The organism is Serratia sp. PF-27 (assembly GCF_030053255.1).
GTDB lineage: Bacteria > Pseudomonadota > Gammaproteobacteria > Enterobacterales > Enterobacteriaceae > Serratia > Serratia bockelmannii.
Map to the genome: position 1 here is coordinate 1 of NZ_JASGBT010000015.1, position 53,794 is coordinate 53,794.

The 53,794-nt window shown below is 59.6% G+C and carries 59 protein-coding genes and 1 pseudogene (1 of these 60 cut by a window edge); 29 read left to right on the plus strand and 31 right to left on the minus strand.

Features of this window, described 5'->3' with window-relative positions; genetic code table 11:
* Window positions 1–115: 115 nt before the first annotated feature.
* On the minus strand, window positions 116–1,486 hold the full coding sequence (gene purB / locus QMZ29_RS04905; RefSeq protein WP_033652066.1) for an adenylosuccinate lyase: 1,371 nt from the start codon (window positions 1,484–1,486) through the stop codon (window positions 116–118).
* A 22-nt stretch (window positions 1,487–1,508) separates the two neighbouring features.
* On the minus strand, window positions 1,509–2,135 hold the full coding sequence (gene hflD / locus QMZ29_RS04910; protein WP_025302523.1) for a high frequency lysogenization protein HflD: 627 nt from the start codon (window positions 2,133–2,135) through the stop codon (window positions 1,509–1,511).
* Between the two features lie 331 nt (window positions 2,136–2,466).
* On the opposite strand from hflD, the gene kup reads away from it, so the two are divergent.
* Window positions 2,467–4,335, plus strand: a complete 1,869-nt coding sequence (gene kup / locus QMZ29_RS04915) for a low affinity potassium transporter Kup (protein WP_261425640.1) — start codon at window positions 2,467–2,469, stop codon at window positions 4,333–4,335.
* A 51-nt stretch (window positions 4,336–4,386) separates the two neighbouring features.
* Here the strand turns inward: kup and mnmA are convergent, their stop codons facing one another.
* The 4 genes from mnmA to rluE form a co-directional block, all read right to left on the minus strand.
* The gene (gene mnmA / locus QMZ29_RS04920) at window positions 4,387–5,487 is read right to left on the minus strand and encodes a tRNA 2-thiouridine(34) synthase MnmA (protein WP_060440158.1); all 1,101 of its coding nucleotides are present in this window, start codon (window positions 5,485–5,487) and stop codon (window positions 4,387–4,389) included.
* 106 nt (window positions 5,488–5,593) lie between these two features.
* Entirely contained in the window at window positions 5,594–6,040 is a 447-nt protein-coding gene (locus tag QMZ29_RS04925; RefSeq protein WP_049208756.1) for an NUDIX hydrolase, read from the minus strand.
* A 9-nt stretch (window positions 6,041–6,049) separates the two neighbouring features.
* On the minus strand, window positions 6,050–6,388 hold the full coding sequence (locus tag QMZ29_RS04930; protein WP_141969304.1) for a lysozyme inhibitor LprI family protein: 339 nt from the start codon (window positions 6,386–6,388) through the stop codon (window positions 6,050–6,052).
* Window positions 6,389–6,410: 22 nt separating this feature from the next.
* Window positions 6,411–7,037, minus strand: a complete 627-nt coding sequence (gene rluE / locus QMZ29_RS04935; RefSeq protein ID WP_197815616.1) for a 23S rRNA pseudouridine(2457) synthase RluE — start codon at window positions 7,035–7,037, stop codon at window positions 6,411–6,413.
* A gap of 131 nt (window positions 7,038–7,168) precedes the next feature.
* Between rluE and icd the strand changes: the two genes are divergently transcribed.
* Window positions 7,169–8,422: an NADP-dependent isocitrate dehydrogenase gene (gene icd, locus QMZ29_RS04940; RefSeq protein ID WP_015377612.1), complete on the plus strand. Its 1,254-nt coding sequence runs from the start codon at window positions 7,169–7,171 to the stop codon at window positions 8,420–8,422.
* Between the two features lie 210 nt (window positions 8,423–8,632).
* A complete protein-coding gene (locus QMZ29_RS04945) occupies window positions 8,633–9,532 on the plus strand; it encodes an HNH endonuclease (RefSeq protein ID WP_025302529.1) in 900 nt (299 codons plus the stop codon).
* Window positions 9,533–9,877: 345 nt separating this feature from the next.
* Here QMZ29_RS04945 and uspF read toward each other — a convergent pair whose 3' ends face one another.
* The 3 genes from uspF to QMZ29_RS04960 form a co-directional block, all read right to left on the minus strand.
* Window positions 9,878–10,327, minus strand: a complete 450-nt coding sequence (gene uspF / locus QMZ29_RS04950) for a universal stress protein UspF (RefSeq protein ID WP_049204198.1) — start codon at window positions 10,325–10,327, stop codon at window positions 9,878–9,880.
* Window positions 10,328–10,545: 218 nt separating this feature from the next.
* Entirely contained in the window at window positions 10,546–10,773 is a 228-nt protein-coding gene (locus tag QMZ29_RS04955) for a YgdI/YgdR family lipoprotein (protein WP_025302531.1), read from the minus strand.
* Between the two features lie 12 nt (window positions 10,774–10,785).
* Window positions 10,786–11,019, minus strand: a complete 234-nt coding sequence (locus QMZ29_RS04960; RefSeq protein ID WP_019454814.1) for a YgdI/YgdR family lipoprotein — start codon at window positions 11,017–11,019, stop codon at window positions 10,786–10,788.
* 352 nt (window positions 11,020–11,371) lie between these two features.
* On the opposite strand from QMZ29_RS04960, the gene tolA reads away from it, so the two are divergent.
* Window positions 11,372–11,812: a cell envelope integrity protein TolA gene (gene tolA / locus QMZ29_RS04965; RefSeq protein ID WP_261425650.1), complete on the plus strand. Its 441-nt coding sequence runs from the start codon at window positions 11,372–11,374 to the stop codon at window positions 11,810–11,812.
* 116 nt (window positions 11,813–11,928) lie between these two features.
* Here the strand turns inward: tolA and QMZ29_RS04970 are convergent, their stop codons facing one another.
* On the minus strand, window positions 11,929–12,465 hold the full coding sequence (locus QMZ29_RS04970; protein ID WP_043141464.1) for a GNAT family N-acetyltransferase: 537 nt from the start codon (window positions 12,463–12,465) through the stop codon (window positions 11,929–11,931).
* Between the two features lie 168 nt (window positions 12,466–12,633).
* Window positions 12,634–12,924, minus strand: a complete 291-nt coding sequence (locus QMZ29_RS04975; protein WP_025302534.1) for a hypothetical protein — start codon at window positions 12,922–12,924, stop codon at window positions 12,634–12,636.
* 145 nt (window positions 12,925–13,069) lie between these two features.
* Between QMZ29_RS04975 and QMZ29_RS04980 the strand changes: the two genes are divergently transcribed.
* The gene (locus QMZ29_RS04980; RefSeq protein WP_060447272.1) at window positions 13,070–13,489 is read left to right on the plus strand and encodes a GNAT family N-acetyltransferase; all 420 of its coding nucleotides are present in this window, start codon (window positions 13,070–13,072) and stop codon (window positions 13,487–13,489) included.
* Here QMZ29_RS04980 and QMZ29_RS04985 read toward each other — a convergent pair.
* Window positions 13,486–13,698 carry a hypothetical protein gene (locus tag QMZ29_RS04985; RefSeq protein ID WP_089195803.1) on the minus strand — a complete coding sequence of 71 codons (213 nt, stop codon included), beginning with the start codon at window positions 13,696–13,698 and terminating at the stop codon, window positions 13,486–13,488. The two genes, QMZ29_RS04980 and QMZ29_RS04985, sit on opposite strands and share 4 nt — an antisense overlap.
* Window positions 13,699–13,791: 93 nt before the next feature.
* Entirely contained in the window at window positions 13,792–14,910 is a 1,119-nt protein-coding gene (locus tag QMZ29_RS04990; RefSeq protein ID WP_025302537.1) for an AI-2E family transporter, read from the minus strand.
* Between the two features lie 294 nt (window positions 14,911–15,204).
* On the opposite strand from QMZ29_RS04990, the gene QMZ29_RS04995 reads away from it, so the two are divergent.
* Window positions 15,205–15,342 (plus strand): hypothetical protein, encoded by a 138-nt coding sequence (locus tag QMZ29_RS04995; protein ID WP_162837928.1) that lies wholly within the window; start codon window positions 15,205–15,207, stop codon window positions 15,340–15,342.
* 64 nt (window positions 15,343–15,406) lie between these two features.
* Here the strand turns inward: QMZ29_RS04995 and QMZ29_RS05000 are convergent, their stop codons facing one another.
* Window positions 15,407–16,618 carry an MFS transporter gene (locus QMZ29_RS05000; RefSeq protein ID WP_049208769.1) on the minus strand — a complete coding sequence of 404 codons (1,212 nt, stop codon included), beginning with the start codon at window positions 16,616–16,618 and terminating at the stop codon, window positions 15,407–15,409.
* 233 nt (window positions 16,619–16,851) lie between these two features.
* Here QMZ29_RS05000 and QMZ29_RS05005 point away from each other — a divergent pair, with 233 nt between their 5' ends.
* The 5 genes from QMZ29_RS05005 (at window position 16,852) to QMZ29_RS05025 (ending at window position 21,172) form a co-directional block, all read left to right on the plus strand.
* A complete protein-coding gene (locus QMZ29_RS05005) occupies window positions 16,852–17,310 on the plus strand; it encodes a hypothetical protein (protein WP_060432914.1) in 459 nt (152 codons plus the stop codon).
* A gap of 98 nt (window positions 17,311–17,408) precedes the next feature.
* Window positions 17,409–17,825 (plus strand): DUF2000 domain-containing protein, encoded by a 417-nt coding sequence (locus QMZ29_RS05010; RefSeq protein WP_004941246.1) that lies wholly within the window; start codon window positions 17,409–17,411, stop codon window positions 17,823–17,825.
* Between the two features lie 72 nt (window positions 17,826–17,897).
* Window positions 17,898–18,929 carry a LacI family DNA-binding transcriptional regulator gene (locus tag QMZ29_RS05015; RefSeq protein WP_197835540.1) on the plus strand — a complete coding sequence of 344 codons (1,032 nt, stop codon included), beginning with the start codon at window positions 17,898–17,900 and terminating at the stop codon, window positions 18,927–18,929.
* A gap of 186 nt (window positions 18,930–19,115) precedes the next feature.
* A complete protein-coding gene (locus QMZ29_RS05020) occupies window positions 19,116–20,039 on the plus strand; it encodes a TIM barrel protein (protein ID WP_060432915.1) in 924 nt (307 codons plus the stop codon).
* 14 nt (window positions 20,040–20,053) lie between these two features.
* Window positions 20,054–21,172: a Gfo/Idh/MocA family protein gene (locus tag QMZ29_RS05025; RefSeq protein ID WP_261425659.1), complete on the plus strand. Its 1,119-nt coding sequence runs from the start codon at window positions 20,054–20,056 to the stop codon at window positions 21,170–21,172.
* A gap of 13 nt (window positions 21,173–21,185) precedes the next feature.
* Here the strand turns inward: QMZ29_RS05025 and QMZ29_RS05030 are convergent, their stop codons facing one another.
* Window positions 21,186–21,536 carry a GFA family protein gene (locus tag QMZ29_RS05030; protein ID WP_043141436.1) on the minus strand — a complete coding sequence of 117 codons (351 nt, stop codon included), beginning with the start codon at window positions 21,534–21,536 and terminating at the stop codon, window positions 21,186–21,188.
* 141 nt (window positions 21,537–21,677) lie between these two features.
* Here QMZ29_RS05030 and QMZ29_RS05035 point away from each other — a divergent pair, with 141 nt between their 5' ends.
* The 3 genes from QMZ29_RS05035 (at window position 21,678) to QMZ29_RS05045 (ending at window position 23,833) form a co-directional block, all read left to right on the plus strand.
* On the plus strand, window positions 21,678–21,887 hold the full coding sequence (locus QMZ29_RS05035) for a hypothetical protein (protein WP_004941260.1): 210 nt from the start codon (window positions 21,678–21,680) through the stop codon (window positions 21,885–21,887).
* Between the two features lie 152 nt (window positions 21,888–22,039).
* Entirely contained in the window at window positions 22,040–23,113 is a 1,074-nt protein-coding gene (locus QMZ29_RS05040; protein WP_261425661.1) for an SMP-30/gluconolactonase/LRE family protein, read from the plus strand.
* Between the two features lie 75 nt (window positions 23,114–23,188).
* Window positions 23,189–23,833 carry a Qnr family pentapeptide repeat protein gene (locus QMZ29_RS05045; protein WP_025302545.1) on the plus strand — a complete coding sequence of 215 codons (645 nt, stop codon included), beginning with the start codon at window positions 23,189–23,191 and terminating at the stop codon, window positions 23,831–23,833.
* On the opposite strand, the gene QMZ29_RS05050 is transcribed toward QMZ29_RS05045, so the two are convergent.
* Window positions 23,823–24,446: a LysE family translocator gene (locus tag QMZ29_RS05050; protein ID WP_043141429.1), complete on the minus strand. Its 624-nt coding sequence runs from the start codon at window positions 24,444–24,446 to the stop codon at window positions 23,823–23,825. The genes QMZ29_RS05045 and QMZ29_RS05050 overlap by 11 nt on opposite strands.
* A 376-nt stretch (window positions 24,447–24,822) precedes the next feature.
* Here QMZ29_RS05050 and cspE point away from each other — a divergent pair, with 376 nt between their 5' ends.
* A complete protein-coding gene (cspE, locus tag QMZ29_RS05055; RefSeq protein WP_025302547.1) occupies window positions 24,823–25,035 on the plus strand; it encodes a transcription antiterminator/RNA stability regulator CspE in 213 nt (70 codons plus the stop codon).
* 114 nt (window positions 25,036–25,149) lie between these two features.
* A pseudogene (locus QMZ29_RS05060) lies at window positions 25,150–25,227 on the plus strand.
* Window positions 25,228–25,440: 213 nt separating this feature from the next.
* On the opposite strand, the gene QMZ29_RS05065 reads toward QMZ29_RS05060, so the two are convergent.
* The gene (locus tag QMZ29_RS05065) at window positions 25,441–26,118 is read right to left on the minus strand and encodes an isochorismatase family protein (protein WP_261425663.1); all 678 of its coding nucleotides are present in this window, start codon (window positions 26,116–26,118) and stop codon (window positions 25,441–25,443) included.
* A gap of 253 nt (window positions 26,119–26,371) precedes the next feature.
* Here QMZ29_RS05065 and QMZ29_RS05070 point away from each other — a divergent pair, with 253 nt between their 5' ends.
* Both QMZ29_RS05070 and budC read left to right on the plus strand, forming a co-directional pair.
* Window positions 26,372–26,800: a universal stress protein gene (locus tag QMZ29_RS05070; RefSeq protein WP_025302548.1), complete on the plus strand. Its 429-nt coding sequence runs from the start codon at window positions 26,372–26,374 to the stop codon at window positions 26,798–26,800.
* A gap of 315 nt (window positions 26,801–27,115) precedes the next feature.
* The gene (budC, locus tag QMZ29_RS05075; RefSeq protein WP_025302549.1) at window positions 27,116–27,871 is read left to right on the plus strand and encodes a meso-2,3-butanediol dehydrogenase; all 756 of its coding nucleotides are present in this window, start codon (window positions 27,116–27,118) and stop codon (window positions 27,869–27,871) included.
* Window positions 27,872–27,914: 43 nt separating this feature from the next.
* Here budC and QMZ29_RS05080 read toward each other — a convergent pair whose 3' ends face one another.
* From QMZ29_RS05080 to puuD, 4 genes are read right to left on the minus strand one after another with little or no spacing between them, the layout of a single operon-like run.
* The gene (locus tag QMZ29_RS05080; RefSeq protein WP_025302550.1) at window positions 27,915–29,195 is read right to left on the minus strand and encodes an NAD(P)/FAD-dependent oxidoreductase; all 1,281 of its coding nucleotides are present in this window, start codon (window positions 29,193–29,195) and stop codon (window positions 27,915–27,917) included.
* Between the two features lie 11 nt (window positions 29,196–29,206).
* Entirely contained in the window at window positions 29,207–30,703 is a 1,497-nt protein-coding gene (puuC, locus tag QMZ29_RS05085) for an aldehyde dehydrogenase PuuC (protein ID WP_197815025.1), read from the minus strand.
* A 15-nt stretch (window positions 30,704–30,718) separates the two neighbouring features.
* Complete coding sequence (puuR, locus tag QMZ29_RS05090) at window positions 30,719–31,276, minus strand: HTH-type transcriptional regulator PuuR (protein ID WP_016928041.1); 558 nt, start codon at window positions 31,274–31,276, stop codon at window positions 30,719–30,721.
* A complete protein-coding gene (gene puuD / locus QMZ29_RS05095; protein WP_025302552.1) occupies window positions 31,273–32,034 on the minus strand; it encodes a gamma-glutamyl-gamma-aminobutyrate hydrolase in 762 nt (253 codons plus the stop codon). The genes puuR and puuD overlap by 4 nt, the downstream gene beginning before the upstream one ends.
* Window positions 32,035–32,253: 219 nt before the next feature.
* Here puuD and QMZ29_RS05100 point away from each other — a divergent pair, with 219 nt between their 5' ends.
* From QMZ29_RS05100 to QMZ29_RS05115, 4 genes are all read left to right on the plus strand, one after another.
* Window positions 32,254–33,672: a glutamine synthetase family protein gene (locus QMZ29_RS05100; protein ID WP_025302553.1), complete on the plus strand. Its 1,419-nt coding sequence runs from the start codon at window positions 32,254–32,256 to the stop codon at window positions 33,670–33,672.
* 308 nt (window positions 33,673–33,980) lie between these two features.
* Window positions 33,981–35,351: an APC family permease gene (locus QMZ29_RS05105; RefSeq protein WP_025302554.1), complete on the plus strand. Its 1,371-nt coding sequence runs from the start codon at window positions 33,981–33,983 to the stop codon at window positions 35,349–35,351.
* A 91-nt stretch (window positions 35,352–35,442) separates the two neighbouring features.
* Window positions 35,443–36,336 (plus strand): aromatic amino acid DMT transporter YddG, encoded by an 894-nt coding sequence (gene yddG / locus QMZ29_RS05110; RefSeq protein ID WP_060432919.1) that lies wholly within the window; start codon window positions 35,443–35,445, stop codon window positions 36,334–36,336.
* Between the two features lie 73 nt (window positions 36,337–36,409).
* Window positions 36,410–36,682, plus strand: a complete 273-nt coding sequence (locus QMZ29_RS05115; protein ID WP_025302556.1) for a hypothetical protein — start codon at window positions 36,410–36,412, stop codon at window positions 36,680–36,682.
* Window positions 36,683–36,684: 2 nt separating this feature from the next.
* Here QMZ29_RS05115 and QMZ29_RS05120 read toward each other — a convergent pair whose 3' ends face one another.
* Complete coding sequence (locus tag QMZ29_RS05120) at window positions 36,685–37,665, minus strand: GlxA family transcriptional regulator (protein WP_025302557.1); 981 nt, start codon at window positions 37,663–37,665, stop codon at window positions 36,685–36,687.
* A 115-nt stretch (window positions 37,666–37,780) separates the two neighbouring features.
* Between QMZ29_RS05120 and QMZ29_RS05125 the strand changes: the two genes are divergently transcribed.
* Both QMZ29_RS05125 and QMZ29_RS05130 read left to right on the plus strand, forming a co-directional pair.
* Window positions 37,781–38,422, plus strand: coding sequence for an HD domain-containing protein (locus QMZ29_RS05125; RefSeq protein WP_261425670.1), 642 nt, complete (start codon window positions 37,781–37,783; stop codon window positions 38,420–38,422).
* A gap of 356 nt (window positions 38,423–38,778) precedes the next feature.
* Complete coding sequence (locus QMZ29_RS05130) at window positions 38,779–39,657, plus strand: nucleoside-specific channel-forming protein Tsx (protein WP_261425672.1); 879 nt, start codon at window positions 38,779–38,781, stop codon at window positions 39,655–39,657.
* A gap of 54 nt (window positions 39,658–39,711) precedes the next feature.
* Here the strand turns inward: QMZ29_RS05130 and QMZ29_RS05135 are convergent, their stop codons facing one another.
* On the minus strand, window positions 39,712–39,891 hold the full coding sequence (locus QMZ29_RS05135) for a hypothetical protein (RefSeq protein WP_025160261.1): 180 nt from the start codon (window positions 39,889–39,891) through the stop codon (window positions 39,712–39,714).
* Between the two features lie 441 nt (window positions 39,892–40,332).
* Here QMZ29_RS05135 and QMZ29_RS05140 point away from each other — a divergent pair, with 441 nt between their 5' ends.
* On the plus strand, window positions 40,333–40,806 hold the full coding sequence (locus tag QMZ29_RS05140) for an anti-virulence regulator CigR family protein (protein ID WP_173888681.1): 474 nt from the start codon (window positions 40,333–40,335) through the stop codon (window positions 40,804–40,806).
* A gap of 115 nt (window positions 40,807–40,921) precedes the next feature.
* The gene (locus QMZ29_RS05145; protein WP_043141419.1) at window positions 40,922–41,452 is read left to right on the plus strand and encodes a chorismate mutase; all 531 of its coding nucleotides are present in this window, start codon (window positions 40,922–40,924) and stop codon (window positions 41,450–41,452) included.
* A gap of 3 nt (window positions 41,453–41,455) precedes the next feature.
* Here the strand turns inward: QMZ29_RS05145 and QMZ29_RS05150 are convergent, their stop codons facing one another.
* The 4 genes from QMZ29_RS05150 to hutC all read right to left on the minus strand — a co-directional run bounded on the left by QMZ29_RS05150 (window position 41,456) and on the right by hutC (window position 46,173).
* Window positions 41,456–42,991 carry a serine hydrolase domain-containing protein gene (locus QMZ29_RS05150; RefSeq protein ID WP_197811050.1) on the minus strand — a complete coding sequence of 512 codons (1,536 nt, stop codon included), beginning with the start codon at window positions 42,989–42,991 and terminating at the stop codon, window positions 41,456–41,458.
* Between the two features lie 245 nt (window positions 42,992–43,236).
* Window positions 43,237–44,040 (minus strand): N-formylglutamate deformylase, encoded by an 804-nt coding sequence (gene hutG, locus QMZ29_RS05155; RefSeq protein ID WP_261425673.1) that lies wholly within the window; start codon window positions 44,038–44,040, stop codon window positions 43,237–43,239.
* The gene (gene hutI, locus QMZ29_RS05160) at window positions 44,037–45,260 is read right to left on the minus strand and encodes an imidazolonepropionase (RefSeq protein ID WP_261425675.1); all 1,224 of its coding nucleotides are present in this window, start codon (window positions 45,258–45,260) and stop codon (window positions 44,037–44,039) included. Before hutI ends, hutG begins: the two co-directional genes overlap by 4 nt.
* Before the next feature lie 157 nt (window positions 45,261–45,417).
* Window positions 45,418–46,173 (minus strand): histidine utilization transcriptional repressor HutC, encoded by a 756-nt coding sequence (gene hutC / locus QMZ29_RS05165; protein WP_025302564.1) that lies wholly within the window; start codon window positions 46,171–46,173, stop codon window positions 45,418–45,420.
* A 180-nt stretch (window positions 46,174–46,353) separates the two neighbouring features.
* On the opposite strand from hutC, the gene QMZ29_RS05170 reads away from it, so the two are divergent.
* The 3 genes from QMZ29_RS05170 (at window position 46,354) to QMZ29_RS05180 (ending at window position 49,352) form a co-directional block, all read left to right on the plus strand.
* Window positions 46,354–47,724 carry a formimidoylglutamate deiminase gene (locus QMZ29_RS05170; protein ID WP_261425678.1) on the plus strand — a complete coding sequence of 457 codons (1,371 nt, stop codon included), beginning with the start codon at window positions 46,354–46,356 and terminating at the stop codon, window positions 47,722–47,724.
* Window positions 47,724–48,281: a HutD/Ves family protein gene (locus QMZ29_RS05175; protein ID WP_261425679.1), complete on the plus strand. Its 558-nt coding sequence runs from the start codon at window positions 47,724–47,726 to the stop codon at window positions 48,279–48,281. Before QMZ29_RS05170 ends, QMZ29_RS05175 begins: the two co-directional genes overlap by 1 nt.
* Window positions 48,282–48,350: 69 nt before the next feature.
* Window positions 48,351–49,352, plus strand: a complete 1,002-nt coding sequence (locus QMZ29_RS05180) for a LacI family DNA-binding transcriptional regulator (RefSeq protein ID WP_261425680.1) — start codon at window positions 48,351–48,353, stop codon at window positions 49,350–49,352.
* 41 nt (window positions 49,353–49,393) lie between these two features.
* Here the strand turns inward: QMZ29_RS05180 and QMZ29_RS05185 are convergent, their stop codons facing one another.
* The 4 genes from QMZ29_RS05185 to QMZ29_RS05200 form a co-directional block, all read right to left on the minus strand.
* Window positions 49,394–50,836, minus strand: coding sequence for a glycoside hydrolase family 32 protein (locus QMZ29_RS05185; protein ID WP_261425682.1), 1,443 nt, complete (start codon window positions 50,834–50,836; stop codon window positions 49,394–49,396).
* Window positions 50,833–52,092 (minus strand): MFS transporter, encoded by a 1,260-nt coding sequence (locus tag QMZ29_RS05190; protein ID WP_025302569.1) that lies wholly within the window; start codon window positions 52,090–52,092, stop codon window positions 50,833–50,835. Before QMZ29_RS05190 ends, QMZ29_RS05185 begins: the two co-directional genes overlap by 4 nt.
* A gap of 168 nt (window positions 52,093–52,260) precedes the next feature.
* Complete coding sequence (locus QMZ29_RS05195; RefSeq protein WP_261425689.1) at window positions 52,261–53,565, minus strand: MFS transporter; 1,305 nt, start codon at window positions 53,563–53,565, stop codon at window positions 52,261–52,263.
* A 90-nt stretch (window positions 53,566–53,655) separates the two neighbouring features.
* Window positions 53,656–53,794 carry the end of a GFA family protein gene (locus tag QMZ29_RS05200; protein WP_025302571.1) on the minus strand. It continues 248 nt past the right edge of the window, so the window shows 139 of its 387 coding nt (coding positions 249–387); the start codon falls outside the window, past its right edge; it ends in the stop codon at window positions 53,656–53,658.

A 53,794-nucleotide genomic window follows, 5' to 3' on the forward strand; every position in this document is an offset into this window, starting at 1 on the left:
ACTGGTTCATCACATTTTCCTCTGTGCGTGAGTAAAATGTGTCAACGCTATTCAGGACGGGTCATAATAAGCAAAAAGGCGGCCCGCGGGCCGCCTTTTTATCGGGCTAAAGCGCTTACTTCAGCTCGTCGACCAGGGTGGTGGCGCGGCCGATGTAGTTGGCAGGGGTCATCGCCTTCAGACGGGTTTTCTCTTCTTCCGGCAGCGCCAGGCCATCGATGAACGCCTGCATGCCGGCAGCGTCCACGCGCTTGCCGCGGGTCAGCTCTTTCAACTTCTCGTAAGGCTTCTCGATGCCGTAGCGGCGCATCACGGTCTGGATCGGCTCGGCCAGCACTTCCCAGTTGTGATCCAGTTCGTCCAGCAGGTGTGCCTGATTCACTTCCAGCTTGCTGATGCCTTTCAGGGTGGCCTGGTAGGCGATCAGCGCATAGCCCAGGCCCACGCCCAGGTTACGCAGCACGGTGGAATCGGTCAGGTCGCGCTGCCAACGGGAGACCGGCAGTTTGCCCGCCAGGTGGCCCAGCACGGCGTTGGCCAGGCCCAGGTTGCCTTCGGAGTTTTCGAAGTCGATCGGGTTGACCTTGTGCGGCATGGTGGAAGAACCGATTTCGCCGGCGATGGTCTTCTGCTTGAAGTGGTTCAGGGCGATGTAGCCCCAGATGTCGCGGTCGAAGTCGATCAGAATGGTGTTGAAACGCGCTACGCAGTCGAACAGCTCGGCGATGTAGTCATGCGGCTCGATCTGGGTGGTGTACGGGTTCCAGGTGATGCCGAGCGAGGTCACGAACGCTTCGCTGAACTGATGCCAGTCCACTTCCGGGTAAGCGACGATGTGGGCGTTGTAGTTGCCGACCGCGCCGTTGATTTTACCCATGATCTCCACGCGCTCCAGCTGGCGGTATTGGCGCTCCATGCGGTAAGCCACGTTGGCGAACTCTTTGCCGACGGTCGACGGGGTCGCCGGCTGGCCATGGGTGCGCGACAGCAGCGGGATATCGCGGTATTCCAGCGCCAGCCCTTTCAGCGCATCGATGATTTTACGCCAGTAAGGCAGCACCACGTCCTGACGGGCGCTTTGCAGCATCAGCGCGTGCGACAGGTTGTTGATGTCTTCGGAGGTGCAGGCGAAGTGGATGAACTCGGACACCGCGTGCAGCGCAGGCACCGCCGCCACTTTTTCCTTCAGGAAATACTCGACCGCTTTCACGTCGTGGTTGGTGGTGCGCTCGATGGTTTTGATACGCTGAGCGTCTTCTTCGTTGAATTCAGCGACGATTTTGTCGAGGAAAGCGTTTGCGTCGGCGTCAAAAGCGGGAACTTCCTTGATTTCTGCGCAGGCGGCCAGTTTTTGCAGCCAACGTACTTCAACCTGTACGCGGAATTTCAGCAGACCGTATTCGCTGAAAATGGGGCGCAGTGCGCTGACTTTATCACCGTAGCGTCCATCAACGGGGGAAACGGCGGTCAGTGAGGATAATTCCATCGGTAGCAACTCCTGGGATCGATTAACAATGAGCAACGATATTTTGCGCCTGCTTGAACAGACGATTACGGGAAAACATTAACTGCAGGCGGCTGCCGCCAACCTGTTGCCACAGCACGGCGGCGCGAATGCCGGCCAGCAGCGTGGCGCGAACCTTGGCCTGCACCTGCGGGTTCTGCAAGATAGCCGGCGAGCCGGTTACCTGGATACGCGGCCCGAGCGGGCTGACCACGTCGACGTAAATGCCGGCCAGCGCGCTGATGATGGTGTCTGACTCAAGATCGAAGTGCGCCAGCTGGCGTTCGAGTTGGCCGAGGCGTTCACCGAGCGTGTTCATCGCCTGTTTGTTGGCGTTGAGCTTGCGCTCCAGCACCATCAGGCTGATGGTGTAGCGGGTCAGTTCCGCGCCCGGCCCTTTGTTGTTGGCGTTAAGCACGCCCATCAGGGTTTCGAGGCCGACCATCAAATTGCGCTCCTCGCCGCCGAACACCGCCAGCGTGGAGGGCGGGTCCATCTGCAGCAGGCTTTTCAGCGAGGTCTGAAAGGCTTCGCGATTGCATTGCCCTTCGTGGGCCAGCTGCTGAACCAAACGCGCCGCCTGGCTGATGCCCGCCATGGCCAGCGTGATGTCATAATAATTCTTCGCCACGAATACTCCTGTAAACGCTGTGAACGGTACATGGCTTACTGCATAAGGTTGTGTGTATCGCCAGGGTAACGGCGGCGGCCGCGAACGGGAACGATCGGGCGTGGCTGTAACAACGATGACAACGAATGCCGCGGATCATGCCACAAAATCGAGGGTAAACCCAGCGTCTAATACGCCTGCGGCAAGGCGGATGCGCCGTGCGGCGCAGAACTGCGCAAATAGGCGGCGAAAATCGCCGGCGCGGCGGTGCGAACTTATTGTTGCGGCGACAAATAAAGTGCGGTGGCTGCATCTATACTGCCAACGTGACCCCTTAAATAAAGACCTCTATATGCACGTAAAAAACAAGCAGCCACTGCCGGCGGTAACGCTGGCGGCCATCGGCGTGGTGTACGGCGATATCGGTACCAGCCCGCTGTATACCTTGCGCGAATGCCTGACGGCGGAGGAGGGCATCACCCTGACGCCGGCCTCGATTTACGGCTTTTTGTCGCTGATTTTCTGGCTGCTGACGCTGGTGGTGTCAATTAAGTACATTTGTTTTGTGATGCGTGCCGACAACGACGGCGAGGGAGGCATTCTGACACTGATGTCGCTGGCGATCCGCAAGCTGGACGCACGCTGGGTACCGGCGGCGGTGCTGATCGGGCTGGTGGGCGGCAGCTTCTTTTACGGTGACGGGGTGATCACTCCGGCCATTTCGGTGCTCTCGGCCATCGAGGGGCTGCAGATTATCGCCCCCGAGCTGGACAGCTTTATCGTGCCGCTGTCGCTGCTGGTGCTGACCGCGTTGTTCGCGATCCAAAAACGCGGCACCGGCAGCGTCGGCAAATTGTTCGCCCCGGCGATGGTGATCTGGTTCCTGACGCTGGCGCTGCTGGGCATCGGCGGTATTCTGCATCACCCCGGCGTGCTGCGGGCACTGAACCCTTACTGGGCGGTGAATTTCTTCCTCGAATACAAGGCGGTGTCATTCTTTGCGTTGGGCATGGTGGTGCTGTCGGTCACCGGTGCCGAAGCGCTGTACGCCGATATGGGCCACTTCGGTAAAAAGCCGATCCGTTTGGCGTGGTTTACGCTGGTGGCGCCGGCGCTGGTGCTGAACTACTTCGGCCAGGGGGCGCTGCTGCTGGCCAATCCGGCGGCGATCAACAACCCGTTCTTTCTGCTGGCGCCGACCTGGGCGCTGATCCCGCTGCTGGTGATCGCCACGCTGGCGACGGTCATCGCCTCGCAGGCGGTGATCTCCGGCGTGTTCTCGCTGACGCGCCAGGCAGTGCGGCTGGGCTACCTGCCACCGATGCGCATCATCTATACCTCCGATCAGGAGTCCGGGCAGATTTACATTCCGGTGGTGAACTGGCTGCTGTTCGCGGCGGTGCTGATCGTGATTATCAGTTTCAAACACTCCAGCAACCTGGCCTCGGCTTACGGCATCGTGGTGACCGGCACCATGCTGCTGTCGTCGATTTTGCTGAGCATCGTGGCGGTGAAAAACTGGGGCTGGCCGCGCGCGCTGGGCGGACTGATGCTGCTGGTCATGCTGTGCATCGACGTACCGCTGTTCGGTGCCAACCTGATCAAGCTGGCGACCGGCGGCTGGCTGCCGGTGGCGCTGGGGCTGACCATTCTGTTGATCATGCTGACCTGGAAGACCGAGCGTTCGCGCCTGATCCGCCGGCTGCGCGACAATCAGGAAGGGCTGAGCGCGCTGATCGAGTCGCTGGAGAAGGCGCCGCCGAAGCGGGTGCCGGGCACCGCGGTGTTTATGGAGCGCACGCCGCATGCGGTGCCGCTGGTATTGTTGCACAACCTGAAGCACAACAAGGTGCTGCATGAGCGCGTGGTGCTGCTGACCATCGTCACCACCGACATGCCGTACGTGCACAACGTGCAGCGGGTGGCGATCGAACAGCTGTCGGCGAGCTTTTGGCGGGTGGTGGCAAGCTACGGCTGGCGTGAGACGCCCAACGTGACGGACATTCTTTACCGCTGCGGCCTGGAAGGGATGAGCTTCACCATGAACGAGACCTCGTTCTTCATGTCGCGCGATACGCTGGTGCTGGGCAAGCGGCCCTGGTATTTGCGCATTCGCGGCAAGGTGTTCCAGCTGTTGCAACGCAACGCGCTGCGGGCGCCGGACCTGTTCGAAATCCCGCCGAACCGGGTGATCGAGCTGGGGGCGCAGGTTGAATTTTGAATAAAAAAAACGCTGCGGTAAACGCAGCGTTTTTCTTGGGCGGCAGGCGAATTACGCCAGGCGCTGTTCGATGATGCCGCCGCCGAGGCAGATTTCGCCCTGGTAGAACACCGCCGACTGGCCGGGGGTGACGGCGGAGACCGGCTCGTCGAAACGCACTTCGATGCGTTCATCGTCGAGTGGGGTCACGGTGCAAGGGATGTCCTGCTGGCGATAGCGGGTCTTCACCGTGCAGCGGAACGGGCCGCTCAGCGGCAGGCGATCAACCCAGTGCAGCTGCTGCGCGATAAGGCCGACGGACATCAGACGCGGGTGATCGTGCCCCTGCGCGACCACCAGCACGTTGTTGGCCACGTCTTTATCCACCACGTACCATGGATCTTCGCTGCTGTCTTTCATACCGCCGATGCCCAGCCCTTTGCGCTGGCCCAGGGTGTGATACATCAGGCCCTGGTGTTCGCCGACGGTCTGGCCGTCGACGCTGACGATCGGGCCCGGCTGCGCCGGCAGGTAGCGGCCGAGGAAGTCGCGGAATTTACGTTCGCCGATAAAGCAGATACCGGTGGAGTCTTTCTTCTTGGCGGTGACCAGCTCCAGTTGCTCGGCGATGCGGCGCACCTCCGGCTTCTCCAACTCCCCGACCGGGAACAGGCTTTGCGCCACCTGCTCGTGGCTCAGGGTATAGAGGAAGTAGCTCTGATCTTTGTTGCCGTCGACGCCGCGCAGCAGGCGGCTCTTGCCGTCCACGTCCTGGCGACGCACGTAGTGGCCGGTGGCGATAAAATCGGCCCCCAGATCTTCGGCGGCAAACTCCAGGAAGGCTTTGAATTTGATCTCTTTATTGCACAGGATGTCCGGGTTCGGCGTGCGGCCGGCCTTGTACTCTTCCAGGAACAGCTCAAACACGTTGTCCCAGTATTCCGCCGCGAAGTTCACCGTGTGCAGTTCGATGCCCAGCTTGTCGCAGACCGCTTGCGCGTCGGCCAGATCGGTCGCGGCGGAGCAGTACTCTTCGTCGTCGTCTTCTTCCCAGTTTTTCATGAACAGCCCAGCGACCTGATAGCCCTGTTGCTGTAACAGATAGGCGGTAACGGAGGAGTCGACGCCGCCGGACATACCGACGATTACTTTTTTCTGGCTGTTGTCTGACATGGGGATCTCACGAACTTGAACACGAACCGTGCTGATAAAAACAAGCGCAGGATTTTACCACGTTGGCCGCGCCGGCGCACTGGTCATCTTGTGCTGCTCGGCGCCCTTAAAACGGCCAGGCGAAGCTGCCGACCAGCGACAGCGGATAGCGCTCCGGCTGCTGGTAGCTGCGAATGCTCTCCGCCACCAGCGCGGAACGCAGGTTGGGCGCCTGCAAAATCTCGTCGGCGCTCAGCCACAGGCAGCGATCGATGTCGCTGTCGTGCGGCTTGGTCGGCAGCGGCTGTTCCAGCTCGATAACGAAGCAAAAACGCAGAAACGGCGTGCGATCCGGCGCTATCCACTGGTGCAGGCGCAGGAACGCCTGCGGCGTGGCGCGGATACCGGTCTCTTCCCACAGCTCGCGCTCGGCGGCCTGCACCAGCGTCTCGTCGGCCTCCAGGTGGCCGGCCGGCTGATTCCACAGCGCTTTGCCGTTGATGGTCTCTTCGACCACCAAAAATTTGCCGGCGGCGTGTACCACGCAGGCCACGGTGACGTGCGGTTTGAACATGCGGTCTCCTTACAGCGGTTTGTCGATACGCCGGTAGATGTCGTCCAGCTCGGCGATGCGGGTGCGGTAGCTTTGCAGCAGGCAGGCGGTATCGCCGCCGCACCGCTGGCGTTTTGCCAGCCAGGCCTGTTGGCTGTCCTGCATCGCGCCGCGCGCGCCCATGGCGAACAGGCCGCGCAGGAATTGGTACTTGGTAGCCATTTGCACGTCCAGATCGTTCAGCGTGCGGTTGGCGCAGATGGCTTGCTCATCGCGGTTTGCCGCCTTGGCGCAGTCGAAGCTGGCGGCCTGGGCGGCGAACGGGGCCGCCAGAGCGGCGAGCAGTAGCGCGATCGGCGTGAATTTCATGGCGACTCCATCAGTTATCGGTCTACAGAGAATCGATGCTTTTCCATTCACCAGGCTGCAGTGAACCCAGCGAAAGATTACCCATACTGTAGCGAATCAGGCGCAGGGTAGGGAACCCGATATGCGCCGTCATGCGACGCACCTGGCGGTTTCGCCCTTCGAACAGGGTGATTTTCAGCCAACGGGTGGGGATGGATTTACGTTCGCGGATCGGCGGGTTGCGCGGCCACAGCCACTGCGGCTCGGCCACCAACTCAACACCGGCGGGCAGCGTGGGGCCGTCTTTCAGCGTAACGCCGCAGCGCAATGGCGCCAGATCGCTTTCCTGCGGCGCGCCTTCGACCTGCACATAATAGATTTTGCCGGTGCGTTTGCCCGGCTGGGTGAGCTGCGCCTGCAGCTGGCCGTCGTTGGTCAGCACCAGCAGCCCTTCGCTATCGCGATCCAGACGCCCGGCGGCGTAAACGTCGGGGAAGGGGATGTACTCTTTCAGCGTGGCGCGGCCGGCTTCGTCGGTGAACTGCGGCAGCACGTCGAAGGGCTTGTTGAATAACACAATTCGGCGCGGCCCTTTCGGCGCGGCAGGTTTGGCGGCATTCGGCTTGCTGAATCGTTTAACGTTGTGATTTCTAACAGAGAATTTTTTCATAACAGTTGAGATTACGGATGATAAGCGCATTATAACCGAATCCGTTTCGGATTGGCGCGGACCGAATATTCAAGTAGTATCTACACGCATCTTACAAAGCATTAACAAAATTGCGCTTGAAGGAGAGGTTGATGGAAAGCAAAGTAGTTGTTCCGGCAGAAGGTAAAAAAATCACGGTTGACGCCCAGGGTAAACTGGTTGTTCCTCATAACCCGATCATCCCGTTCATCGAAGGCGACGGCATCGGCGTTGACGTGACTCCTGCCATGATCCACGTGGTTGATGCGGCCGTTAAAAAGGCTTACCACGGCGAACGTAAAATCTCCTGGATGGAAATCTACACCGGCGAAAAATCTACCCACGTTTACGGTAAAGACGTGTGGCTGCCGGACGAAACTCTGGACCTGATCCGCGACTACCGCGTCGCCATCAAAGGCCCCCTGACCACCCCGGTCGGCGGCGGCATCCGTTCTCTGAACGTGGCCCTGCGCCAGCAGCTGGACCTGTACGTGTGCCTGCGCCCGGTGCGTTACTACCAGGGTACCCCAAGCCCGGTGAAACAGCCTGAGCTGACCGACATGGTGATCTTCCGCGAAAACGCCGAAGACATCTACGCCGGCATCGAGTGGAAAGCCGGCTCCGCCGAAGCGGACAAAGTGATCAAATTCCTGCGCGACGAAATGGGCGTGAAGAAAATCCGCTTCCCAGAGCAGTGCGGTATCGGCGTGAAGCCATGCTCCGAAGAAGGGACCAAGCGTCTGGTGCGTGCGGCGATCGAATACGCCATCACCAACGACCGCGACTCCGTGACCCTGGTTCACAAAGGCAACATCATGAAGTTCACCGAAGGTGCCTTCAAGGATTGGGGCTATGAGCTGGCGCGCGAAGAGTTCGGCGGCGAGCTGATCGACGGCGGCCCATGGCTGAAGATCAAGAACCCGAACACCGGCAAAGAGATCGTGGTTAAAGACGTGATCGCCGACGCCTTCCTGCAGCAAATCCTGCTGCGCCCGGCGGAATACGACGTGATCGCCTGTATGAACCTGAACGGCGACTACATCTCCGACGCCCTGGCGGCCCAGGTTGGCGGCATCGGTATCGCGCCGGGCGCCAACATCGGCTCCGACTGCGCGCTGTTCGAAGCGACTCACGGCACCGCGCCGAAGTACGCCGGCCAGGACAAAGTGAACCCAGGCTCCATCATCCTGTCCGCAGAGATGATGTTGCGCCACATGGGTTGGTTCGAAGCGGCTGACCTGATTGTTAAAGGCATGGAGGGCGCAATCGCTGCCAAGACCGTGACCTATGACTTCGAACGCCTGATGGAAGGCGCTAAGCTGCTGAAATGTTCAGAGTTTGGCGACGCTATCGTTAAACACATGTAATGGTGTTTTAGCGTTAAATGATAACGGGAGCCTGATGGTTCCCGTTTTTTATTATTCAAACTGCAACGGTTATCAAAACTCGGCCATTTTGGCGCTTTAGAGCGTATAGATCTAAAGGTTGAGCTGCGTCTAAACTTTGCAATGAAATGGACGATAAACTACCTGCAGCCGCATTTTTTTGCATGAGATAAAATTCTACAAGGAGTGTTAATGAGCTTTTTCTGGGTGAATATTGGTAGCAGTTTTAATGAGGTTAAAGAACAAAATTTCCTCTGGGCTCCACAATATGGCATGAATAAGCACGGGAAAAAGTTTAGTAATGCCTCCTGGGAGACAGTGAAGGATGTAAAAGCAGGTGACGTCATCTTTTGTAATAAGGATCGAGAGATTGTCTATGTAGCGACTGCTACAGCCGATGCTGATGATGCACCGCGGCCACCTAATCGATCTTTTGATAAGTGGGAGCGTGAAGGTACCCGAGTAGAAGTAGATTTGACCGTTTTAGAGCACCCGATCGATGTTTTGCAGTTCAGTGACATATTTCTGACTGTGTTTAATGAGTTAAGTCGGCCAACAGTTTTTGCTGAAAACGGGTTTTGTACGCAGACTTACATGTGCGAAATACCCGAGGCTGCAGCAAAAATGATAGCAAGTTTTATTAACGATAACGTTTCAATAGACTTCAATAAACAGACGGCCACGGTAAAAGAGGCGAGAGGAAGCACTAAAGCAGCCGTCATTCAGGCTCGCGTTGGTCACGGCCCCTACCGCGATAAATTATTTAAGAAGTGGGGCGGAAAATGTGCGGTCACCGGCATTGCGCTTGAGTCAATGCTAACCGCTTCTCATATTGTTTCGTGGTCTATCTCAAATGACAAAGAGAAAGTTGACCCTTACAACGGATTCCCCCTGATTCCTAACCTGGACAGATTGTTCGACCGGGGCATGATCAGTTTTGATGATAATGGACGCTTATTGCACAAGAAAGAATATGCAGGTTTGCTTCATGATTTAAAAATTCCCTTGGACTCAAAAATTGATGGGCTGTTTGGGGAGAATAAAAAATACTTAAAACGGCACCGCGTGACGTTTGGGTTCGAGAAAGAGTAAAAGCTTGAGGGGGACCCTCAAGTGTATTAGTTCAGACCTGATACGGTACAGAACCAATCCCAATCTGATGGGCAGTTCTCTGCCAGAAGCGGACTTTCGATAGAGTGCGAACTGTATTAATCCATGGGGGCATGTCACTGTGATTATGGCCGATAGTATCGCATTGACCATGTATCGATGTTGTTATCAGTAATGTTGAAAATCGCTGGTCATACACTCTAGATTCAAACGCTGCCTAGTAATCTTGCGATGCTATCATTAAACACATGTAAGCGTGTTTGGCGCTTGAATGGGAGCGGGAGCCTTAGGGCTCCCGTTTTTTATTGTTCAAATGAGTAAGAGATATCAAACGTTAGCCGATTCACGCACGACCAGCACCGGGCAATTGGCGTGGCGGACGACGGCGGTGGCATTCGAGCCGAGGAGGTAAGTCATTGCAGAAGGGCGGTTGGAACCCATCACAATAATCTCCGCGTTAAGCGCATCAGCGAGTTCCAGGATCTGATCTTTGGGATCGCCGACGGCCACATGGGTGGTCACTCTATCCTCGGGAACGCTGAATTGTTTCGCCGCTTTTGCCAGCCCCTCGGTCGCTACCGCAATAGTTTCATCTTTGGTTTCCACCGCCGCGGTGGCGGCAAAGCCGAAGGCCGCGTAGGTGGCGCGAGACGGGATCACCGCCAGGAAATGGACGTGGGAGTCTTCGAGCCTGGCGAGCGCATTGACATGCGGGATGACCTGCTGTGTTAATTCCGGCTCGGTAATATCCACGGGAACCAAAATAGTTTTGTACATACTCCCTCCTTATCGTTATCAAATAACTCCACTTCTTGGATTATAGCCGTTCGACGCCGGGAAAGGGGAGATCCGTATGGCAAACCTGAGAACGTTGTCTGCTGAAATGTCAGGTGGTTATCGACGTTCTCATTAAACGCGGGCAGGCACGGTTGGTGTTTGAGTTGGGAGGGAGCCATGGGCTCCCTAGGTTTTAGCGGGCTAAGATTATCGGAACCTTAATGAGGGATCTCTGAAACCTCTTTGACTTCCGTCTTGTTGATTTGCTGTTTAACGCCATTGGCATCGGTATAACCGAGCAAACCGGCAGAGGTTTCTTTCGGTTTACCGTCACTGATGAGCGTTCGGCCATCGTGGGTATGAATAGCGTAGCTGGTGCGTGTGCAGCCTGACAGTGTGGCGATAGCAACCAGGGCGATCGCGGGAAGAACAAGCGCTTTTTTCATTTGAAGCTCCTTTTAGTTATCCAACTCACTCATGTTTGCAATCTGGTCTCGATTGATCTGTTCCGTTTTGCCCGTTTCTGCATTTCGGTAGGAGACTAACCCGGTATCTTTATCGACTTGAGGCTTGCCGTCGGTGACAATAGTCTTGCCATCCGTTGTTTTAATCGCCTGATTGGAAGCGCAGCCCGCCATGAACATCACCGTGGTCGCAGTAAGAAGCGCGGCAAAGAGTCGTTTACTTTTCATACTTACCATCCTGGTTACTTAAATGAATTTAATGGCAGGAAAGTAAGTATAGGCAGAATCTCCAGATTGCTAGCGTTAAAAGTGCTTTTAATGCGATAAAAAATTAAGAATTTCTTAATTTATTGATGGGGTGATTGATCGTTCGGATAACAACGTTATCGATAGGTCAGGATACGCAGACGTACTGCCCGGTGAGGGCGCTATGGCTTCATGTCATCATCGGCTCACGATACTCCGCATGCCGATGCTTGATGCTAACAATGTCTCTGGTGGTTGGGCGTTAATTATGTATAAGTATGCACTGGGAATACCACGTTGATTTCGGCTGACTATCATCCATAAGGACAGGGATATGAAAATCACGCATTCAGGCTACAAAACCGGCGCCGCCACATTATTGGCGGCGATGCTCGCACTGGCATTAACCGGGTGTGCGAAGCACACAGCCCCCAGCCAAAACGATCCGGTGAATAAAGAGGTCGATGATCTTTTCGCCAACCTTGGCGACCCAAAGACGCCTGCGACGGGGAAAGAGAAATTACATTACATGACTCAGGTGCAAGCTGAGATTCAACGCCATTTAAAAGACGCCGCCACTTACTCAGGCCAACGCTGTACATTGCGTATCACGCTGGCGCCGGACGGTATGCCAATCGGTGTTCGAACTGAAGGAGGCGATCCGGATCTTTGCCGCGCCGCCATGAAGGCAATTGCCGATTCGCGCTTCCCTAAGCCGCCGACGGCAGGGGCCCATAATGCGTTCCAAATTATCACGTTGCAACTGCGTCCTTAAGCAGCTAGATGAAATAAGGGGTTGGGATAACGCAGTGTTTTGCAGCGGGATCTTTTAGTAAAAAATTTAGGTGTTCACGTGACTTCCACCAGCCTGTGCGGCTGGTGGATTTAGATTTAAGTCTTTATTGTCCGTCTTAGTTTTAAGCAAGATGCTCCTTTGTATTCGCATTGGCCAAATATTTGGTAACCCAGATGTTGAGCTATTTTAACGGAAGGCCGATTGTTTTCACCGATAAGGCAAACTGTTTGAGCGGGTGATAACGTGCTGTCAATCCATTGATGCGCTGCGGCAGCCGCTTCTTGCGCGACTCCCTGACCTTGCGCCTCCCGGGCAATAATCCATGCGGCTTCAGGGCTCCCATCGAAGTCATTGCCCAGACCCCGATGAAAATCCGCCAACCCGGTCTCGCCCAGGAACTGTCCGTCCACTTTGCGAAATATGGCGAACAGCCCATAGCCGAAAACCGACCAGTGGCCAATATAGCGCAGTAGTCTATTCCAACCGTCTTCAGGTGAAAGAGTGGGGGCGCTGATAAATTTGAACAGTTCCTTATCTGTAAACATGGCATACCAGGCATCGAAATCGGCCAGGTTGTGAGGACGTAATATCAACCGTTCGGTTTCGATGTGCACGGCAGGGAGTAAAGGCATAACGGTTCCTTTTCTGCGTTGCAGCGTATCGTAATGTTACCCAGAGAGAACGAGCGATAATTTCCCGTCTTGGCGCGCAGATGACAAGGTTACGGCTAAGGTGCGGGCAAGCTCTTTGTCGCAAATCACTTTATCATTGGGTTTAACGCGCCGGCTACTTGTTTGGTATTACCGATACATCATCGCGCTCACGCGCTCGGCCCGATCTTTAAAACCGTTGCTGCGCATCGTTACCACATAGTAGCGATAGTGATGTTTCTGTGCGTATTCGCGCACCAGATCTTCGGCGAACAGGCCGCTGAAGGTGACGGTGGTGACGAACGTCAGCCCTTTCACTTCGTAGGTGCTGATCTCTTGCGGGGTGCCGATATACGGCGGCGGGAACACGGTTTTGTGGAACTGGCAGCCCGCCAGCAGCAGGGTAAACAGCAGGGCGGCGGAGATTTGCGGTATTCTCATCGGGAAATGCTTTCCTTCCTTGGCGTGTGTTTTAGTAACTCTATAATAGGATTACAAAATTCGGCGGGGATGTAAAAGTTATCCCGCTTCGGTTGCCGTTTCGTTGAAGCGGTGTCGCCGTCACTCATAAGAATGAGGGGTAAACATGTGTGTTCGTCTTGCCACTGAAACCGATGCCGCAGCCCTGATCGCCCTCGACAGCGTCGCCGAAGACGAGCCGCAGCGCGCGGCGCAGATCCGCACCTGGTGCGCACAGAGTGTCTGCTATCTTGCCGAAGAACGGGGCGTGGTGATGGGCTACGGTGTGCTGCACTATCACTTCTTCGGCTGCGGCTTTGTCGAGATGCTGATGGTCGGCGAGCGCTATCGCCGCCGGGGCGTCGGGCAGGCGCTGATTGCGGCGTTGAAATCCCATTGCCGACATCCGAAGCTGTTCACCTCCACCAATCGTTCCAACCTGCCGATGCAGCGGCTGCTGTTGAACGCCGGGTTTGTCGCCAGCGGCCAAATTGACAATCTCGATGACGGCGACCCGGAGCAGGTCTTTTTCATCCCGCAGCGCTAATACAGCCGGACATCGACCGCCTGCTGTTGCAGCCAGGTGCTGACGTAACCATAAGCGGCATAGAAGGCCAGCAGCGCGAAGATCAGCACCGAAAGCGAGGCCAAAAACCTGACGTCACCGTGTTTTGACAGCTGATAGGCGCAATAGATAAAGGCTAACAGGCACAGCAGAGTGAAGGCGATGGCCAACGTGGCGTAAAAAATAAGCATAATGAAACCCGTTCTTCCTTGTGAGCCGGGCAAGGATACCACAGACAAAAAAAGGGGCCCAATTGGGCCCCTGTGTGATTCGCTGCGAGAGGGTTACTCCGCCGCCGCGTCGGGATGATTTTTGCCTTCCTCGATGAATTCTTCGTCGATCTCTTCGATGTTCTCCTCGCTGTCGCGGCCGGACAGGATGTTCCAGCAGGCGATGAACAGCGCGGCGATCAAGGGCCCGATGACGAAGCCGTTGATGCCGTAAATCTCCATGCCGCCCAGGGTGGAGATCAGGATCAGGTAGTCCGGCATTTTGGTGTCTTTGCCTACCAGCAGTGGGCGCAGAATGTTGTCCACCAGGCCGATCACCACCACGAAGAATACCACCAGGAAAATGGCTTTCCACAGCATGCCGGTGGCGAAGAAGTAGATCACCGCCGGTACCCAGATGATGGCGGAGCCCACGGCCGGGATGATCGACAGGAACGCCATCAGCGCGCCCCACAGCAGGCTGCCGTCGATGCCGGTAAAGTAAAATGCCAGCCCGCCGAGCGCACCTTGCACCACGGCGACCACCACCGTGCCCTTGACGGTGGCGCGGGAGACGGCGGCGAACTTCACGAACAGGTGGTGCTTCACGTGCTGGGAGAGCGGCAGCGCTTCGAGCGCCAGGTTCACCAGATAGGGGCCGTCTTTCAGCAGGAAGAACAGCAGGTAGAGCATCACGCCGAAGCCGACGACGAAGTTGAAGGTGCCTTTGCCGATCAGGAAGACGCTGCCCGCCAGATATTGCCCGCCCTTGAGCGCCACGTCGGAAAGCTGCTTTTGGATCTCGGCGGCGCTGTTGAGGTTATGCTCCGCCAGGAAGCGCTGCGCCCAGCCGGGCAGGTGACGCATAAAGTCCGCCAGCATGGTCGGCAATTGGCTATTGTTGGTTTGCAGCTTGGTGTAGATCACGTTGAATTCCATCGCCAGCGATGAGGCGATGATCGCCAACGGCGTGAACACGATCAGACAGATCAGTGCCACCGTCAGCAGCGACACTACGCCGTTGCGTTCGCCGACGTACTGCTTCAACTTCTTTTTCACCGGATGGAAAATCACCGCCAGAATAACCGCCCACAGCACTGAGGAGTAATAAGGCCCCAGCACGTCGAGAAAGGCGGCCGTAACGATGAACAGGATCAGAATAAAGAATCCCTTGGAAATGCCTTTAGACATCATAGTCGTCCCTCAAAAGATGAATTTTCAGCATAGATGAACTGAATGAAAACAACACTATCATCACCTTTGCTTAACCGGTAGGGGATTTTTAACGGCGTATACCATAGGGTTACTAAGGGAAAGGCGGGCGCTGCAGGGTGAACAGGCGGCGGCGCGAGAAAAGAAAGAGGGCTAAATAATTAACAAAATTTATCGATTGTGTTTCATTTTGTGAGCCGCGCTTGCCGCCTGCGCCAGGCTTTCCTAGTTTTTAGGAGGGCGGCCTTTCGTCCGATATCACGAAGGAGTATGCAAATGACTGAACACAAACGACTCGGTGTCATCGAGAAAACGCTACTGATCGCCTTTGCCGGCCTGCTGGTGTATTTCGCGGCCACTGGCGCATTGTCATTGTCGGGTCTCGATCATCATTGGCCTTATCCTTCGCGATAGGCAGGCACCTGCACCAGGGAAAATTCAGTACCGCTTATAACAAACAGAACGACTTTTCTGCTTATCACCCTGCATTATGCCGCCTGCTGAGAAAAGCCAGCGCCAACAGCGCCCCTAACAGGGCCGCCGCCAGCACCAGCCACGCCGGCGCCACCCAACCGGCTGCGGCCACGATGGCGCTCAGCGCGACCGGGCCGATCACCTGGCCGAGATAGTTCCCTTGCATCACCAGCCCCAGGCTCAGCGGCAACAGCGTGGGCTCCGGCGTCGCCGCCGGCGTGGCGGCCAGAATGGTGGCGGGCAGCATGCCAGCGATGGCGCAGAACAGGAAACACAGTGGGATCAGCAGGCCGTTGGGCGTCATCGGCAGGAAAATGCCGATGCCGAAGATGCCGATGACCAGGCTGGTGGCCGCGAGCAGGCTACCGGCCCGCAGACCGCGCGACAGCAAGAACCCGGCGGCGAGGTTGCCGATGATGTTCGCCGCCACCGCCGCTGCGCTGATGCCGCCGGCGGCCGCCAGCGACAGGCCGATGCGCTGCATCAGGAAGATCGGCAGAAAGGTCATCACCGAGAAAAACTGCAGGTTGTAAGTGGCGAACATCAGCGCCAGCAACAGCGGTTGGCGTGCCCGCAGCATCGCGCCCAGCGCATGCCGCAGCTGCAACGGCGGAACGTGCGTCTTGGCGGCGCGTCGGGGCGTGGTCAGCGGCAGCAGCAGGGCGGCCAGCAGCGTCAACGCCGCACCGGCCTGCCAACTCTGTTGCCAGCCGGCGAGATGGGGGCCGAAAAACAATGAAATGGCGATGCCCGCCGGCATGAAGGTGCTCCAGATGCCGAACACCAGGCTGCGCTGCGCCGGGGCGACGATGCGGTTCAGCACCGCCGGCGAGGCGACCACCACGATCACGAAGCCGAGGCCTTCGACAAAGCGGCTGACGATCAATCCGTTGAAGTCGTGCAGCGTGGCGCCGGTAAAGCTGGCGGCGCTGACGATCAGTAACCCCGCCGCCAGCAGGCGCCGATCGCCCCAGCGGCGCACCAGCAGCCCGGCGGCGATGCCGCCGAACACCCCGACGAAAGGAAAGGCCGAGATGACCCAGCTCAGCGTTTCGAGCGAACGGCCGAATTCGGCCTGCAGCGCCGGTAGCGCGATGGTGGCCTTACCTACGTGCAGCGCCGCGGCGATGCCGGCGAACAGCACGTTGATGACGGCTAGCCAGGGCGTAGCGGCGGGAAGGACGCGGTCGATGGCGTCCGGTTTAATCGCGGTCATAACACTCTCCAGAGGCGGTAACGCCCTCACTATGCGTCTGCGCCATGACAGACGTCGTTCAAATGCTGCGCTATCACGCGGAGAAATTATTCATTTCGAGCTTTATTTTTGCGCACCTCGTTGTTTGGTTCGCCAGCGTACCACCCTGCGTGGACGCGGGTGTCCGTTCAGCGGTTTACTGTTCCGGCACGCAGCGAGCGTGCCCGATCAATTTTATTTATAAGGAGCAGTGTATGTCAGAGATGATGAATGAAAATGGAGCGCCGGTGATGGAGTGGAGCTATGGCGGCCGGGGTGATGATATCAGCAGCAGCCTGAGCCTCGACACGGTTGAGGAGCAACCGCAGGGTTTCTTGATGACGGTCGATCGGCCGGTGCAGATCTTTAAAGAAGCGCTGTCGCCGATGATGGCCTTTGTCACGCTGCTGCGCCCGCTATACGCCAAGACGGGCGATGGCTTCCAGTACGTGCCGGTTTCCAACCCCTGGACCGACGTGCAGCGCCTGCCGGCCAGCGCAGGCTATCTGGGCGTGCAGGTTAACGCTGGCCTGTTCTTCCACGGCGCCAAACCGACGCACTATAAAGATCGCGACGGCCAGATGAAACCGATTGACGGCGGCACTATCCTGCAGAACATCACCGTGCTGCATCAGGTGGCGCAGCCGCTGGGCCCGGGCGAAGGCGGGATCTGAGGCTGAAACGTCATCACGGGGCCGGACGCGGCCCTTATCTCGCCTTGAAAACCGCCCTTGGCTTGGGTAAAAAGGGTTGTCTATTCAAGGAGAAGAGTATGTACAGCGATAACGAGAAAAAATTCTACATCATCCTCAACCGCAACCACGAACCGGCCACTCTGTTTAACGCCTCCTGCCATCTGACGGCGGGCATCACCGATCTTATCGAGCAGCGCGAGTTTCACCACTACCCGAGCAGCCTCGACGGCGTCAGCGCTAATATGAGCCACTACCCGATCGTCATCCTGCAGGCCAAGAACAGCAGCCAGCTCAGCAACCTGATCCTCAAGTGCAAGGAGGAGGGCGTGCTGTCCAACTTCTTCACCACCACCATGCTGTCGCACTCCGCCGAACAACAGATCGCCGACACCGCCAATACTCCCTACGAGCAGTTGGACTTCGTGGCGGTGGCGCTCTACGGCGACACTGAACAGCTTAAGCCGCTTACCAAGAAGTTCTCCGTCTACCGTTAATCGCGAACGGCATCACATCAGGGGCGGCAACGTCTATGATATTTTTCCATCAAATCGTTGATGGAGATGAACATGAGCGGCAAGAAAACCACCATGGCGGCCATCGCCAGAGAGGCGCGGGTCGGCATCGCCACCGTCGATCGGGTGATCAACCAACGCGCGTCGGTGCGGCCCGCCACCCAGCGCCGGGTGATTGAGGCGGCGAAAAAGTTGGGGTTCGCGTTGGAAAAGTCCCACTGCCTGTCGGCGGTGCTGGGCAGGCCGGAACGCCGCCTGAGAATGGGGTTCATCCTACTGCGGCGCGAACACTCCTTCTATGCGCAACTGGCTGATGAACTGATGGTGCAAGCGGCGCCGTATCATGAGCCGGGGCAGCCGCCGCAGTTCATCTTCCACTCTCTCAATGCCATCGGCGATACCGCCGCCGCCATTAGCCAATTGAGCCGCCAGGTGGACGCGATCGGTGTGTTGGCGCTGGATCACCCCCTGATCCACTATGCCGTAGAAGAAGCCTCCCAGGCGGGCATCAACGTTTTCGCGCTGCTGTCGGATTTATCGGTGCCCAGCCGCGCCGGCTACATCGGTCTGGATAATCAAAAAGCGGGCCGCACCGCCGGTTGGGCGGTGGACCGTCTGTGCCGGCGTCAGGGAGATGTTGGCGTGATCATCGGCGACAACCGTTTTACTTGCCAGGAAGCCTGCGAGATCGGTTTTCGCTCCTACCTGCGTGAGCAGATGAGCGGCCAGCGTGTGCTGGAACCGGTGCGCAGCCTCGAGGACGCGGAAACGGCGCGCCGGGTCACGCGTGAACTGCTGGCGAACCACCCGGAGCTGGCGGCGCTGTACGCGCCGAGCGGCGGTGTAGAGGGCATTATTCAGGCGTTACGAGAGAGCGGCCGGCAGCGCGACATCACGCTGGTGTGCCACGGCCCGGTGCAGGGCGGTGAAATGGCGCTGCTCGACGGCACGGTGGATCTGTTGCTGTGTCACCGCATTTCTGAGTTGGCCGCCACGATTGTCGAGACGCTGCTCGCTGCCGATGAACAACCGGGATTACGCCACATCATTAATCGCTTCGATGTGATCACCAAAGAAAACCTCTGACGGCCGCTGAGTGGTGTTTGCCGAGGTCATGGCGCAGTCAGGCGTCGCCTCAATTTGATTAAAAACTATCAAATAATTCATCAAAAATAGCGCGATCTCTATCAAAAAATAAAATTTTCATTATTGATGGTTTTGGAATTTTTGTTTGATACTGCCGGCATTCCCCGCAAGAAAGGAGCCGTCGCCATGACTTTGCCTATCGCCAATGCGCCCTGCAGTTGGGGCGTGGATGACCCAAACAATCCCCATTTGCCGCCCTACGCCACGGTTCTGCAAGAAGCGTCGTCGGCCGGCTACCGCAGCATCGAGCTGGGGCCGTGGGGCTATTTGCCGACGCAGAGCGAGGCGCTGTGCGCCGCGCTGGAGCAGCATCGTTTGTCGCTGGTGGCCGGCACGATTTTTGACGATCTGGTCAGCGAGGCGAACATTGAGCGCCTGCTGGCCCTGACTCATCGGATATGCCGCAACCTCTCGCGGGCGCCTAGGGCGGAGCCGACCGAGGGCGATCGCGCCGCGCCGCCGTTCTTGGTGATTATCGATTTCGGCAATCCGCAACGCGCCAGGTTCGCCGGGCGTTCAGATTTAGCGCCGCGTTTGTCGCAGGCAGAGTGGCAGAGGATGATCGGGCACATTACGCGCATCAGCGAATTGGCCTGGCGGGAATACGGCGTGCGGCCGGTGGTGCATCCGCACGCCGGCGGCTGCATCGAGTTCGCCGACGAAATCGACCGGTTGGCGGCGGACATTCCGCATCACACCGCCGGATTGTGCCTGGATACCGGCCATCTGTATTACGCCGGGCTGGACCCGGCGGCCTGGCTGAGCAAGCACTTTGAACGTCTCGATTATCTGCACTTTAAAGACGTCGATCCGCTGGTGTTCCGCGAGGTGCTGGCGCGCGGCGTCGATTTTTTCACCGCCTGCGCCGAGGGTGTCATGTGCCCGTTGGGCTGCGGGGCGATCGATTATCCGCAGCTGCGCGCGCTGTTGGCCGAGCGCGGATACCGGGGCTGGATCACTATCGAGCAGGAACGCGATCCGCGCAATGTGCAGGGCAGCCTGCAGGACGTCACCGCCAGCTTGCGCTACTTGCGCGGCCTCGGCTTTTAATCAGGAGAAACACGATGATCAACGGCAGCAAACCTTTGGCGAGATCGTTGCGCTGGGGCATGGTCGGCGGCGGCGGCACCAGCCAGATCGGTTACATCCATCGTTCGGCGGCCTTGCGCGACGGCGCGTTTACTCTGTTGGCCGGCGCGTTCGACATTGACGCCGAACGCGGGCGTGATTTTGGCCGGAGTCTGGGCGTGGCGGTGGAGCGCTGTTATGCGGATTATGCCGAAATGTTCCGCGCCGAAGCCGCGCGGGCGGACGGCATTGAAGCGGTCTCGATCGCCACGCCGAACAACACCCATTACGCCATTTGCCGGGCGGCGCTGGAGGCGGGATTGCACGTGGTGTGCGAGCGGCAGCGCAAAGTCATCGGCGTGACCTACGGCTATGCCGGGCACCAGATGATTTTACAGGCCCGGCAGATGATTGCCGATGGCCGTCTGGGGGAAATCCGGCTGGTGAATATGCAGTTCGCTCACGGCTTTCACGCCGCGCCGGTGGAGCAGGATAATCCCAGCACTCGCTGGCGGGTCGATCCGCGCTTTGTCGGCCCCAGCTATGTGCTGGGCGATCTGGCGACCCACACGCTGTTTCTGGCGGAAACCATGGCGCCGCAGCTGAAGATCCGGCGGTTGATCTGCAGCCGGCAAAGCTTTGTGCCGTCGCGCGCGCCGTTGGAGGACAACGCCTATGTGCTGATGGAGTATCACAACGGCGCCGTCGGCTCCGTGTGGTGTTCGGCGGTCAACTGCGGTTCGATGCACGGTCAAAAGGTGCGCATCGTCGGTGAAAAGGCTAGCCTGGAGTGGTGGGATGAACAACCCAATCAGCTACGCTTCGAAGTGCAGGGCGAGCCGGTGCGGATCCTGGAGCGCGGCATGCCGTATCTCGATGCGCCGGCGTTGGCGGACGATCGCATCGGCGGCGGTCATGCGGAGGGGTTGTTTGAAGCCTGGTCGAATCTCTACCGCCGCTTCGCGCTGGCGATGGACGCCACCGATCGGCGCGACGCGGCCTTCCTGGCCGACTTCTGGTACCCGGACGTGCAGGCTGGCGCACTGGGCGTGAAGTGGGTGGCGCGCTGCGTGCAATCCGCTGAAACCGACGCCGGCTGGGTTGCCTTCGACTGAGTGCGCGATTCGCTCAGACGCTGGCCCCGTCGTAGCTGTGGATCTGTAACGCATCCAGCGCGACGTCAGGCACGCAGCGCAGGTTAACGGCGCACATCGCGGCGCCGTCCGGCGCGGTACCGTAGGCGAAGGGCTGGGCACCGCAGGTCCGGCAGAACTGATGGCGGATCCTGTGGTGATTGAAAGTGTAAGTGCTGAGCTGGTCCTGACCGCTGTTGAGCGTGAAAGCGCTGATGGGGAAGAACGACAGCAGCAGCCCTTTGCGGCGGCAAATAGAACAGTTGCAGCTGAGGGCTTCGGTGGGCAGTTCGGCGTCTACGGAGAAGGTGACGGCGCCACAGTGGCAGCTTCCCTGGAATGACATGGCGATGATCCTGTAACAGGGGAGAGTGTTTGCCCAGTATAGTGCAATTTATCGTCATTCGGCCGTGCCGGGCCGGGTTTCCTTAGTAAATGCGCGGTTTTCTGGTAGGTTAGAGGTTAACGTCATCAAAAGGAGATCGCGATGTTAGAACATTACTATCCGGCCAATATGGGCGCCGAACCGGTCACGGACGAACAGCACAAACGGCTGGTGGCGGTGCAGGCGGCGCTGGAACTGATCAAGGCCACGCTGTCGGATACCAACGACGGCAACGGCGTGGACTTCCAGCTGAAGGCGGCGGAGAAGCACATCGGCCCGATGGCCGACGCCATTCAGGAAGCCCTGAAGTAACGGTTCGCCGCCACCTCAACCGCCCGCACCGGGCGGTTTTTTTTGCGCTGATTACTGTGATTTTTTTAGTGGCGCATTGCCTTTTTCCCGGCTGGTGCCGTGAGCGGCGCGATCCTACTCTAGCGATCCGAGTCCTCATCAGGGTCATGCTCATGTTCCGCTTCAGTCTCTTGTCTTTCTTATTGTTGCGCCGCCGGCGCGTCACCCAGCTGGCCGGCGCCACACTGCTTCTCGGCGTCGTTATGCAGGCGCAGGCCACGCAACGCATCGAGTTTTCGCCGGATCCCGCCGGCGCCTACCCTGAGGGCATCGCCTGGGAGCCGCGCGCCGGTGCGTTCCTGATCTCCTCCCTGCGCGGTGGCCAGCTGGGCCTGGTCTACCCGGATGGCCGCTATCGGCGGTTTTCCACCGACAAGGGACTGATTACCACCTCCGGCATGCTGGTGGACACCGAGCGCAACCGGGTGCTGGTATGCAACGAAGACGTGGGCGTCTCCCTCCATTCAGCCCCTGGCACGCGCAATCGCGTGGCGCAGGTGCTGGAGTTCAATCTCGATACCGGCACGCTGCAGCAGACGTACGATCTCTCATCGTTAAGCCGTGGGCCGACGCTGGCCAACGATCTGACGCTCGATGCGCAGGGCAATATCTACGTAACCGACAGCTTCCAGCCGCAGATTTACAAGATCGACCGGGTAACGCGCCACGTGTCGATCCTGGTGCGCTCATCGCTTCTGCTGCCCGCCGACGCACCCGCCGCAGCGCAGGGCACACAGCCTTATCTCAACGGCATCGTGTATCACCCGGATGGCTACCTGATTGCGTCGGACTACACCCACGGGCTGCTGTGGAAGGTGACGCTGGATAACACGCCTGCGATAAGTGAAATCAGGCTGCCGCATCGGCTGAAAGGGCCGGACGGGCTGCGGCTCAAAAACGCCAACGAATTGGTGATCGTACAGTCTTTTCCGGCTGAAAAGGGGAGCATGTCCGGCGACGTGACGCTGCTCGCCTCGGCCGACGGCTGGGCCAGCGCCTATGTCGCCGCGGTCGCCACGCCGCCGGGATTGGATGGGCCGACCGGCGCCGCGTTGCGCGATGGCGAGGTGTGGGTGGTCAACTCCCGTTACCCCAAACTGTTTGCTGACGTCGCTCAGGCGGAGAGCATCAGGACGTTCAGCATCGTCAAGGTGGCGTTAGCACGGCCTGCAGCTGAGGCACGCTGATCGACGACGGTTGCCAACCTTGTCGGAATAGGATTAAATGCTGCCCTGACTGTATAAATAAACAGGGGTGTTGCAATGAGCCTGGCGCTGAAGGGTGAGAAGATCGAACGTAACCGCTTTACCGGCGAGAAGATTGAAAACGGCAGCTTTATGCTGTGTGATTTTTCGGGTGCCGATCTGACCGGCACCGAATTTATCGGCTGCCAATTCTACGATCGCGACAGCCGACAGGGCGGCAACTTCAGCCGCGCGATACTGAAAGACGCGAGTTTTAAAAGCTGTGATTTATCGATGGCCGATTTTCGTCATGCCAACGCGTTGGGCATCGAGATCCGCGAATGCCGCGCGCAGGGCGCCGATTTTCGCGGCACCAGCTTTATGAACATGATCACCAGCCGCACCTGGTTTTGCAGCGCCTATATCACCAAAAGCAACCTGAGCTATGCCAACTTCGCCAAGGTGGTGCTGGAGAAATGCGAGCTGTGGGAAAACCGCTGGCACGGCGCACAGGTGCTCGGCGCCAGCTTCAGCGGCTCCGATCTGTCCGGCGGCGAATTCTCCGGTTTCGACTGGCGTGCCGCCGACGTCACCCAGTGTGATTTGAGCAACGCGGAACTGGGCGAGTTGGATTTGCGCACTACCGATCTGCAGGGCGTCAAAATGGACAGCCACCAGGCCGCGCAGCTGTTGGAGCGGCTCGGGATCGCGATCATCGGCTGAAGAGCTGCCTGATGCCCAGGCTGATGATCAGCACGCCGCAGGCGCGATCGATCCAGGCTTTACTGCGTCGGTAGGCGCTGGCGATCGGCGCGTGCGAGAGCACCAGCGCCACCAGGCCATACCACAGGCTAGCGACTACCGCGACCTCCAGCAGCATGGCGGCGAAGGTGGGCATGGAGACATGGGCAGGCGCCGCCGACGAAAACACCGCGGCGTAAAAGGCGACGGATTTGGGGTTGGCGATGTTGGTGGCGACCCCTTGCAAGAATGCCGATCTGAAGCCGGAGTTCACCCCACCCGCCGCGCCGATAACCCCTGAGCCGGGAGCTGCATGGGCGATCAGCCGATAACCGAACCAAATCAAATAACCTGCGCCGGCCACTTTTACCGCCAGCGCCAACCAGGGGAACAAGGCGAAAATTATACCGACGCCGAGCAGGGCGCTGCTCGCCCAGAACAGGTTGACCAAGACAATGCCCGCCACCAGAGCGAAAGCCTCGCTGCGGCGCGCGGAAACGGCTTTGTGGGCGACGGCGACAAAATTGGGGCCGGGGATCACCACGCCAACGATATAGACGGTGAAAACGGCGAGCACGGCTGGCATATCGATCATCGGTTAACGGCCTGTAAGCAGCGAGTTAGCCTTAGTTTTATAATGAATCGCCGATATGATCCAGCAGGGCGAAACCTTTTTTTACCTGCCCGTAGCGACAGGCGTCAGCGGCCTTTTGCGATAATAAATTTATGAGCCATATGAATATAATTTAAAATATATCTTGCTTAAATAAATTAGCTGTGTGTAAATAGCGTCATTGGTTTGTCATACAGACCTTATGAAAGCAGTTTTAGTAAAGCAGTTCTCAGTGTTGGTGATATCCCCCAGATACCTCTTCTTCCGCGAATTTTCTTCTCTAGTGCCCCATAAGTTTCCAATAAAAACAGACCTCTATCGCCCTATGGCGTCGCAAAAATATAAAGGAAATATCTCTATGTCTACTAAAATGACGGGTTTGGTAAAATGGTTTGATGCAGGGAAAGGCTTCGGCTTTATCACCCCGGCAGACGGCGGCAAAGACGTGTTCGTACACTTCTCTGCTATCCAGAGCAACGATTTCAAAACGCTGGACGAAGGCCAACAGGTTGAGTTCACTATCGAAAAGGGTATGAAGGGTCCTTCTGCCGGCAACGTGGTCGCGTTGTAATTTTCGGTCGAGGTGCGGTTTCTTACGACAGCGATGAGGGTTTAAGCCGGAGCAGTTAAGAAATAACACCTTTAGCCTGAATAAACTCCGGGTTCGCCCGGAGTCTTTATCGATACGTCATTAGCTCAGCAGGAAGAGCGGCAGCGAAATATTCGTTGGCGGACTGGGGTTCGATTCCTCGATGACGTTCCAATAATTAATTATTATTGGCAACAGAAAAACAGATTATCGCATAAATAATAATGCCACTTTTCAGTCTTTTTTTCTGTTGTGAAAAAGTTGTGCTTAGGCTGCGTAATGTTGGAGTGTTGGATGGACGCTTACGCCATAACATGACAGCCGGGAAAGCCACCGGCACATGATCAATGGCCCCGGCCTTAGCCGGGGTTTTTTATGCCCGCGATTTTAACGCTGCGAGTCCAGCAGTTCGTTGTTTTTCACCACGTCCTGCGCCTTGAGGTAGCTCTCGATCAACAACTGATAGGCCGGGAAGATTTTGGTGTAAACCTCGGCCCATTGCTGAGCGTCGGCGCGGTTCCAGCTGCCCTGCAGCTCGGAGGCGACGCCGGCGGTGTCGATCGGCACCACGCCGGCCTGCACCACGCGCGCCAGGGTGATTTCCTGCGCCATTTTCGAGTAGGTGCCGGAGGCGTCGATCACCGCAAAGACCTTATAGCCTTCGGCCACCGCGCTGATGGACGGAAAGGCCATGCAGACGCTGGTGATGGTGCCGGCGATGATCAGGGTCTTGCGGCTGGTGGCCTTGACCGCCGCTACGAAGTCAGGGTTGTCCCAGGCGTTGATTTCCCCTTTACGGGCGACGTACTGCGCGTGCGGCGCATTCTGGTGAATTTCCGGGATCAGCGGGCCGTTGGGGCCCTGCGGCACCGAGGCGGTGGTGATCACCGGCAGTTTGCTGAGGGTAGCGATGCTGGCCAGGGCGGCGGCGCGGGCGCGCAGCTCGGTCATCGGCATATCGGCGACGGTCTGGAACAGGCCGCTCTGGTGGTCGATCAGGAGCATGACCGCGTCATTGGCATCAATAACAGGACGCTGGCCGTTGAAGTTGGCTGGAGTGCTCATGGTGTTTTCCTTTTCTCGTCGTGAGGTCAGTGGGTATCTTCTTTGATTGATAAGGCTGAAACTCAGCACTTGCCTACAGTGTAGGGAGAAGAGAGAAATCCGGTAGAGCCTGAAGTCGGGATACATCGTTCCATAAATGGAACGATTTTGACGCAGGCGAAGGGCTCGGCGCTGGGCTAAACTTAAGGTGCATAAGAAACATGCGGCAAGGAACGCCATCCTGTTCATGGGTTTGACGCGGAGGGCCACCGTCATGGCTTATCAGCATATCGTTGTCGCCACGGATCTCAGCGAAGACGCCGAGTTTCTGCTGGGCAAGGGCGCCAGGCTGGCTGCCGCGCTCCATGCCAAACTTTCCCTGATCTATATCGACATCCACCGCGCCGGCTATTACGTCGATCTGGGCGTGGGAGATTACAACTACACCGATCGCACCTTTTCGGAGCGGGTGAAGAATATGCTCAATGCGATCAAAGGGCAGTCGTCGTATCCGGTCGAAGAGGTGATCGTCAGCCGTGGCGCGTTGACGGAAGAGCTGAACCGGGTGGCGAAAGAGAAAGGGTTCGATCTGGTGATCTTCGGCCATCACCACGATGTCTGGAGCCGGCTGGTTTCTTCGGCGCGTCAGGCGATCAATGAGTTGAACGTCGATCTGCTGGTTGTCCCCATCGAGAAAAAATAGTCGCCGCCGCCTGCGGGCGGCTGCCTTTTTTCATTCGTATCGCTTATCTCTGAGCAGCCATAACCGCCTACCCGCAATAATCCCGCTAGCTGACAATCCGCCTGACGAATAGTGACTAATCGTAATTTTATTTTATGCATCAATATGTTGGCCAAAATCCGATAAAGGTTAATCCAGCGCATTGAAATCACTGACATACCTCATTTTGGTTAATAAACCGCACGTTTTGACTGGCTCTCAGGGGAGGGGCGTCTTATCCTCGGGGTAATGAGATTTGTATGACTTATATAAATACGTTCACATGGAGGAGGTCTCATGCGTTTTGACAATAAAGTCGTGGTTATCACCGGTGCGGGCAATGGTATGGGGGAAGCGGCGGCGCGGCGTTTCTCCGCCGAAGGCGCCATCGTGGTGCTGGCCGACTGGGCCAAAGAGGCGGTAGATAAGGTCGCCGCTTCGCTGCCGAAGGGCCGGGCGATGGCGGTACATATCGACGTCTCCGATCACGTCGCGGTTGAAAAAATGATGAACGAGGTGGCGGAAAAACTGGGCCGCATCGACGTCTTGCTGAACAACGCCGGCGTACACGTGGCGGGCAGCGTGCTGGAAACCAGCGTCGACGACTGGCGCCGCATCGCCGGGGTCGATATCGACGGCGTGGTGTTCTGTTCCAAATTCGCCTTGCCGCACCTGCTGAAAACCAAAGGTTGTATCGTCAATACCGCGTCGGTGTCTGGCCTGGGCGGCGACTGGGGCGCGGCTTATTACTGCGCGGCGAAAGGCGCGGTAGTCAACCTGACGCGCGCCATGGCGCTGGACCACGGCGGTGACGGTGTGCGCATTAACTCGGTCTGCCCGAGCCTGGTCAAAACCAACATGACCAACGGTTGGCCGCAGGAGATCCGCGACAAGTTCAATGAGCGCATCGCGCTGGGGCGCGCGGCGGAGCCGGAAGAAGTGGCGGCGGTGATGGCGTTCCTGGCCAGCGACGACGCCAGCTTTATCAATGGCGCCAACATCCCGGTCGATGGCGGGGCGACCGCCTCGGACGGTCAACCGAAGATCGTTTAAGCGTTAACGTACAGGCCCGGTCAGGATGACCGGGCCTGCTGTTTTAGACGCCGATGCGGTCGCGCAGCGTGTAGTAGGCCGCGCCGATGGCGGTGAACGGGATCTGCAGATTGCGCCCGCCGAAGAACGGCAGGTGCGGCAGCTTGGCGAAGGCGTCGAAGCGTTCGGCGTCGCCGCGCATCAACTCGGCGATCAGCTTGCCCGCCAGATGGGTGCAGGTCACGCCGTGGCCGCTGTAGCCCTGCATGTAGTACACGTTATTCTCCAGGCGGCCGAACTGCGGCATGCGCGACAGCGTCAGCAGGAAGTTGCCGGTCCAACGATAGTCGATGCGCACCCCTTTCAGCTGTGGGAAGGTCTTCAGCAGCTTCGGCCGGATCAGGTTATCGATATCGTCCGGATCGCGCGCGCCGTATACCACGCCGCCGCCGTACAGCAGACGATGATCGGCGGTGATGCGGTAGTAATCCAGCAGGTAGTTGCAGTCCTCCACGCAGTAATTCTGCGGGATCAGCGCCTGCGCGATCTCCGGCGCCAGCGGTTCGGTGGTCACCACCTGAGTGCCGCACGGCATGCTGCGCTTGGCCAGCCGCGGCTCCAGCTTATCGCCCAGGTAGGCGTTGCCGGCGACGATGACGAAGCGCGCCTTCACCTGGCCGTTGGCGGTGCTGATGAGCGCCGGTTCACCGTGGCGAATGTTCGTCACCGCCGATTGCTCGAAGATGCGCCCACCCTGCAGGCGGATCGCCTCGGCCTCGCCCAGCGCCAGATTGAGCGGATGGATGTGGCCGCCGCTGTGATCGAGCAGCGCGCCGACGTAGCGATCGCTGGCGACCTCCTGACGCACCCGATCCGCATCGAGCAGCTCGAGCTGGGTATTGCCGTAGCGCTCCCAGTTGCGCTTTTGCTCGATCAGCGCATGGAACTGCTTGTTGTTCAGGGCGGCGAAGATGCCGCCGGGGCGGTAGTCGCAGTCGATGGCGTAGCGGCTGATGCGGCTGCGAATGATCTCCGCGCCTTCGAACATCATGCTGCCTAGCAGGCGGGCGCTTTCCGCGCCGTAACGCTCTTCAATCACATCGATGTCGCGGCTGTAAGAGTTGACCAACTGGCCGCCGTTGCGGCCGCTGGCGCCGAAACCGATGCGCGCCGCTTCCAGCACCACCACGTTATAGCCGGCTTCCACCAGGAACAGCGCGGAGGAGAGGCCGGTATAGCCGCCGCCGATCACGCAGACGTCGCATTCGATCGATTCATTCAGTTGCGGATAGGGCTGATGTGCGTTGGCCGTGGCCGCATAGTAGCTTTTTACGTGTTCAGTCATGAGATAAGCCCTTATTCCAGCGAGATCCAGGTGGTTTTCAATTCGGTAAATTTGTCCAGCGCGTGCAGCGATTTGTCGCGGCCGTTGCCGCTCTGCTTGTAGCCGCCGAACGGCACGGTCATGTCGCCGTCGTTGTAGTTGTTGACGAACACCGTGCCGGCCTTCAGTTGGCGCGCCATGCGGTGCGCGCGCGCCAGATCGCGGGTCCAGACCGCGGCGCCGAGGCCGTAGTCGCTGTCGTTGGCCAGCTGCAGCGCCTGTTGCTCGTCGTCGAAGGTGGTCACCGCCAGCACCGGGCCGAAGATTTCATCGCGCGCCACGCTCATGGCGTTGTTCACCTGGGTGAGGATGGTCGGCCCCAGATAGCCGGCGTGGTCGCCCTGCGGATGGTCGCGCCCGTCGAGGAACAACGCGGCGCCCTGGCTCAGCCCCCGATCGATATAGCCGGCCACTTTCTCGCAGTGGCCGCTGTCGATCAGCGTGCCCATCACCGTGTCGGGATCGAGCGGATCGCCGGGGACGAAGGCCGCCGCGTGTTTGCGCAGCGCCTGCAGGAACGCTTGCTCAATGCTCGCTTCGACCAGCAGGCGAGTGCCGGCGATGCACACCTGCCCCTGATTGTAGAAGATGCCGGCGGCGGCGCTGCGGGCAGCCTGATCCAGATCCGGGCAGTCGGCAAAGACGATGTTGGCGCTTTTGCCACCGGCCTCGAGCCAGACACGCTTCATATTCGATTCGCCGGCGTAAATCATCAGCTGTTTCGCCACCAGGGTGGAGCCGGTGAAGGTGAGGGCATCGACGTCGCGGTGCAGCGCCAGCGCCTTGCCGGCGTCGTGGCCATAGCCGGGCACCACGTTCAGCACGCCGTCCGGCAACCCGGCCTGCTGCGCCAATTTGCCTAGCAGGATGGCGCTCAGCGGCGATTTTTCGGAGGGTTTGAGTACCACGCTGTTGCCGGCGGCCAGCGCCGGACCGAGTTTCCAGCAGGCCAGCAGCAGCGGGAAGTTCCAGGGCACGATGGCGCCGACCACGCCGATCGGCTCGCGCTCGATCAGCGCCAGCGCCTCGCGGCCGGTGGGGGCGATTTCGCCGTAGACCTTATCGATCGCTTCGGCGTACCAGCGGATGCAGCGGATGGCGCCCGGCACGTCGTCGCGCAGGCTGTGGCGGATGGGTTTGCCGGTGTCCAGCGTTTCCAGCAGCGCCAGCTCTTCGTGATGCTGCTCCATCAGATCGGCGAAACGCAGCAGCGTGGCTTTGCGCTGCGCCGGGGCGGCCTGCGCCCAGTCGCCACGCTCAAAGGCGGCGCGCGCCGCGCTGACTGCCCGATCGATGTCGGTGGCTTCGCCACGCGCGACCTGCGCCAGCTCACGGCGGCCGGCGGGATCTTCCACGGCGAAACATTTCCCCGCGGCGGCCGGCTGGTAGCGGCCGTCGATAAACAGCTGGTGCTCAATCTTCAGGGCCTGCGCCCGTTGTTGCCAATACTGCAAGTGGTGAAAGTTCATGCCTGGCTCCGTTGATCAGAATGTCGTCGGCGTATGGGCGCTGATAATCCGGCAAATGCGCGCCGACGTGTTGCTGAAACTGTGGGGGATGCCGGTATTGATGGCGTAGCTCTGCCCGGCCAGCAGGTGATAGCTCTGGCCGTTGACCTGCAGCACCACTTCGCCTTCCAGCAGCGTGCCAATCTCTTCCCCTTGGTGTTTGATGCGCTCGCCGGTGGTGGTGCCCGGTTCGTAGGTCTCGATCATCATTGCCAGCGTACGATTCGGGTCGCCGTTGTGGATCAGCTTCATCGAAACGCCCTGGCTGCCGATTTCGATCAGGTCGTCGCTGTCTATCACGATCTGCGGCTCAGCCGGTTTTTCCGGCTCGGCGAAAAACGCCGACAGCGACAGACCGTACACCGTCAGCAACTTTTGCAGCGTGCTGATGGCCGGGCTGACCTTATCTTGCTCGATAGTACTGATGGCGCTGTGGGTTAACCCAGACAGTTCGGCGACCCGGCGCTGCGACAACCCCAATTGTTGACGGATCTGCGACAGACGTTTTCCCGGTGCCAAGCTGACGTCGCTCATGGGCGTTTTTCCTTTTGATAGTTCCGACAGGCGGTAATGAAACCATCAAACAACAGGCGCGACAGGGCATACTCGTCGCTGTTCCACTCGGGGTGCCACTGCACGCCGAGCGCGAAAGGCTGATCGCGCACGCTGATCGCCTCCACCAGCCCGTCAGCGGCGTGCGCCTCGATGCGAACGCTCGCGCCCAGGGTTTTGGCACCCTGGCCGTGCAGCGAGTTCACCCAGAATCTGTTGCAATCCGGTATCAGTTGTGAAAGCAGCCCCCCTTCCTGAACGATGACTTCGTGGGCGGGGGCGTATTGCTGTTCCAGCGGCAGATCGTGATCTTCACGATGCTCCAGCAGCTCGGGCAGTTCGTACAGGCGGCGATGCAGGGTGCCTTGAGTGGCGACCACCATTTCCTGCATGCCGCGGCAAATGGCGAAAAGGGGAATGCGCCTGTCGAATGCCTGGCGGATCAGCGCCAGGCTCAACGCGTCTCGGCCAGGATCGGCGTCAGGCTCATCGCCGTTTTCACCATAAAGGTGCGGCTGCACATTACTGGGGCTGCCCGGCAGCAAAATGCCGTCGAGGCGCGGCAGCAGTTCCGCCAGCATTTCCGGCTCCGCCAGCGCGTGCGGCAGGGCGATCGGCAAGCCGCCGGCGGTGATAACGGCATTCAGGTACTTTTCTTGCAAGGTCTGTGTGAGGTGCCCGTTTAACCTATACCTGCACATGACGACGCCAATGACTGGTCTGTTAAATATATTGTCCATGCTATCCCCTTGGTACGTTCGAAATTATGAACGATAAGCTTCTCCACCGCCGATTTCGTTCAATATTCTATAAATCTAGCAGTCGATTGGGCAATATTCAAACCAAAAGTAACACTTGCAAAACAAATTTGTTTCATCTACGTTTCATTTGTGGGCATTATATTGAACAATACGGTCAATAAACATCGACGACAGCAAAACACAAACGGCGGGTGAACCATGCAGACCAACATCGTAGAAGTGGAAAACTTTGTTCAGCACAGTGAAGAGAGACGAAGTAGCGCGTTCCAGCGCGAAGTGAAGAAGTATCTGGAACGTTATCCGTTAACCCAACATGTCGACGTACTGTTGACCGACCTGAACGGCAGCTTCCGCGGCAAACGCATCCCGGTCGGCGGCCTGAACAAACTGGAGAAGGGCTGTTACTTCCCGGCGTCGGTATTTGCGATGGATATTCTCGGCAACGTGGTGGAAGAGGCCGGGTTGGGGCAGGAGTTGGGCGAGCCGGATCACGTGTGCGTGCCGGTACCGGGCACGCTGACGCCGTCGGCGGCGGACCCGCAATATATTGCGCAGGTGCTGCTCACCATGTTGGATGAAGATGGCACTCCCTTTGACGTTGAACCGCGCAATGTGCTGAACCGAGTGTGGCAGCGTTTGCGTCAGCGCGGGCTTTCCCCCGTGGTAGCGGTAGAGTTGGAGTTCTATCTCATCGATCGTCAACGTGACGCGGAAGGCTATCTGCAGCCGCCGTGCGCGCCGGGCACGCAAGAACGCAACACCCAAAGCCAGGTGTACTCCGTCGATAACCTGAACCATTTCGCCGATGTGCTGAGCGAGATCGACGAACTGGCGCGTTTGCAGGGCATTCCGGCGGACGGCGCGGTGGCGGAGGCGTCGCCGGGGCAGTTCGAGGTCAACCTGCATCATACTGATGATGTGCTGCAGGCCTGCGATCACGCGCTGGCGCTGAAGCGGCTGGTGCGCATGGTGGCCGAGAACCACAATATGCAGGCGACTTTTATGGCCAAACCGTATGAGGAGCACGCCGGCAGCGGCATGCACGTGCACATCAGCATGCTGAACGCGCAGGGCAACAACGTGTTCGCCGACGATGACGGCGAAGATTCGGCGCTGCTGAAACAGGCGCTGGCGGGCATGATCGCCCTGATGCCGTCTTCGATGGCGCTGCTGGCGCCGAACGTCAACGCCTACCGCCGCTTCCAGCCTGGCATGTATGTGCCGACCCAGGCTTCCTGGGGGCATAACAACCGCACCGTGGCGCTGCGCATTCCCTGCGGCGATCGCGACAACCACCGCGTGGAGTATCGCGTGGCGGGCGCCGACGCCAATCCTTATCTGGTGATGGCGACCATTCTGGCCGGCATCGTTTATGGCCTGGAAACCGCATTGCCGCTGCCTGAGCCGGTGACCGGCAACGGTCTGGAGCAGGACGGGCTACCGTTCCCGATCCGCCAGAGCGACGCGCTGTACGAGTTCGAACATCAGCCGGTGCTCAATGCATTGTTGGGCGAACGCTTCAGCCACGTCTATCTGGCCTGCAAAACTGATGAGCTGGTGCAGTTCGAGCGCCTGATCACCGAAACCGAAATCGAGTGGATGTTGAAAAACGCCTGATCCCGCTCACCCTGCGACTACCGCGCGCGTCCGGCGCATTTCATCGGCTCTCCTGTGGCCGGCGAGGCTGCGCGCTGCGGTACAGAATTTCTTCTATCACGGCGTACAGGACGCCGACGAGGAAATAACCATGACTCAGTCAGCCCCCTGCGCAGACGTTTGTCTGTGCCGCAGTGCCTACGGGCCGGTCGCCGGCCGCCCGACAGCGATACCAACCCGTTTTTACCGCCGCCTGAGCAGCAGTTTCCCTGCGGCCTCTCTGAATGACGTTGCACGGTTGACAGCAGAGGACCAAGAGGGGAAATGCCATGACGATTAAAGCCATCGACGGCGGCCCGGCGGGCAAACCGCAGCTGCGCAAATCCCTCAAGCTGTGGCAGGTGGTGATGATGGGCCTGGCCTATCTGACGCCGATGACGGTGTTTGACACCTTCGGGATCGTCTCCGGCCTCACCGACGGCCATGTGCCGACCTCCTATCTGCTGGCGCTGGCCGGCGTGCTGTTCACCGCCATCAGCTATGGCAAACTGGTGCGCCAGTTTCCCACCGCCGGCTCTGCTTATACCTATGCGCAGAAGGCGATCAACCCGCACGTCGGTTTTCTGGTGGGGTGGTCATCGCTGCTTGATTATCTGTTCCTGCCGATGATCAATACGCTGCTGGCGAAGATTTACCTGACCGCGCTGTTCCCGGAGGTGCCGCCCTGGGTGTGGGTGGTGGGCTTCGTGATCCTGATTACCGCCATCAACCTGAAAAGCGTCAATCTGGTGGCCAACTTCAATACCCTGTTCGTACTGGCGCAGGTGGCGATCATTCTGGTGTTCATCTATCTGGTGGTGCGCGGCCTGCACAACGGCGAGGGGATGGGCACGGTGTGGAGCCTGCGGCCGTTCCTCAGCGAGAATGCGCATCTGCTGCCGATCATTACCGGCGCGACTATCCTGTGCTTCTCGTTCCTCGGTTTTGACGCGGTCACCACGCTGTGTGAAGAGACGCCCGACGCCGCCAAGGTGATCCCGCGCGCCATCTTCCTGACCGCGCTGTACGGCGGGGTGATCTTTATCAGCGTGTCGTTCTTCATTCAGCTGTTTTTCCCGTCCATTCAACGCTTTCACCAGCCCGACGCCGCGCTGCCGGAGATCGCGCTGTACGTCGGCGGCAAGCTGTTCCAGTCGATCTTCCTGTGCGTGACCTTCATCAACACGCTGGCCTCCGGCCTGGCGTCGCACGCCAGCGTATCGCGCCTGCTGTACGTGATGGGGCGTGACAACGTGTTCCCGGAGAAATTCTTCGGCTATATCCACCCCAAATGGCGCACCCCGGCGCTGAACGTACTGATGGTCGGGCTGGTGGCGCTGTCAGCGCTGTCGTTCGATCTGGTGACCGCCACGGCGCTGATCAACTTTGGTGCGCTGGTAGCCTTTACCTTCGTTAACCTGTCGGTGATCAGCCACTTCTTCATTCGCGAAGGGCGCAACAAAAGCTGGAAGGATCGCTTCAACTTCCTGTTCCTGCCGTTGGTGGGGGCGCTGACGGTGGGGGTGCTGTGGCTGAACCTGGAGAAAAGCTCGCTGACCATGGGGCTGATCTGGGCGACACTGGGCTTCGGCTATTTGGCCTGGCTGACTCGACGCTTTCGCCAGCCGCCGCCGCAGTTGGAGCGGCAACCGCAGCAATAAATTCACAGGCGGGAGTATCCCGCCTTTCTTTTTGGCACGTGCGGCAGTAGAGTGAAAAACCTGATAAAAAATAACCCATTGGACCTGTCTTATGCCCGCTTTGCCCTCGCGTACCCGCGCCACGCTGTTCGGTTTGTTGGCCATTGTGCTGTGGAGCAGCGTGGTTGGCCTTATTCGCAGCGTCAGCGAAGGGCTGGGGCCGATCGGCGGCGCGGCGATGATCTACAGCGTCAGCGCGGTGTTTTTGCTGGTGGCGCTCGGCGTGCCGAAATGGCGCAGCTTTCCGCGACCTTATCTCATCGTCGGCAGCCTGCTGTTCGTCAGCTACGAGATCTGCCTGTCGCTGTCGCTCGGCTACGCCAATACCCGCCTGCAGGCGATAGAAGTGGGCATGATCAACTACCTGTGGCCCTGTTTCACCGTGCTGATGGCGCTGGCGCTCAACGGCCAAAAGGCGAAATGGTGGCTGCTGCCGGGGCTGCTGCTGTCGCTGTTCGGCATCGGCTGGATCATGAGCGGCGAGGGCGGCTGGTCACCGGCGCAGATGCTGGCCAACGTGCGCAGCAATCCGCTCAGCTATACGCTGGCGTTCAGCGGCGCGGTGATCTGGGCGCTGTATTGCAACCTGACCAAGAAGATTGCCCAAGGCAGCAACGGCGTAGTGCTGTTCATCGTGCTGACCGCGCTGGCGCTGTGGCTGAAGTATGCTTTCAGCGCGGAAAGCGGCATGCAGTTCAGCCTCGGCGTGACCGTAACGCTGCTGTGCGCCGGGGTGGCGATGGGAGCAGGGTATGCCGCCTGGAACGTTGGCATTCTGCACGGTAACATGACGCTGCTGGCCACCGTCTCTTATTTTACCCCGGTACTGTCGGCGGTGTTCGCCGCGCTGGTGTTGCACACCTCGCTGACCGCCAATTTCTGGCAGGGCGTAGCGATGGTCACGCTTGGCTCGCTGATCTGTTGGCGGGCAACTCGCGGAAATTAACGGAAATTATCCGCCGTCGGCGCAATGTTGAACTAGAATTTAACTAGCCATGTTGCCTGAAGGAACGACGACGATGAGAAGCGACATTCAATTTATTCAACAGCCTGAAATCGACGTGCATCATTATGAGCGCGGCGATACCGTGCGCCTGACCACGGCGAATCTGCGGCACGAATATCAGCTCGACGTTTATATTTTGCGCCGCGACGACAAGCTGATTTACGGTTCGGTCGTCGCGGCGGCGCCCAAGACCGACATTCCGGTTGCCAACTGGGAGGTGAAAAACGGCGAAGAGGTGGCGTTCCGCCAGGAAAACATCGCCAAGGCGGTGCCGGCGGTAAACTGATCTCAGCTTTCGCGCCGCAGTTGTTTACCGAGAAACATTTTTCGATAGTCCGCCGGCGTTACCCCCAGCCGGCGGATAAATGCCCGCCGCATCAGCTCTGCACTGGAAAAACCGCAATGCGCCGCCACCTGTTTTGGCGCCAATACGCCGAGTTCCAATAACCTGCGCGCTTCGGCGATGCGGGCTTCCTCGAGCCATTTAGCGGGAGAGGTGCCGACCTCGTTGCCGAACAGCCTGCTGAAATGCCGCGGGGTGACGCCGGCGCGTTCCGCCAGGCTGGCTACGTTGTGCGGTAACCCGATATTGTCTATCGCCCAGCGTTGCACTTCCTGCAGCATTGAGCGCCCGGCCAGGGTCGCCTGTTCCCGATAGCTGAATTGCATCTGCCCGCCGGGACGGCGGAAAAACATCACCAGCTGGGCCGCGACCCGCTGCGCGATCTCACGCCCTAAATCGTCTTCCACCATTATCAGCGCCAGATCCAGCCCTGAGGTCACGCCAGCGGCAGTCTGCAGGCGCCCGTCACGCACATAAATGGCGTCTTTATCCACCGTGACCTGAGGATAGCGGCGACACAATTGATCGGCTACCGCCCAGTGGGTGGTGATTTGCCGCCCATCCAACAGGCCGGCCTCCGCCAGCAGAAAAGCGCCGCTGCACACCGAGCCGTAGCGGCGAGTGCGGGGTACCACTCTGCGTAGCCAGTCCAGCGTGCGTGTTTCGCTTTCGCCGTCGGCGATACCCGGTGCACCGGCGATGAGCAACGTGTCGATCGCCTGTTCACGCCATTGGGTGATGGCGAGATCCGGCACGAGTTTGACGCCGGATGAGGACACGATCGGCGCCAGCGTCTTTCCGACTACCTGCAGATGATAGGCGGCATAGCCGGCTTGCAGATTGGCCTCGGCGAAAACATCCAGCGGACCGGAAACGTCCAGCAGCTGCACCTGTGGCACGGCGAGAATAGCGATGGTTTTACTCATGGCATGCGATATCCCGATGGATGGGGGATGTCCCTAATCGTTGATTAATGGCAATTGAGGACATTCAGTGTAACGCCTAATCTAACCGGGTTCCAGACAACGGGAGAATCAAGTTATGAGTTTAACCATCAACGGCATCAGCGTGCCGGATAGCGCGATGGCGCGTCAGGCGACCGAGTTAGTGCGCGACACCGAATCAGATCTGCTGTTTCACCACTCCAGCCGGGTGTATTACTGGGCGGCGCTGGCGGGGCAGCAGCGCAAGCTGGTTTACGATCCTGAACTGCTGTACGTCGGCTGCCTGTTTCACGATATGGGACTGACGCACGATCACTGCAGCTGCGACAAACGTTTCGAAGTGGATGGCGCCGATGCGGCGGCCGAGTTTTTACGCGGGCACGGGGTCAGCCGTCAGGATATCGATCGGGTATGGACGGCGATCGCGTTACACACCACGCCGGGGATCCCGGAATACATGCACCCGCTGATTGCGCTGGTGACCGCGGGAGTAGAGATGGATGTGTTAGGGATCAATTACCAGGGCTATGACGCGGCGCTGCGAGAGCAGGTAGTGGAGCTGCATCCCCGCGGGGCAAACTTCAAGGACGCGATTATTCAGGCGTTTTACGACGGGATTCGACATAAGCCGGACAGCACCTTCGGCAACGTCAAAGCGGACGTGCTGGCGGATAAGGAACCGAGCTTTGTTCGCGGTAATTTTTGCAGCCTCATTCGTCGTTCGATGTGGCCAGCGTGATCGGCTGCCGCTTCTCTCTCGCCGGCGAGTTTTCGCCGGCATTTCCCGCTTGAATGCCGTACTCCTCTTCATTGCCGGTTGATGACAGTTGGCTCAAAAACTGCGCTAAAAATCGATGTGCATGACAAAAATCACAGCGAATGTGAATTTGAATGAAACATAATTTGACAAATGTGAACGCAATCGATTACCTATTCGCGAAATGCGTAACTGGATCACAGATTCTTACAGTCAGTGGTTTCTATAATGCGCGCGTCATCCGAGTTTCTGTGTGAAGACAACGCCAGGTGTCGGCAGACTCATTGTCATCTTTTCTAAACGGGCAGGAAATGGCCCTTTAAGCATGTGGTAATAAAATGAAAAAAATAGCTCTCGCAGCAGGTGTACTGCTCGCAGCGTCTTACAGTGCATCATCAATGGCTGATAGCAAAGACAGTCAATATGTCTCCGACTGGTGGCACCAGAGCGTTAACGTGGTGGGCAGCTACCACACCCGTTTCGGACCGCAGCTGAATAACGACGTGTATCTCGAATACGAAGCCTTCGCCAAGAAAGACTGGTTCGACTTCTACGGTTACGTTGACGTGCCGAAGTTCTTCGGCGTGGGCAATACCCCGGATCGCGGCATCTGGGACAAAGGCTCCCCGCTGTTTATGGAGATTGAACCGCGCTTCTCCATCGACAAGCTGACCGGCACCGATCTGAGCTTCGGTCCGTTCAAAGAGTGGTACTTCGCCAACAACTACATCTATGACCTGGGCCACAACGCCGACGGTCGTCAAAACACCTGGTACATGGGTCTGGGCACCGATATCGACACCGGCCTGCCGATGAGCCTGTCGATGAACATCTATGCCAAATACCAGTGGGAAAACTACCAGGCTGCCAACGAGAACAGCTGGGACGGTTACCGCTTCAAGGTGAAATACTTCGTGCCGCTGACCCAGGTGTGGGGCGGCAACCTGAGCTACATTGGCTTCACCAACTTCGACTTTGGTTCCGATCTGGGCAAGGACAGTGGTAACGCGATCAACGGCAAACAGCTGCGCACTGGCAACTCGATCGCCTCCAGCCACATTTTGGCGCTGAACTACGATCACTGGCACTATTCTTTCGTGGCGCGTTATTTCCATAACGGCGGCCAGTGGCAGGATGGCGCGGATATCAACCTGCCACAGGGCCCGATCAAGTCTACCGGTTGGGGTTATTACCTCGTGGTCGGCTATAACTTCTGATTTTCCGTGCTATCAGAAACAGAAAACCCCGCCTGGCGGGGTTTTTTTTCGTCATCACTGGGCTTGTTCGACCGGGAGATGCTTCACCGGCATAAACAGCCTGCCTTTGATCACGTGACATTCATTATTTATCCAACTAATGATTTGTTCACGGCTGACGCCTTCCGACTGCGCGTAACGATGAAGATCGCCGTTAAAGTGTCGAGTGATGTATTCCATGAGGGTCATTTGCACGTCTTTTGCTCCTGAACGCCCACCCGTTGCCAGCCTGGCCACCGCGGGAGGTTGAGGTTTCTCAGACAGCGAATGTAAATTATCGGCAACTAAATCTCAACATAAAGCACCCGGTTAGGGCGACTTCGGCGGGAAAAAGAATCCCGCACGGAGAGGCGGGAAGTGTTCGCTATTATCATTATGGATGATAAGAATAAGATTTGAGGTGCGACGAAAAAGAGCACGCTAACTCTTTTTTGTTACCTTCCCACGCTAGCGCAAGGCTTATTTTTCTTCAAGAAAAATCTGAGGTAAGTATCGGCATTTTCGAGGTGTTTTGCGTTAAAACAAGATTTTGGCGCGTCTGCCGTCACGCGCGCCATCATCTCGGAGTTTTCCTTATACTTCGTCCGGGAAAGGCCCGCTATAGTCAATAGCGTCACCCACGCAGGAATACACAACATGAGCAAACGTCGTACGACCCTCACGGTGTTGGCGCTGATCGCGTCGCTGGGGTTGTCATCCGCTCCGGCTCTGGCTGATAAGGGCGGCAACGGTAATGGCCATGGTAACAGCGGTAACCATGGTAATAACGGCAATCACGGTAACAAAGGCAATAAAGACCCTTATGATAGCGGCGTTTATCGCAACGACGACAATCTGATCACCGTCAACCTCTCGCGCGATCGCGCCCGTTCGCTGGCGCATAACTATGGCCTGACCGGCTACCGTTCGCTGCCGCCGGGCATCGCCAAGAATCTGGCTCGCGGTAAACCGCTGCCGCCGGGCATCGCCAAAAAAGTGGTGCCTTACTCGATGCTGCGTGAGTTGCCGCAGTACCCGGGTTATGAGTGGCGTATCGCCGGCGACGATCTGGTGCTGGTCGCACTCAGCACCGCGATTGTGGCCTCCGTCATCAACGGCGTGTTCGACTAACGCCGGTTGGGTCTCATCGGGCCTCGCTGCGGCGGGGCCTTTTTTATTTGCCGGCGCAGGGCTGACGTGGTGAACTTGGCGCCTGACCTTTTCACTGCATCATAAGGGAGGCGCCATGTTCAGGGCGTTATTGATAGCCTGCTGTTTGACCAGTTTTCCAGCGTTGGCAGACGGCGCTGCCGCCATCGGCGAACTGGTGAACCAACGGCTGTCGTTGATGAAAGACGTTGCCGGTTACAAGGCGCAGCAGCATTTGCCGATCGAAGACCTGGCGCAGGAGGCGAAGGTGTTGGCCAGCGCGCAGGCGGAGGCGGGGCGTTTGGGGCTGGAGCCGGCGTCGGTGCGGCCTTTTATCGCCGCGCAGATGGACGCCGCCAAGGCGATTCAGTACCGCTATCGCGCCGACTGGCTGGCGAGCCCGGAGCCCGGCTGGCAGCCACGCCCGTTGGCGCAGGTGCGCCCACAGATCGCGCAGCTGAGCAGCCAGATATTGCAACGGCTGGCGGAGCGACTGCGTACCGGCCCGCTCGGCGAAGCGGATCGGGCGGCGTTTATGGCGTCTGTGGATCAGGTGAATCTCAGCGCCGCCGACAAGCGGCGGCTGGCGGATGCGCTGCTGGCGGTCAGAACCGGCAGCGCACGCTGAGCGTCAGTCGCGGCCGACGGTGCTGCGGCGGAAGGTCAGCATCCGGCTGCGGTTGGCGATGAGATCCACGTTGTAACCGCGGAAATAGAGGCAAAAGCGTTTCAACCATGGGCCGTCCTGGCACTCCACCAGCATGCGGCCCTGGCCGAGCGGGCTGAGCGTGCCGGTCTGCGCCGCTGGGCCGACGCCAATATGCACCCGATTGCCGCGAATTTCAAAGGCGGTGCGATAGTGCGGGTGATACCACAACCCCTGCACATGCTTCAGGCAGTCGCCGTTGGCCGTGACCGGCAGGAAACGGCGCGCCACATGCCCGACTTCGCCCTCGACCGCTTCGCCGGTCCACTTCAATTTGATTGGCATATGGGCGGACAGCGACACCGCGTAGCCGTCTTCGCCCTGATACAGCGGTTCATCGCTGCCCAGATAGGCCAGGTTGCCGTCTTTGACCTCCAGCCAGTGCGGCTCCGCCAGCGTGGCGTAGAGACCGTCGGGGATCGCCGTGCTGCGCTGCGGCAAAGGTTCGCCCAGCAGCGCTGCCATCACCTGCAAAGCCATCCCGAAACTGTCGCAGTCTTCGCGGTTGGCCACCAGCGCAACGCCGACCTGGCGATCGGGCGCCAGCAGGAAATAGGTTTTGTAACCGGCGTGGGAACCACCGTGGCCGAGCAAGCGGCGGCGGCCTAGCGGCGTCTGCGCCAGCCCCAGTCCATAGGCGCTGAGCTGACCCTGATTGAGGCGGCGCGGTGCGCCGAGTTGCGCCAGCACGCCCTGGCCGGGGCCCTGGTCGGCCAGCAGCGTTTGCAGCCAGCGGGTGAGGGCGTTGAGGCTGCCGGTCAGGCTGCCGGAGGCGGAAAGGTGCAGACCGGCGCTGGCGTGTTGCCAGCCCCGCGCCGCACGCCAGTAACCCGGCACCAACCCTGGCACCACGTCGAACCAGCTTTCCGGCGCTTGCATCTGCACCTGCAGTGGCCGGGCGATGTGCTGTTGCACCAGTTGGTCGAAATCATACCCTTTGCTGCGCAGCGCGGCCTCCAGCAGCCGATAGCCGGTATTGCTGTAGGCGATCTCGCTGCCGGCTTCATAGTTCAATCTTTCCAGCCCCTCGACAAACTGCATCACCGGCTGCGCCTCGCTGACGGCATGCAGCGATATGCCCAGCAGACCGAGCGTCTCGCGCACGTCAGGCAGACCGCCGGTCATGTCCAGCGCCTGGCTGACGGTAACGTCCGCCAACGCGGGCTGCAGGGCGGGCAGCAGTTCGCCCAGGCGTTGTTCGAGTCGAATGGCGCGATCGGTGGCGTTCAGCGCCAACGCGGCGAAGATGTGCTTGGTCACTGAGGCGTAGCGCACCACGCTGTCGGCGGTGAAGGGGGTATTCTGCGCCAGATCGGCCAAGCCGGCACTGGCGGTGGCGCGGAGTTGTTCGGCGTCAAACAGGGTGATGGCGCCGCCGGGTTCGCCACGCCGTTGCCAGCCGGCCAGCAATTGTTCGGCGAGGGCGCCGGCAGCGCGCCAGTTTAACGGTGTTACAGACATAGGGCCTCCAGAGTGATGGTTCGAAACGGGCCAGCTCGGCCACACGCCGCCCGGCGCTGACGATGAGCGCGGGCTTTTCGGCTGATTGTGGCGCAGCGCGTTTTTCGTCGGCCGCTGTTTTGTGCGCTGTTTAGACCAGTCAGTAGGGAATCACGCGAAACTTTGATATAGCGCGCAGATTGCGGCTGACGTTACGGTTAAGGACAGGGAGAGGAACAGGCGCCCGGCGGCGCCTGTAAAGGGGATCAGTTCAGTCTGGCGGCGCTGTCCAACAGGCCTTCAATCATCTGCTTGAGCAGGCGCTGCAGCGAGGCGGCGCGCTGCGGTTCGAACGCGAAAGGATACTGTTCGGACATGTAGTTGACCTGCGCCAGCTCGAGCTGGATCGCATGCTGTTGCTGCTGCGGTTGGCCGTAGGCGCGGGTGATGTAACCGCCCTTGAAGCGGCCGTTCAGCACGTGGGTGTACTGCTGTTGCTGCTCGCAGCAGGCGACCAGCCGATCGCTCAGCGCCTGGGCGCAGCTTTCACCGCCGTTGGTGCCGAGGTTGAGATCCGGCAGTTTGCCGTCGAACAGCCGCGGGATCACCGAGGCGATGGAGTGCGCGTCGAACAGCAGCGCATAGCCGTGCCGCGCTTTGAGGCGTGCCAACTCGTCCTGCAGCTGCTGATGATAAGGTTGCCAAATTTGCTGCAGATAGCCGGCGCGTTCTTCGTCCGTCGGCGCTTTGCCCGGCAGGAAGCTTGGGCGGCCGTCGAACAGCACATCGGGATACAGACCGGTGGTGGCGGTGGTGTACAGCGGCTTGTCGTCCGCCGGGCGATTCAGGTCGATGACGAAGCGCGAATAGTTGCCGACCAGTACGCTGGCGCCCATCGCCCGGGCGAAGTCGTACAGCTGTGGAATGTGCCAGTCGGTATCGGGCAGCGGGCGGGCATCGTCGGTCAGCCCGGCCTCGACCGCCGGCATCAGTTGCGTGCCGGCGTGTGGGATGCTGATCAGCAGCGGCAGGCTGCCGGTCTGGAAGCTAAAAGGATCGCGAATGGTCATTGACGTACTTCTCCTCGGAAAATCACCGTACAGGGCAGCTGGCCGCCCAACCAATAAGCCAGTTCCGCCGGCCGCGACAGCGGCCAGTGAACAAAGTCCGCCACCTTGCCGGTTTCCAGCGTGCCGTGGCTGTGTTGCAGCCCCAGCGCTTTGGCGGCGTGGGTGGTAACGCCCGCCAGCGCTTCTTCCGGCGTCAGGCGGAACAGCGTGCAGGCCATGTTGATCATCAGACGCAGCGACAGCGCCGGCGACGTGCCAGGGTTGGCGTCGCTGGCGATCGCCATCGCCACGTGGTGCTTGCGGAACAGCTCTACCGGCGGGCATTGGGTTTCGCGCAGCAGGTAGTAGGCGCCCGGCAGCAGCACCGCCACGGTGCCGGCGTCGCCCATGGCGCGGGCATCTTGCTCGGTGGCGTATTCGAGATGGTCGGCGGAGAGCGCGTGATGGCGCGCCGCCAGCGTGCTGCCGCCGAGGGCGGAGAGTTGCTCGGCGTGCAGTTTGACCGGCAAACCGGCGGCTTCGGCGGCGGCGAAGACTCGCTCCACCTGCGCCGGTGAGAACGCCAGGTGTTCGCAGAAGGCGTCAACCGCATCCGCCAGGCCGGCGGCGGCGGCCTGGCGGATGATGGTATCGCAGACCAGATTGATGTAGTCGTCGGCGCGGTTGGCGTATTCCGGCGGCAGCGCATGGGCCGCCAGACAGGTGGTTTTCACCTCGACCGGCAGCAGCTCGCCCAACTTGCGCGCCACCCGCAGCATTTTCAGCTCGCTTTCCGGGCTGAGGCCATAGCCGGATTTGATCTCCACGCAGGTGACGCCTTCCGCCAGCAGCGGACGCAGGCGGAACAGCGCCTGCTCCAGCAGTAGCGCTTCGTCGGCCTCGCGGGTGGCTTTCACGGTGGAGATAATGCCGCCGCCCTGCGCGGCGATGTCGGCATAGCTCACGCCGTTCAGTCGCTGTTCGAACTCGCCGCTGCGGTTGCCGCCGAACACCAGGTGCGTGTGGCAATCAACAAAGCCGGGGGTAATGATGCCGCCATCGAATTTCACCGTTTCGTCCGCGATCAGGCCGGGCGGCAGCGCCGCATGTTCGCCAATCCAGACGATCTTGCCGTCGCGTACGGCGATCGCGCCGTCGGTCAGGGTGTGATAGTTGCCGTCGCGCATGGTGACGATATCGGCGCCGTGCCACAGGCTGTCACAGTGAATCTCAGACGTCATTGCTTTCCTCCGCCGGAGCCGCAGCTCCCACATGGTTGTATATACAATTAAAAACAACCTAACGCATTCACCGGGATGTCACAAGAGGCGGGAGAGATTTTGTTATCAGGATGTGATCGACAGCGGAGATGCGGGCGCAGGGCGCGCCCGCCGGGGATCAGACTTCGCTGGTGAAGCGGCCGAACAGTTGATAACGGCTGCCGGGGTACAGCAGCCGGGCCGAGGTCACCACGGTTTTGCCGGACCAGGTGCGGCGGTGGATCAGCAGGCCGGGTTCGTGGTCTTCCAGCTGCAGCAGCTCGCTTTCGCGCCGGGTGGGGATCACCGCTTCGACGATGTGTTCGCCGGCGGTCAGCGGCGCGGCCTGCGTCAGATAGGTGTAAGGCGTGACGCGGTCGAAATCCTGCTTCAGGTAATCCGGCGCCACCAGCGGGTTGACGCAGCGGTCTTCCACCTGCACCGGCACGTCATTTTCGTAATGCACGATCTGCGAGTAGAACAGCCGTTGGCCGGGTTGAATGCCCAGCGCCGTCGCCTCTTCCTCGCTGGCCGGGCGGGCCTTCAGCTCGAGGATCTTGCTGCTGTGGCGATGACCGCGCGCGGCGATCTCATCGGCGATGTTGTGCACTTCCAGCAGCGCGGTGTGCGCCTTGGCTTCGGCGACGAAGGTGCCGACGCCTTGCATGCGGATCAGAAAACCTTCGCTGGTCAGCTCGCGCAACGCGCGGTTGATGGTCATGCGGCTGACGCCCAGTTCCGCCACCAGTTCACTTTCGGAGGGCACGCGCTGGTGCGGTTGCCAGTGCCCCGCACGGATTTGATTCACGATCGCCTGTTTGACCCGTTGGTAGATCGGGGCGGGGGCATCGCTCATTGCAGCCGCCAGTTGTAACACGGTCTGTTGTTCAGCCACGACGTTAACCTCGTCAAATAAAAAAATAATAACACCAGTTTACTGTTGATGTCGGCGTATGTATATGTATATACAACTAGTGGCCGTCGCGCCAGAAACTTGCCGGCGACCGCCAAAAATTCCTGAAGACGCGCCATCGCCGCGCCTTATTCGCCGTTACATTAACCGTGGAATACTGCCATGCCTGCTTATTTTTCCCCACGCGCTTTGCTCCCTGAGGGCTGGGCGCATAACGTCCGGCTGGACGTCGATGCGCAAGGTTATCTGACTCAAGTTACCGCCAACGCTGAACCGCAAGGCTGCACCCGGCTGCACGGCGATGCGGTGCCGGGCATGCCGAACCTGCACTCCCACGCCTTTCAGCGCGCGATGGCCGGGTTGGCGGAAGTGGCGGGCAACCCGCAGGACAGCTTCTGGACCTGGCGCGATCTGATGTATCGGCTGGTGCAGCGCCTGACGCCGGAGCAGGTGGAGGTGGTCGCCCGTCAACTGTATATCGAAATGCTCAAGGGCGGATATACCCAGGTGGCCGAATTCCACTACCTGCATCACGACGCCGACGGCAAGCCTTACGCCGATCGCGGTGAGATGACCGGCCGCCTCAGCGAGGCCGCGCATCAGGTCGGCATCGGCATGACTATGCTGCCGGTGCTGTACAGCTACGCCGGTTTTGGCGCCCAGCCGGCCCAGCCGGGGCAGAAACGGTTTATCCAGGACACCGAAAGCTATCTGCAACAGCAGCAGGTGATTGCTCGCCAACTGGCGGATCGCCCGTTGCAGAACCAGGGGCTGTGCTTCCACTCGCTGCGTGCGGTGGAGCTGGGGCAGATGCAGCAGATTTTGGCCGCGTCGGATCGCACCTTGCCGGTGCATATTCATATCGCCGAGCAGCAAAAAGAGGTGAACGACTGTCTGGCGTGGAGCGGACAGCGCCCGGTGGCCTGGCTGTATGACCACCTGCCGGTAGATCAGCGCTGGTGTCTGGTGCACGCCACCCATCTGGATCGCGATGAGCTGGAAGCGCTGGCGCGCAGCCGCGCGGTGGCCGGCCTGTGCCTGACCACTGAAGCCAACCTCGGCGACGGCATTTTCCCTGGCGACGCTTACCTGCAGCAGCAGGGGCGCTGGGGCATCGGTTCCGACAGCCACGTTTCGCTCAACGTGGTGGAAGAGCTGCGCTGGTTTGAATACGGCCAGCGGCTGCGCGATCAGCGTCGCAATCGCCTGACGACACCGGAACAGTCGGCGGTGGGCGATGTGCTGTACCTGCAGGCGCTGCAGGGCGGCGCGCAGGCGTGCGGCGCGCCGATCGGTCGGCTGCAGAGCGGCTATCGCGCCGACTGGCTGGTGCTGGACGGCGACGATCCGTATCTGGTGGCGGCGCCGGACGCCTCGATCCTCAATCGCTGGCTGTTCGCCGGCGGCAAGGAGCAAATTCGCGACGTGTTCGTCGGTGGCCGGCAGGTGATCGAGCAGGGGCGGCACGCGCTGCAACAGCAGAGCAGCGCAGAGTTCCTGCAGGTGCTGAAAACCTTTCAGCAGGAGGCATAATGAGCCTGACCCGTTTTAACTTCGCCGCGCTGCCGGTCAGCCCGTGGCGCAACGGCGGTGGGGAAACCCGTGAAATCGTCAGCTGGCCGCCGGGCGAGCCGGATTTCGACTGGCGCGCCAGTATCGCCACCATCGCGCAGGACGGGCCGTTTTCCGCCTTTGCGGGCATCGATCGCTCGATAACGTTGCTGGAAGGCGACGGCGTGCGGCTGTTCAGCGCCGGGCATATCGACCATCAGTTGGCGCGTATCGGGGAGCCGTTCGCCTTTTCCGGCGACGTGGCGCTGGAAGCGACGTTGCTGGGCGGCGCCAGTCAGGATTTCAACATCATGACACGCCGCGGCCGGCAGGCGGCCGAGGTGCGGCGCAGCACTGCGCCCGTCACCCTGTCACCCAACCGGGCGGGTGTGCTGTATGTGCTGAGCGGCGTTTGGTCGCTGCCGGAGGGCGGCGAACTGCGGGCGCGCGAGGGTGTCTGGTGGACGGCGGCGGGCGGCGAAGTGGCGCCGCTGACGGCCGACGGCGCGATCCTGTGGGCGAACATCACAGCCTGCTAACGCAGAGTAGAGTCCTGCGCCCGGTTATGGGATTATTCACTTTTCCCCATTAATCATAAAGAAGGGCGCATGGCTTCGCTGAAAGACGTCGCAAAACTTGCCGGAGTCTCGTTGATGACGGTGTCCCGCGCCATCAATGAACCCGGCAAGCTGCGGCCGGAAACCTATCACCGCGTCAAACAGGCGATCGACCAGTTAGACTACGTGCCGGATCTGTCGGCGCGGCGTATTCGCGGTGACGGAAATCGCGTGCAGACGCTCGGCGTGCTGGCGCTGGACACCGCCACGACGCCGTTCTCGGTGGAAATGATCCTGTCGATTGAAAAAACCGCGCGTGAGCGCGGCTGGAACAGCTTCGTCGTCAACCTGTTTGCCGACGACAACGCCGAACAGACCGTCGATCTGCTGTTGGCGCATCGACCGGATGGGGTGATATTCACCACGATGGGGCTGCGTGAGATGACGCTACCGACCAAACTGCTGGACAAAAAGCTGGTGCTGGCCAACTGCGTCAGCCCGGCGCATGCGATCGCCAGCTACATTCCTGATGATGAGCAAGGGCAGTATGACGCCACGCGCACGCTGATCGCCAAAGGCTATCGCGCGCCATTGTGCATTCATTTACCGGCGGATACGCTGGCGGCGGGCCTGCGCCGCCGCGGTCTGGAACGCGCCTGGCGCGAAGCGGGGCGCGATGTTGAACAGCTGCAGCAGTATCATCTCGATCTGAGCGGCGGCGATCAAAGCTATCGCGACTGCGTCGCGTTGCTGGAGCGGCATTTCTCTGCAGGACGGCGCGATTGCGATGTCGTGGTGTGCGGAAACGATCGGATAGCGTTTCTGGTGTATCAGGTATTGCTGGCGCAAGGATGGCGGATACCGCAACAGGTGGCGGTGCTGGGCTACGACAATATGGTCGGCACCGGTGAGCTGTTCCTGCCGGCATTGACGACGGTGCAGCTGCCGCATTACGAGTTGGGCCGCCTTGCGGCGCTGCATGTGATTGAGCGGCGGGAACAGCGTGATACGGTGAAAGTGCCTTGCCCGCTGTTGGAGCGTGGTTCGCTGTAGCCACACCGGGCGCGCCGCTGCGCGCCCGGCGCTCATTCCCATTACCCCCAGATGCTCGCCAACTGCCATCCCGTGATGGGCTCGAACTGCGCCCGGCCGCCTTCGGCGAACAGGCGGAGACGGCGATCGCCCGCCGTCGGATAGAAGCGGCTGGTCAGGCAGGCCTCTCCCTGATTCACGAAGATTTCCAGCGATGAGCGATCGATAAAGATCCGCAGCGACAGGATGTCACCCCCCGGCAGCGGCACGCTGCGGCATGTGCACAGCGCCGGGTGTTCATCAAAACGCTCCAGCACCAGTCGGTGCGCCTGATTGTCGACAAACAGGCGCGCCGCACTCCCAATGGCCAGCCCGTACCGCTCAGCGTCGCTGTCGGCCGGTCTCAATGTCAGGATGAGCTCCTGCATATCGTTCGCCAGCGGCAGATGCTGATTGGTCAGCGTCTGCGCCAAAAACGTGTGTGACTCTCGGCGCAGCGCCGTCAGTTCACGCGCCGGGCTCATGCGGACGCTGCCGTCGGCGGCCAGCGTCAGTTCGCGCGGCAGCGTGAGGGCGCCGGCCCAGCGGTGCGCTTTGCTGGGCATCGGTGATTCCCACATATCCATCCAGGCAAACAGCAGCCGACGGCCGTCGGCGGCGGTGAAGGTCTGCGGCGCATAGAAATCGTGGCCGGCATCCAGCTCGCAGAAGGGCTGGGTCACCGTAAAGTCGCTATCAGGCCGCCAGTGGCCAAGCAGATAGCCGCTCTGGAAGCGATTGCGGTAGCGGTAGCCCTGCGCCACCAGCCCTTGCGGCGAGAACAGCAACAGGTGTTGTTCCCCCAGCGGGAAGAAATCCGGGCATTCCCACATATACCCTTGATGTGCCGTTTGCGCGCCGGCCAGCACCCGATCGAAGCGCCAGGCGCGCAGGTCGGCAGAACGGTACAGGCGCACCTGGCCCAGGCCGTTTTCTTTGGCGCCGACCACCAGCCACCATTCGCCGTTTTCGCACCAGACTTTCGGATCGCGAAAATGCTGAATGCCGTCCGGCGGGGCCAGCACTGGCCCGTGTTTGATGAAGCGTATGCCGTCTTCGCTGGTGGCCAGACATTGCACTTCCCGCACCTGGCTGTCGTCACCGGGTTCGCCCAGCCACACGTGGCCGGTGTAAATCAGCGTCAGCACACCGTTGTCATCTACGGCGCAGCCGGAAAAGCAACCGTCTTTGTCATAGGGCGCATCGGGTGCCAGGGCGATGGGCTGGTGCTGCCAGCGTATCAGGTCGCGGCTGGTCGCATGTCCCCAGTGCATGGGCCCCCAGTGCTCACTATGGGGATGATGTTGGAAGAACGCATGATAGACGCCGTCAATACAGATCAGGCCGTTGGGATCGTTGATCCAGCCGGCGGGCGGCGCGAGATGGAACTGCGGGTAGTAATCGTCTCGGCGCTCTGCACGCAGGGCTTCGACTGCATGGTCGGCTTGAGCTAAGGCAGTGTTCATTGGACAGACTCACTTGATTTAATGGCGGATTGAAAGGGGGCTACGCTGGCGGAACGTTCGCCGCGCAGCAGGAAACAGGAGACAAGCGTCGTGGCGGCGACCGCGCAGCCCATCAGCAGATAGGTGTCGGCAAAGCCGATGCGGTCATAACCGTAGCCCGCCAGCGGCGACAGGAAGCTGGCCATCACCTGGGTGATGAACTGGAAGCCTACCAGGTACAGTGTGGAGGAGAGTCGGCTGTCAAAGCGGCTCGCGATGTATTTGAAGATAGCGATCAGCAGGATTGGCAATTCTACGGCGTGCAGCAGTTTCATGGCGGAGATCATCAGGGCACCGCTGACTAAGCCGGAACCGAACATGCGCAGCGCCATCACGCCACCGGCCAGCAACAGCCCCTGTTTGGCGCCGATGCGGTTCACCAGCAGCGGCGCCAGGAACATGCCGCCGGCCTCGAGGAAGACCTGCAGCGAGTTGAGAAAACCGTACATCTCGTTGCCCTGTGCGCGAGAAGCGAACTGTGAAGCGAAGTAGACCGAAAATTGCTGATCGAAAACGTTGTATACGCTGATCCCCAGCACAAACACCACCAGTGCCCAGAAGCCGGGCATGCGCAGCAGCGCCAGCGCGTCCTGCAGCCGCAGGTTTTCCGGTTTGCCGAACGCCAGGCCGGCCATGGCGTTCGGCTTCAGCTCGCGTACCTGGCTGAGCAGCACCAGGAACACCACGGCGGCGGCGGAGGCCAGCCAGAAATTGATGTTCGGATTGATATTGAAGATAAAACCGGCCACAAAGGTGGCGCTGGCCCAGCCGAGCGAGCCCCACATGCGGGCGCGGCCGAATTCGAAACCGCTGATGCGGCTGACTCGCTCGGTATAAGATTCCAGCGCGCCGATACCGGCGAAGAAGGTCGCGCCGATGAACACCCCGCCGACCAAAGCGCCGAGCGGCAGGCTGCTCGCCAGCAGCGGGGCGTAAACGTAGATAAAGAACGGGCCGGTCAGCAGCAGCATCACGCCGAGAAACTGCAGCAGGTGTTTGCGCAGACCAAGTTTATCCTGAATAAACCCGTACAGCGGCTGGGCGCACAGCGCCACCAACGAGATAGCGGAGAAGATCAGGCCGGTCTCGGCGCCTTTCAGGCCGATCTTCTGATTCAGCCACAGCGAGATCAGCGAAAAGCTGGAAGACCAGGTGAAGAAAAAGAAGAACAGCAGGCCGCTGAGCAGCACGTAATATTTTTTAGTTTCGCGGTTCATGGGTAGGGCCCCGGTGAGTGAAGTTAGCTCTATTGTTAACGTTAACTCGCGAAAGGATGAAGCGGCCAGATATCACGCATGAGATGTTAATCACAAAAGTTAACGTTAACATTTGTGCCTTGTGATCGAGGTCACGAGTTGGCAAGGGGGCGATGTGCCCCCGCAGGATTAACGTTCGTTAAGCGAGCGCAGATGATCGTCGCGGCGCAGCGTCATCAGCGCAAACAGGCTGACCACCGAGGTGGCGACCACGTAGTAGGCGGGAATGTCGATATTACCGGTCTGTTTGATGAGGCCGGTGATAATCAGCCCGGCCGAGCCGGAAAACACCGCATTGGACAGCGAGTAAGCCAGCCCCAAACCGGTATAGCGCACCCGGGTCGGGAACATCTCCGCCAGCATCGCCGGGCCGGGGCCGGCCAGCAGGCCGACTACGGCGCCGGCGACCATCACTGCCAGCCCTTTGACCCACAGTGAACTCTGCGCATCCTGCAACAGGTGCAGCAGCGGGAAGGTGAACAGGATCACCGCCGCCACCGCCGTCAGCATCACCGTTTTACGCCCCAGTTTGTCGCTGATGATGCCCGCCGGCAGAATGGTCAGGGCGAAGCCGACGTTGGCCAGCACCGTCGCCACCAGCGCCTGCTGGAAGGTGGCGTGCAGCGAGGTTTGCAAATAGGAAGGCATCACCACCAGAAAGGTATAGCCGGCGGCCGACCAGCCCATCATGCGGCCGATGCCGATCAGTATGGTTTTCGCTACGCCGCCCAAGCTCGCTTCCGGCGGTGGGGCGCTGTATTCCGCGGCCTGTTGCGCCTGGGTAAACGTGGGCGTCTCTTCGAGCTTGAGCCGCAGCCACAGCGCCACGGCGCCCATCGGCAGCGCCAGCAGGAACGGAATGCGCCAGCCCCAGTCATGCAGCTGCTGCGCGCTGAGCAGCGCGGCCAACAGCGCCACCAATCCGGCGCCGGCCAACAGGCCGAGCGCGACGGTCAGCGACTGCCAGGCGCCGAACAGCCCGCGCTTGCCCTTCGGGGCGAACTCGGTCATCAGCGACACGGCGCCGCCGAATTCGCCGCCGGCGAACAGCCCCTGAAACATGCGCAGCAGCGTCAGCAGCAGCGGGGCGGCGACGCCGATCGAGGCATAGGTCGGCATGACGCCGATCAGTGCGGTGGCCAGCGTCATCAACAACAGAACCGCAATCAGCGTCGGGCGACGGCCGATGAGATCGCCGATGCGGCCGAAGATCACCGCGCCGATCGGCCGGCAGAAAAACGCCAGCGCGAAGGCGGCGTAGGTGAGGATCAGGCTGGTGACTTCATTTTCTCCCTGTAGCGTGAAAAAATTGGCGGCGATGACGGTAGCCAGGAACCCGTACACCCCGAACTCATACCATTCGATAAAGTTGCCAACCGAGCCGGCCAGCAACGCCTGACGCGACCGGCGCGCGTCGAGAGTCTGTTGATTCATCCCCGTTCCCATACATTTGAATTATTGTTCGTCAGTTCTAAATTTATACGACAAAACAATCAATTGATTTCAGCGGGAACTGTGAGGCGCTCAGCGCATGCCGTCGATATGCCACCATTCGGGGCAAACATCGGCGAACGCGTGCGAGACCGGGCGCAGCTCCGGCAGATCGGCCCGATCGAAGCTGCCGGTGCTCAACGCCACCGTCGGCTCGTCGTCGATCGCCCCC

What these genes read in the sequence shown, in the direction of transcription:
- purB (WP_033652066.1), bottom strand. Translation starts at nt 1,486, where the DNA reads ATGGAATTATCCTCACTGACCGCCGTTTCCCCCGTTGATGGACGCTAC.
- kup (WP_261425640.1), top strand. Translation starts at nt 2,467, where the DNA reads ATGCACGTAAAAAACAAGCAGCCACTGCCGGCGGTAACGCTGGCGGCC.
- mnmA (WP_060440158.1), bottom strand. Translation starts at nt 5,487, where the DNA reads ATGTCAGACAACAGCCAGAAAAAAGTAATCGTCGGTATGTCCGGCGGC.
- QMZ29_RS04925 (WP_049208756.1), bottom strand. Translation starts at nt 6,040, where the DNA reads ATGTTCAAACCGCACGTCACCGTGGCCTGCGTGGTACACGCCGCCGGC.
- QMZ29_RS04930 (WP_141969304.1), bottom strand. Translation starts at nt 6,388, where the DNA reads ATGAAATTCACGCCGATCGCGCTACTGCTCGCCGCTCTGGCGGCCCCG.
- rluE (WP_197815616.1), bottom strand. Translation starts at nt 7,037, where the DNA reads ATGAAAAAATTCTCTGTTAGAAATCACAACGTTAAACGATTCAGCAAG.
- icd (WP_015377612.1), top strand. Translation starts at nt 7,169, where the DNA reads ATGGAAAGCAAAGTAGTTGTTCCGGCAGAAGGTAAAAAAATCACGGTT.
- QMZ29_RS04945 (WP_025302529.1), top strand. Translation starts at nt 8,633, where the DNA reads ATGAGCTTTTTCTGGGTGAATATTGGTAGCAGTTTTAATGAGGTTAAA.
- uspF (WP_049204198.1), bottom strand. Translation starts at nt 10,327, where the DNA reads ATGTACAAAACTATTTTGGTTCCCGTGGATATTACCGAGCCGGAATTA.
- QMZ29_RS04955 (WP_025302531.1), bottom strand. Translation starts at nt 10,773, where the DNA reads ATGAAAAAAGCGCTTGTTCTTCCCGCGATCGCCCTGGTTGCTATCGCC.
- QMZ29_RS04960 (WP_019454814.1), bottom strand. Translation starts at nt 11,019, where the DNA reads ATGAAAAGTAAACGACTCTTTGCCGCGCTTCTTACTGCGACCACGGTG.
- tolA (WP_261425650.1), top strand. Translation starts at nt 11,372, where the DNA reads ATGAAAATCACGCATTCAGGCTACAAAACCGGCGCCGCCACATTATTG.
- QMZ29_RS04970 (WP_043141464.1), bottom strand. Translation starts at nt 12,465, where the DNA reads ATGCCTTTACTCCCTGCCGTGCACATCGAAACCGAACGGTTGATATTA.
- QMZ29_RS04975 (WP_025302534.1), bottom strand. Translation starts at nt 12,924, where the DNA reads ATGAGAATACCGCAAATCTCCGCCGCCCTGCTGTTTACCCTGCTGCTG.
- QMZ29_RS04980 (WP_060447272.1), top strand. Translation starts at nt 13,070, where the DNA reads ATGTGTGTTCGTCTTGCCACTGAAACCGATGCCGCAGCCCTGATCGCC.
- QMZ29_RS04985 (WP_089195803.1), bottom strand. Translation starts at nt 13,698, where the DNA reads ATGCTTATTTTTTACGCCACGTTGGCCATCGCCTTCACTCTGCTGTGC.
- QMZ29_RS04990 (WP_025302537.1), bottom strand. Translation starts at nt 14,910, where the DNA reads ATGATGTCTAAAGGCATTTCCAAGGGATTCTTTATTCTGATCCTGTTC.
- QMZ29_RS04995 (WP_162837928.1), top strand. Translation starts at nt 15,205, where the DNA reads ATGACTGAACACAAACGACTCGGTGTCATCGAGAAAACGCTACTGATC.
- QMZ29_RS05000 (WP_049208769.1), bottom strand. Translation starts at nt 16,618, where the DNA reads ATGACCGCGATTAAACCGGACGCCATCGACCGCGTCCTTCCCGCCGCT.
- QMZ29_RS05005 (WP_060432914.1), top strand. Translation starts at nt 16,852, where the DNA reads ATGTCAGAGATGATGAATGAAAATGGAGCGCCGGTGATGGAGTGGAGC.
- QMZ29_RS05010 (WP_004941246.1), top strand. Translation starts at nt 17,409, where the DNA reads ATGTACAGCGATAACGAGAAAAAATTCTACATCATCCTCAACCGCAAC.
- QMZ29_RS05015 (WP_197835540.1), top strand. Translation starts at nt 17,898, where the DNA reads ATGAGCGGCAAGAAAACCACCATGGCGGCCATCGCCAGAGAGGCGCGG.
- QMZ29_RS05020 (WP_060432915.1), top strand. Translation starts at nt 19,116, where the DNA reads ATGACTTTGCCTATCGCCAATGCGCCCTGCAGTTGGGGCGTGGATGAC.
- QMZ29_RS05025 (WP_261425659.1), top strand. Translation starts at nt 20,054, where the DNA reads ATGATCAACGGCAGCAAACCTTTGGCGAGATCGTTGCGCTGGGGCATG.
- QMZ29_RS05030 (WP_043141436.1), bottom strand. Translation starts at nt 21,536, where the DNA reads ATGTCATTCCAGGGAAGCTGCCACTGTGGCGCCGTCACCTTCTCCGTA.
- QMZ29_RS05035 (WP_004941260.1), top strand. Translation starts at nt 21,678, where the DNA reads ATGTTAGAACATTACTATCCGGCCAATATGGGCGCCGAACCGGTCACG.
- QMZ29_RS05040 (WP_261425661.1), top strand. Translation starts at nt 22,040, where the DNA reads ATGTTCCGCTTCAGTCTCTTGTCTTTCTTATTGTTGCGCCGCCGGCGC.
- QMZ29_RS05045 (WP_025302545.1), top strand. Translation starts at nt 23,189, where the DNA reads ATGAGCCTGGCGCTGAAGGGTGAGAAGATCGAACGTAACCGCTTTACC.
- QMZ29_RS05050 (WP_043141429.1), bottom strand. Translation starts at nt 24,446, where the DNA reads ATGATCGATATGCCAGCCGTGCTCGCCGTTTTCACCGTCTATATCGTT.
- cspE (WP_025302547.1), top strand. Translation starts at nt 24,823, where the DNA reads ATGTCTACTAAAATGACGGGTTTGGTAAAATGGTTTGATGCAGGGAAA.
- QMZ29_RS05065 (WP_261425663.1), bottom strand. Translation starts at nt 26,118, where the DNA reads ATGAGCACTCCAGCCAACTTCAACGGCCAGCGTCCTGTTATTGATGCC.
- QMZ29_RS05070 (WP_025302548.1), top strand. Translation starts at nt 26,372, where the DNA reads ATGGCTTATCAGCATATCGTTGTCGCCACGGATCTCAGCGAAGACGCC.
- budC (WP_025302549.1), top strand. Translation starts at nt 27,116, where the DNA reads ATGCGTTTTGACAATAAAGTCGTGGTTATCACCGGTGCGGGCAATGGT.
- QMZ29_RS05080 (WP_025302550.1), bottom strand. Translation starts at nt 29,195, where the DNA reads ATGACTGAACACGTAAAAAGCTACTATGCGGCCACGGCCAACGCACAT.
- puuC (WP_197815025.1), bottom strand. Translation starts at nt 30,703, where the DNA reads ATGAACTTTCACCACTTGCAGTATTGGCAACAACGGGCGCAGGCCCTG.
- puuR (WP_016928041.1), bottom strand. Translation starts at nt 31,276, where the DNA reads ATGAGCGACGTCAGCTTGGCACCGGGAAAACGTCTGTCGCAGATCCGT.
- puuD (WP_025302552.1), bottom strand. Translation starts at nt 32,034, where the DNA reads ATGGACAATATATTTAACAGACCAGTCATTGGCGTCGTCATGTGCAGG.
- QMZ29_RS05100 (WP_025302553.1), top strand. Translation starts at nt 32,254, where the DNA reads ATGCAGACCAACATCGTAGAAGTGGAAAACTTTGTTCAGCACAGTGAA.
- QMZ29_RS05105 (WP_025302554.1), top strand. Translation starts at nt 33,981, where the DNA reads ATGACGATTAAAGCCATCGACGGCGGCCCGGCGGGCAAACCGCAGCTG.
- yddG (WP_060432919.1), top strand. Translation starts at nt 35,443, where the DNA reads ATGCCCGCTTTGCCCTCGCGTACCCGCGCCACGCTGTTCGGTTTGTTG.
- QMZ29_RS05115 (WP_025302556.1), top strand. Translation starts at nt 36,410, where the DNA reads ATGAGAAGCGACATTCAATTTATTCAACAGCCTGAAATCGACGTGCAT.
- QMZ29_RS05120 (WP_025302557.1), bottom strand. Translation starts at nt 37,665, where the DNA reads ATGAGTAAAACCATCGCTATTCTCGCCGTGCCACAGGTGCAGCTGCTG.
- QMZ29_RS05125 (WP_261425670.1), top strand. Translation starts at nt 37,781, where the DNA reads ATGAGTTTAACCATCAACGGCATCAGCGTGCCGGATAGCGCGATGGCG.
- QMZ29_RS05130 (WP_261425672.1), top strand. Translation starts at nt 38,779, where the DNA reads ATGAAAAAAATAGCTCTCGCAGCAGGTGTACTGCTCGCAGCGTCTTAC.
- QMZ29_RS05140 (WP_173888681.1), top strand. Translation starts at nt 40,333, where the DNA reads ATGAGCAAACGTCGTACGACCCTCACGGTGTTGGCGCTGATCGCGTCG.
- QMZ29_RS05145 (WP_043141419.1), top strand. Translation starts at nt 40,922, where the DNA reads ATGTTCAGGGCGTTATTGATAGCCTGCTGTTTGACCAGTTTTCCAGCG.
- QMZ29_RS05150 (WP_197811050.1), bottom strand. Translation starts at nt 42,991, where the DNA reads ATGTCTGTAACACCGTTAAACTGGCGCGCTGCCGGCGCCCTCGCCGAA.
- hutG (WP_261425673.1), bottom strand. Translation starts at nt 44,040, where the DNA reads ATGACCATTCGCGATCCTTTTAGCTTCCAGACCGGCAGCCTGCCGCTG.
- hutI (WP_261425675.1), bottom strand. Translation starts at nt 45,260, where the DNA reads ATGACGTCTGAGATTCACTGTGACAGCCTGTGGCACGGCGCCGATATC.
- QMZ29_RS05170 (WP_261425678.1), top strand. Translation starts at nt 46,354, where the DNA reads ATGCCTGCTTATTTTTCCCCACGCGCTTTGCTCCCTGAGGGCTGGGCG.
- QMZ29_RS05175 (WP_261425679.1), top strand. Translation starts at nt 47,724, where the DNA reads ATGAGCCTGACCCGTTTTAACTTCGCCGCGCTGCCGGTCAGCCCGTGG.
- QMZ29_RS05180 (WP_261425680.1), top strand. Translation starts at nt 48,351, where the DNA reads ATGGCTTCGCTGAAAGACGTCGCAAAACTTGCCGGAGTCTCGTTGATG.
- QMZ29_RS05185 (WP_261425682.1), bottom strand. Translation starts at nt 50,836, where the DNA reads ATGAACACTGCCTTAGCTCAAGCCGACCATGCAGTCGAAGCCCTGCGT.
- QMZ29_RS05190 (WP_025302569.1), bottom strand. Translation starts at nt 52,092, where the DNA reads ATGAACCGCGAAACTAAAAAATATTACGTGCTGCTCAGCGGCCTGCTG.
- QMZ29_RS05195 (WP_261425689.1), bottom strand. Translation starts at nt 53,565, where the DNA reads ATGAATCAACAGACTCTCGACGCGCGCCGGTCGCGTCAGGCGTTGCTG.